Source organism: Paraburkholderia phymatum, from assembly GCF_040965635.1.
In the GTDB taxonomy this organism is placed as follows: Bacteria; Pseudomonadota; Gammaproteobacteria; order Burkholderiales; family Burkholderiaceae; genus Paraburkholderia; species Paraburkholderia phymatum_B.
On the sequence record NZ_JBFRCH010000012.1, the window covers coordinates 1 to 56,181 of the forward strand.

Annotated in this window: 51 protein-coding genes and 9 pseudogenes (1 of these 60 only partly in view); 33 read left to right on the top strand and 27 right to left on the bottom strand. The window is 59.9% G+C overall.

Annotation, left to right across the window (positions count from 1 at the left end; all coding sequences use genetic code 11):
* Positions 1–368: 368 nt before the first annotated feature.
* The 3 genes and pseudogenes from AB4Y32_RS20760 to AB4Y32_RS20770 form a co-directional block, all read right to left on the bottom strand.
* Positions 369–867, bottom strand: a pseudogene (locus AB4Y32_RS20760) (DDE-type integrase/transposase/recombinase); the annotation flags it as partial.
* Positions 868–870: 3 nt separating this feature from the next.
* Positions 871–1,201, bottom strand: a pseudogene (locus AB4Y32_RS20765) (motility-associated protein); the annotation flags it as partial.
* A 631-nt stretch (positions 1,202–1,832) separates the two neighbouring features.
* A complete protein-coding gene (locus tag AB4Y32_RS20770) occupies positions 1,833–2,591 on the bottom strand; it encodes a hypothetical protein (RefSeq protein WP_368723150.1) in 759 nt (252 codons plus the stop codon).
* A 316-nt stretch (positions 2,592–2,907) separates the two neighbouring features.
* On the opposite strand from AB4Y32_RS20770, the gene AB4Y32_RS20775 reads away from it, so the two are divergent.
* Entirely contained in the window at positions 2,908–3,267 is a 360-nt protein-coding gene (locus tag AB4Y32_RS20775; RefSeq protein WP_368723151.1) for an FCD domain-containing protein, read from the top strand.
* 171 nt (positions 3,268–3,438) lie between these two features.
* On the opposite strand, the pseudogene AB4Y32_RS20780 reads toward AB4Y32_RS20775, so the two are convergent.
* Positions 3,439–3,627 (bottom strand): annotated as a pseudogene (locus tag AB4Y32_RS20780) (HU family DNA-binding protein); the annotation flags it as partial.
* 46 nt (positions 3,628–3,673) lie between these two features.
* Positions 3,674–4,795, bottom strand: coding sequence for a branched-chain amino acid ABC transporter substrate-binding protein (locus AB4Y32_RS20785; protein WP_368723152.1), 1,122 nt, complete (start codon positions 4,793–4,795; stop codon positions 3,674–3,676).
* 666 nt (positions 4,796–5,461) lie between these two features.
* Between AB4Y32_RS20785 and AB4Y32_RS20790 the strand changes: the two genes are divergently transcribed.
* A complete protein-coding gene (locus AB4Y32_RS20790) occupies positions 5,462–6,202 on the top strand; it encodes a haloacid dehalogenase type II (protein ID WP_368723153.1) in 741 nt (246 codons plus the stop codon).
* A 118-nt stretch (positions 6,203–6,320) separates the two neighbouring features.
* On the opposite strand, the gene AB4Y32_RS20795 is transcribed toward AB4Y32_RS20790, so the two are convergent.
* Positions 6,321–6,530, bottom strand: a complete 210-nt coding sequence (locus AB4Y32_RS20795) for a hypothetical protein (RefSeq protein WP_368723154.1) — start codon at positions 6,528–6,530, stop codon at positions 6,321–6,323.
* A gap of 370 nt (positions 6,531–6,900) precedes the next feature.
* Here AB4Y32_RS20795 and AB4Y32_RS20800 point away from each other — a divergent pair, with 370 nt between their 5' ends.
* Complete coding sequence (locus AB4Y32_RS20800) at positions 6,901–7,242, top strand: hypothetical protein (protein ID WP_368723155.1); 342 nt, start codon at positions 6,901–6,903, stop codon at positions 7,240–7,242.
* A gap of 214 nt (positions 7,243–7,456) precedes the next feature.
* On the opposite strand, the gene AB4Y32_RS20805 is transcribed toward AB4Y32_RS20800, so the two are convergent.
* Together AB4Y32_RS20805 and AB4Y32_RS20810 are read right to left on the bottom strand one after the other, a co-directional pair.
* A complete protein-coding gene (locus AB4Y32_RS20805; RefSeq protein ID WP_368723156.1) occupies positions 7,457–7,705 on the bottom strand; it encodes a hypothetical protein in 249 nt (82 codons plus the stop codon).
* 216 nt (positions 7,706–7,921) lie between these two features.
* Positions 7,922–8,449, bottom strand: coding sequence for a phasin family protein (locus AB4Y32_RS20810; RefSeq protein WP_368723157.1), 528 nt, complete (start codon positions 8,447–8,449; stop codon positions 7,922–7,924).
* Positions 8,450–8,915: 466 nt separating this feature from the next.
* On the opposite strand from AB4Y32_RS20810, the gene AB4Y32_RS20815 reads away from it, so the two are divergent.
* Positions 8,916–9,176 (top strand): hypothetical protein, encoded by a 261-nt coding sequence (locus AB4Y32_RS20815; RefSeq protein WP_368723158.1) that lies wholly within the window; start codon positions 8,916–8,918, stop codon positions 9,174–9,176.
* A gap of 137 nt (positions 9,177–9,313) precedes the next feature.
* Here the strand turns inward: AB4Y32_RS20815 and AB4Y32_RS20820 are convergent, their stop codons facing one another.
* Positions 9,314–9,532, bottom strand: a complete 219-nt coding sequence (locus AB4Y32_RS20820; RefSeq protein ID WP_368723159.1) for a hypothetical protein — start codon at positions 9,530–9,532, stop codon at positions 9,314–9,316.
* Between the two features lie 774 nt (positions 9,533–10,306).
* Between AB4Y32_RS20820 and AB4Y32_RS20825 the strand changes: the two genes are divergently transcribed.
* A complete protein-coding gene (locus AB4Y32_RS20825; protein ID WP_368723160.1) occupies positions 10,307–10,675 on the top strand; it encodes a hypothetical protein in 369 nt (122 codons plus the stop codon).
* Between the two features lie 615 nt (positions 10,676–11,290).
* On the opposite strand, the gene AB4Y32_RS20830 is transcribed toward AB4Y32_RS20825, so the two are convergent.
* Positions 11,291–11,656, bottom strand: a complete 366-nt coding sequence (locus AB4Y32_RS20830; RefSeq protein WP_368723161.1) for an antibiotic biosynthesis monooxygenase — start codon at positions 11,654–11,656, stop codon at positions 11,291–11,293.
* Between the two features lie 97 nt (positions 11,657–11,753).
* Here AB4Y32_RS20830 and AB4Y32_RS20835 point away from each other — a divergent pair, with 97 nt between their 5' ends.
* Positions 11,754–12,215, top strand: coding sequence for a MarR family winged helix-turn-helix transcriptional regulator (locus tag AB4Y32_RS20835; RefSeq protein ID WP_368723162.1), 462 nt, complete (start codon positions 11,754–11,756; stop codon positions 12,213–12,215).
* 1,988 nt (positions 12,216–14,203) lie between these two features.
* On the opposite strand, the gene AB4Y32_RS20840 is transcribed toward AB4Y32_RS20835, so the two are convergent.
* Positions 14,204–14,458: an SET domain-containing protein-lysine N-methyltransferase gene (locus AB4Y32_RS20840; protein ID WP_368723163.1), complete on the bottom strand. Its 255-nt coding sequence runs from the start codon at positions 14,456–14,458 to the stop codon at positions 14,204–14,206.
* A 1,241-nt stretch (positions 14,459–15,699) separates the two neighbouring features.
* Here AB4Y32_RS20840 and AB4Y32_RS20845 point away from each other — a divergent pair.
* Together AB4Y32_RS20845 and AB4Y32_RS20850 are read left to right on the top strand one after the other, a co-directional pair.
* Positions 15,700–16,416 carry a response regulator transcription factor gene (locus tag AB4Y32_RS20845; RefSeq protein ID WP_368723164.1) on the top strand — a complete coding sequence of 239 codons (717 nt, stop codon included), beginning with the start codon at positions 15,700–15,702 and terminating at the stop codon, positions 16,414–16,416.
* A 397-nt stretch (positions 16,417–16,813) separates the two neighbouring features.
* The gene (locus tag AB4Y32_RS20850) at positions 16,814–17,278 is read left to right on the top strand and encodes a hypothetical protein (RefSeq protein ID WP_368723165.1); all 465 of its coding nucleotides are present in this window, start codon (positions 16,814–16,816) and stop codon (positions 17,276–17,278) included.
* Between the two features lie 60 nt (positions 17,279–17,338).
* On the opposite strand, the pseudogene AB4Y32_RS20855 reads toward AB4Y32_RS20850, so the two are convergent.
* Positions 17,339–18,282: pseudogene (locus AB4Y32_RS20855) on the bottom strand (sugar kinase); the annotation flags it as partial.
* A gap of 733 nt (positions 18,283–19,015) precedes the next feature.
* Positions 19,016–19,204 (bottom strand): hypothetical protein, encoded by a 189-nt coding sequence (locus AB4Y32_RS20860; RefSeq protein WP_368723166.1) that lies wholly within the window; start codon positions 19,202–19,204, stop codon positions 19,016–19,018.
* Between the two features lie 112 nt (positions 19,205–19,316).
* Here AB4Y32_RS20860 and AB4Y32_RS40705 point away from each other — a divergent pair.
* Positions 19,317–19,443 (top strand): annotated as a pseudogene (locus AB4Y32_RS40705) (SOS response-associated peptidase family protein); the annotation flags it as partial.
* Positions 19,444–19,593: 150 nt separating this feature from the next.
* On the opposite strand, the gene AB4Y32_RS20865 reads toward AB4Y32_RS40705, so the two are convergent.
* From AB4Y32_RS20865 to AB4Y32_RS20875, 3 genes are all read right to left on the bottom strand, one after another.
* Positions 19,594–19,953, bottom strand: coding sequence for a diacylglycerol kinase (locus AB4Y32_RS20865; RefSeq protein WP_368723167.1), 360 nt, complete (start codon positions 19,951–19,953; stop codon positions 19,594–19,596).
* Positions 19,954–20,353: 400 nt separating this feature from the next.
* Positions 20,354–20,662 carry a hypothetical protein gene (locus AB4Y32_RS20870; RefSeq protein ID WP_368723168.1) on the bottom strand — a complete coding sequence of 103 codons (309 nt, stop codon included), beginning with the start codon at positions 20,660–20,662 and terminating at the stop codon, positions 20,354–20,356.
* Between the two features lie 62 nt (positions 20,663–20,724).
* Positions 20,725–21,066 carry an H-NS histone family protein gene (locus AB4Y32_RS20875; RefSeq protein WP_368723169.1) on the bottom strand — a complete coding sequence of 114 codons (342 nt, stop codon included), beginning with the start codon at positions 21,064–21,066 and terminating at the stop codon, positions 20,725–20,727.
* Positions 21,067–21,268: 202 nt separating this feature from the next.
* Between AB4Y32_RS20875 and AB4Y32_RS20880 the strand changes: the two genes are divergently transcribed.
* Positions 21,269–22,144 carry an H-NS family nucleoid-associated regulatory protein gene (locus AB4Y32_RS20880; protein WP_368723170.1) on the top strand — a complete coding sequence of 292 codons (876 nt, stop codon included), beginning with the start codon at positions 21,269–21,271 and terminating at the stop codon, positions 22,142–22,144.
* A gap of 179 nt (positions 22,145–22,323) precedes the next feature.
* Positions 22,324–23,450, top strand: a pseudogene (locus AB4Y32_RS20885) (IS3 family transposase).
* Positions 23,451–23,929: 479 nt separating this feature from the next.
* Here AB4Y32_RS20885 and AB4Y32_RS20890 read toward each other — a convergent pair.
* Positions 23,930–24,331 (bottom strand): winged helix-turn-helix transcriptional regulator, encoded by a 402-nt coding sequence (locus AB4Y32_RS20890; protein ID WP_368723171.1) that lies wholly within the window; start codon positions 24,329–24,331, stop codon positions 23,930–23,932.
* A gap of 610 nt (positions 24,332–24,941) precedes the next feature.
* On the opposite strand from AB4Y32_RS20890, the gene AB4Y32_RS20895 reads away from it, so the two are divergent.
* Positions 24,942–25,826, top strand: a complete 885-nt coding sequence (locus tag AB4Y32_RS20895; RefSeq protein WP_368723172.1) for an N-acetylmuramic acid 6-phosphate etherase — start codon at positions 24,942–24,944, stop codon at positions 25,824–25,826.
* A 419-nt stretch (positions 25,827–26,245) separates the two neighbouring features.
* Here the strand turns inward: AB4Y32_RS20895 and AB4Y32_RS20900 are convergent, their stop codons facing one another.
* From AB4Y32_RS20900 to AB4Y32_RS20930, 6 genes and pseudogenes are all read right to left on the bottom strand, one after another.
* Positions 26,246–27,361 carry a succinylglutamate desuccinylase/aspartoacylase family protein gene (locus AB4Y32_RS20900; protein ID WP_368723173.1) on the bottom strand — a complete coding sequence of 372 codons (1,116 nt, stop codon included), beginning with the start codon at positions 27,359–27,361 and terminating at the stop codon, positions 26,246–26,248.
* Positions 27,362–27,454: 93 nt separating this feature from the next.
* Positions 27,455–28,231, bottom strand: coding sequence for an ABC transporter substrate-binding protein (locus AB4Y32_RS20905; protein WP_368723174.1), 777 nt, complete (start codon positions 28,229–28,231; stop codon positions 27,455–27,457).
* An 80-nt stretch (positions 28,232–28,311) separates the two neighbouring features.
* Positions 28,312–29,079: an ABC transporter ATP-binding protein gene (locus AB4Y32_RS20910; protein ID WP_368723175.1), complete on the bottom strand. Its 768-nt coding sequence runs from the start codon at positions 29,077–29,079 to the stop codon at positions 28,312–28,314.
* A gap of 31 nt (positions 29,080–29,110) precedes the next feature.
* Entirely contained in the window at positions 29,111–29,824 is a 714-nt protein-coding gene (locus tag AB4Y32_RS20915) for an ABC transporter permease (protein ID WP_368723176.1), read from the bottom strand.
* A complete protein-coding gene (locus tag AB4Y32_RS20920) occupies positions 29,821–30,510 on the bottom strand; it encodes an ABC transporter permease (protein ID WP_368723177.1) in 690 nt (229 codons plus the stop codon). The genes AB4Y32_RS20915 and AB4Y32_RS20920 overlap by 4 nt, the downstream gene beginning before the upstream one ends.
* Positions 30,511–31,708: 1,198 nt before the next feature.
* Positions 31,709–32,541: pseudogene (locus tag AB4Y32_RS20930) on the bottom strand (EamA family transporter).
* A gap of 136 nt (positions 32,542–32,677) precedes the next feature.
* On the opposite strand from AB4Y32_RS20930, the gene AB4Y32_RS20935 reads away from it, so the two are divergent.
* From AB4Y32_RS20935 to AB4Y32_RS20980, 10 genes and pseudogenes are all read left to right on the top strand, one after another.
* Positions 32,678–33,658, top strand: a complete 981-nt coding sequence (locus AB4Y32_RS20935; protein ID WP_368723178.1) for a chromate resistance protein ChrB domain-containing protein — start codon at positions 32,678–32,680, stop codon at positions 33,656–33,658.
* Positions 33,655–34,839, top strand: a complete 1,185-nt coding sequence (locus AB4Y32_RS20940; RefSeq protein ID WP_368723179.1) for a chromate transporter — start codon at positions 33,655–33,657, stop codon at positions 34,837–34,839. Before AB4Y32_RS20935 ends, AB4Y32_RS20940 begins: the two co-directional genes overlap by 4 nt.
* 82 nt (positions 34,840–34,921) lie before the next feature.
* Positions 34,922–35,416 (top strand): hypothetical protein, encoded by a 495-nt coding sequence (locus tag AB4Y32_RS20945; RefSeq protein WP_368723180.1) that lies wholly within the window; start codon positions 34,922–34,924, stop codon positions 35,414–35,416.
* A gap of 39 nt (positions 35,417–35,455) precedes the next feature.
* Positions 35,456–36,046 (top strand): superoxide dismutase, encoded by a 591-nt coding sequence (locus tag AB4Y32_RS20950; RefSeq protein ID WP_368723181.1) that lies wholly within the window; start codon positions 35,456–35,458, stop codon positions 36,044–36,046.
* A gap of 39 nt (positions 36,047–36,085) precedes the next feature.
* Positions 36,086–36,406 carry a hypothetical protein gene (locus AB4Y32_RS20955; protein ID WP_368723182.1) on the top strand — a complete coding sequence of 107 codons (321 nt, stop codon included), beginning with the start codon at positions 36,086–36,088 and terminating at the stop codon, positions 36,404–36,406.
* 41 nt (positions 36,407–36,447) lie between these two features.
* Complete coding sequence (locus tag AB4Y32_RS20960) at positions 36,448–36,867, top strand: chromate resistance protein ChrB domain-containing protein (protein WP_368723183.1); 420 nt, start codon at positions 36,448–36,450, stop codon at positions 36,865–36,867.
* A complete protein-coding gene (locus tag AB4Y32_RS20965) occupies positions 36,854–38,110 on the top strand; it encodes an MFS transporter (protein ID WP_368723184.1) in 1,257 nt (418 codons plus the stop codon). The genes AB4Y32_RS20960 and AB4Y32_RS20965 overlap by 14 nt, the downstream gene beginning before the upstream one ends.
* Before the next feature lie 212 nt (positions 38,111–38,322).
* Positions 38,323–39,153 carry a DUF1259 domain-containing protein gene (locus tag AB4Y32_RS20970; protein ID WP_439899819.1) on the top strand — a complete coding sequence of 277 codons (831 nt, stop codon included), beginning with the start codon at positions 38,323–38,325 and terminating at the stop codon, positions 39,151–39,153.
* Between the two features lie 171 nt (positions 39,154–39,324).
* Positions 39,325–40,278: a YncE family protein gene (locus tag AB4Y32_RS20975; protein ID WP_368723305.1), complete on the top strand. Its 954-nt coding sequence runs from the start codon at positions 39,325–39,327 to the stop codon at positions 40,276–40,278.
* 6 nt (positions 40,279–40,284) lie between these two features.
* Positions 40,285–41,202, top strand: a pseudogene (locus tag AB4Y32_RS20980) (IS110 family transposase); the annotation flags it as partial.
* Positions 41,203–41,606: 404 nt separating this feature from the next.
* Here the strand turns inward: AB4Y32_RS20980 and AB4Y32_RS20985 are convergent.
* The 3 genes from AB4Y32_RS20985 to AB4Y32_RS20995 form a co-directional block, all read right to left on the bottom strand.
* A complete protein-coding gene (locus tag AB4Y32_RS20985) occupies positions 41,607–41,963 on the bottom strand; it encodes a hypothetical protein (RefSeq protein ID WP_368723186.1) in 357 nt (118 codons plus the stop codon).
* Positions 41,964–42,216: 253 nt separating this feature from the next.
* Positions 42,217–42,993: an Asp/Glu racemase gene (locus AB4Y32_RS20990; RefSeq protein ID WP_368723187.1), complete on the bottom strand. Its 777-nt coding sequence runs from the start codon at positions 42,991–42,993 to the stop codon at positions 42,217–42,219.
* The gene (locus tag AB4Y32_RS20995) at positions 42,990–44,237 is read right to left on the bottom strand and encodes a D-amino acid dehydrogenase (RefSeq protein WP_368723188.1); all 1,248 of its coding nucleotides are present in this window, start codon (positions 44,235–44,237) and stop codon (positions 42,990–42,992) included. The genes AB4Y32_RS20990 and AB4Y32_RS20995 overlap by 4 nt, the downstream gene beginning before the upstream one ends.
* A 259-nt stretch (positions 44,238–44,496) precedes the next feature.
* Between AB4Y32_RS20995 and AB4Y32_RS21000 the strand changes: the two genes are divergently transcribed.
* From AB4Y32_RS21000 to AB4Y32_RS21015, 4 genes are read left to right on the top strand one after another with little or no spacing between them, the layout of a single operon-like run.
* A complete protein-coding gene (locus AB4Y32_RS21000) occupies positions 44,497–45,690 on the top strand; it encodes a branched-chain amino acid ABC transporter substrate-binding protein (RefSeq protein WP_368723189.1) in 1,194 nt (397 codons plus the stop codon).
* A 25-nt stretch (positions 45,691–45,715) separates the two neighbouring features.
* On the top strand, positions 45,716–46,615 hold the full coding sequence (locus AB4Y32_RS21005) for a branched-chain amino acid ABC transporter permease (protein ID WP_368723190.1): 900 nt from the start codon (positions 45,716–45,718) through the stop codon (positions 46,613–46,615).
* 3 nt (positions 46,616–46,618) lie between these two features.
* Positions 46,619–48,433, top strand: a complete 1,815-nt coding sequence (locus AB4Y32_RS21010; RefSeq protein WP_368723191.1) for a branched-chain amino acid ABC transporter ATP-binding protein/permease — start codon at positions 46,619–46,621, stop codon at positions 48,431–48,433.
* Complete coding sequence (locus tag AB4Y32_RS21015; RefSeq protein WP_368723192.1) at positions 48,421–49,152, top strand: ABC transporter ATP-binding protein; 732 nt, start codon at positions 48,421–48,423, stop codon at positions 49,150–49,152. Before AB4Y32_RS21010 ends, AB4Y32_RS21015 begins: the two co-directional genes overlap by 13 nt.
* Positions 49,153–49,245: 93 nt before the next feature.
* Here AB4Y32_RS21015 and AB4Y32_RS21020 read toward each other — a convergent pair whose 3' ends face one another.
* Positions 49,246–49,671 carry a hypothetical protein gene (locus tag AB4Y32_RS21020; RefSeq protein WP_368723193.1) on the bottom strand — a complete coding sequence of 142 codons (426 nt, stop codon included), beginning with the start codon at positions 49,669–49,671 and terminating at the stop codon, positions 49,246–49,248.
* 311 nt (positions 49,672–49,982) lie between these two features.
* On the opposite strand from AB4Y32_RS21020, the gene AB4Y32_RS21025 reads away from it, so the two are divergent.
* The 7 genes and pseudogenes from AB4Y32_RS21025 to AB4Y32_RS21055 form a co-directional block, all read left to right on the top strand.
* The gene (locus AB4Y32_RS21025) at positions 49,983–50,828 is read left to right on the top strand and encodes an urea carboxylase-associated family protein (RefSeq protein WP_368723194.1); all 846 of its coding nucleotides are present in this window, start codon (positions 49,983–49,985) and stop codon (positions 50,826–50,828) included.
* 302 nt (positions 50,829–51,130) lie between these two features.
* A pseudogene (locus tag AB4Y32_RS21030) lies at positions 51,131–51,262 on the top strand (IS6 family transposase); the annotation flags it as partial.
* A gap of 390 nt (positions 51,263–51,652) precedes the next feature.
* Complete coding sequence (locus tag AB4Y32_RS21035; protein ID WP_368723307.1) at positions 51,653–52,915, top strand: ABC transporter substrate-binding protein; 1,263 nt, start codon at positions 51,653–51,655, stop codon at positions 52,913–52,915.
* Positions 52,916–53,038: 123 nt separating this feature from the next.
* The gene (locus tag AB4Y32_RS21040) at positions 53,039–53,908 is read left to right on the top strand and encodes a branched-chain amino acid ABC transporter permease (protein ID WP_087733013.1); all 870 of its coding nucleotides are present in this window, start codon (positions 53,039–53,041) and stop codon (positions 53,906–53,908) included.
* On the top strand, positions 53,905–54,870 hold the full coding sequence (locus AB4Y32_RS21045; protein ID WP_368723195.1) for a branched-chain amino acid ABC transporter permease: 966 nt from the start codon (positions 53,905–53,907) through the stop codon (positions 54,868–54,870). Before AB4Y32_RS21040 ends, AB4Y32_RS21045 begins: the two co-directional genes overlap by 4 nt.
* Positions 54,867–55,616 (top strand): ABC transporter ATP-binding protein, encoded by a 750-nt coding sequence (locus tag AB4Y32_RS21050; protein ID WP_368723196.1) that lies wholly within the window; start codon positions 54,867–54,869, stop codon positions 55,614–55,616. Before AB4Y32_RS21045 ends, AB4Y32_RS21050 begins: the two co-directional genes overlap by 4 nt.
* Positions 55,613–56,181 carry the 5' portion of an ABC transporter ATP-binding protein gene (locus AB4Y32_RS21055; protein WP_368723197.1) on the top strand. The gene runs 142 nt beyond the window's last position, so only the first 569 of its 711 coding nucleotides appear in the window; it begins with the start codon at positions 55,613–55,615; its stop codon lies off the right edge, out of view. The genes AB4Y32_RS21050 and AB4Y32_RS21055 overlap by 4 nt, the downstream gene beginning before the upstream one ends.

Consider the following 56,181-nt stretch of genomic DNA (forward strand, 5'->3'; position numbering starts at 1 on the left):
GGCAATACCACGACGGTTCCGTATTCGAACGGTCAGGTGTCGCTGACGCTGACGGAAGTGCCGCAGTACATCGTGTCGAACAACGCAACCGTTGCGAAGAACAATTCGACGGTTCCTGTTGGCTACACGGGTCAATAATCTGACGTGACATAGACGATGAAGCTGCCGTTGAAGTCTGGCGGCGGCTTCCTTCTATAGGGGTCTGCGCCAAAGCGGAGATTCTGCGCCGAGGGCACTGTGAATTTGCGGGACTTTGTCGGTGACAATTCATAAGGCACTGTGGCTCAGAGTACATGCGTCAGCGTTTGGCTGACGTCGCTAAAGTCGCGTCATGCGGCGAACCGTGCGCGAGGTATCTGCAATAGAGTGCGCAGCAGATGCCGCTTCAATGCGCGCTTGACGTTGAGTAGCTCCGGGATGTTTGGTTTCGCAGCCCGGTAGCTGCGCAATCGATCCGTGACAATCTCGCGCGCCACCCGGTTCGAGCGCAACACACGTTTGATGAATCGTTTGGCCGCAGCCTTGTGGCGCTGCGTCTCCAGCAGGATATCGAGTTCTACGCCGTATTCGTCGGCTGCGCGCCACATCCGGTACGCTCGCTTCACCATGCAGGGTGAGGAACATTTCGTCGAGGTACCTCGCGCTCCGGACTTGCGACGTGCCGCTTTTCGCCCGACGTACAATGCCCGCGCAAAACTTCTCGCGCCAGCGGCGAATAGTTTCGTAGCTGACCGTCACTCCCCGCTCAAACAGCAACTCTTCGATGCCGCGCAGGCCGATCTGGAACCGGAAGCACTAACGCACCGCATGACTGATGACCATCGCGGGGAATCGGTGGCCCTGATAAAGCGATTTCATTTTCATCATCACGTCTTTCAGGACATGCGGATATTCCTGGAAGAGCGCGCCTTCTTCCGGCGCATTCACGTCGGCTTCCAGCGACATCATTCCTTCCTTGCGTGCTTTTTGAAGCAGTTCATCGATCAGCGCGATCAGTTCGAAATAGATTTCCTTCGAATAACCGCCTTCCTCGAAGCAGGCAACCAAAGCCTTGATGGTTTTCATCAGCGCCGAAATCGGATTGCTGACAACGAAGGCACCGATTGCCGCGCCGAAAATGCACAGCAACTCAAACGATTGAATCAGCGCGGGCAAATGGCCGTCCGCCCACGAAACTCCCAATGACAGAGTCGATGATCAGCCGACACGCATGTAGATTGGAAGTTTCTACTGCTGATTTTGCATACCAACCGCAATATGAGTGCAGCGAGGCTTGACCGCGTGCAGAGGGGATATGGCCGGCGGTGTTCAGCGCCGTCGCGCAGCCGACACCGAATGAGCGGATGCATCAGCTCTTTGGCAACGGCGGCTACTGCCGGGCCGTCACCGGGTGCATGGGGATTAACACTGTGCACGGTGCGAGCCATTTGCCTGTCAGATGCAGCGCAAAGTATGGCCTTCATTTTCCGCCGGTACGACGTATGCTAGATGTGTGGCCGAGCGGCCGATAAGGGGGCGACGATGAAAGCGTGTCTTGCTTGCCAAATGCTGGTCGGGAACCCGTCAGAAGTCCCTCCTCACGAAGATCTCCTACGGGTCGGAAGTGGCGTTTTTGGTACGCCTCAAAAGCCAATCGCGCGGTATATCCAGTACCGCTGCAGATCTTGCGGCTCCTGGCTAAATCAGAACACCAACGAAGGCTCGCCCGCCGGTCTGTGGTCAGGGGGCGGACTGCATCCGGCGGCGGCGCAAGTTCGCGAATCCGAGACTCGCGCCCTTGATGCGAGGAGGGCGGCAGCTGCAGCAGTTGCCGCAGTACTCGGGCGGCCGCGTTAGGGGATCGTTCGATTCGTGAGAATTGTGACGGCGTGCACGAAAACAGTCGAAAGCTCAGGCGGCACCCTCGATAAGGTGACTGTTTTTGAGGACGGGATTGAGGTGCGTGACGACACGCTTCCGCCGGTGATTTCGTATTCTTGGGGATGCTCGCCAGCCCAAGAAAATGGGGTTTCGAGCGTTTTGAATCGGTTGATGGTGTGCGCGGATACCACGAGCGTGCCTTCGCGGAGTTGTCCCCGAAATGAGATGTCGGGGCAGATTTTGGGCAATTCGAGCCCAATCGCCCCGCGCGCTGCGTTGAAGTAGACCGAGTCGAAAGCCGCTCTTGCTGATGGGAAGCAATACAGCCATTGCAGTCGTGCCATGTTCGACTTCGAGATGGGCTCATGCTGTCGAATGATGCGCGGGATGAGGGTCACGGCCATGCCGGTAGGTCGCCGTACTGGTGCGAGATGCAAGTCGATGCCCGATCGACGAGAGAGGTACTCGAATGTCGTAGCGTTCGGCGCGAAGAGTGCCTTGCAGAATGCAATCGCTGGCACCACTAGCCGGAGACCTTGGTGATTGACGACGTAGACCTCGTAGCTATTGTCGACTGCTTTGTGCCCAAGGCTCCTGGCATCAAGATAGTCTGCCGCATCGACGAGTCTCCAATCACCGGGATTCGTCACCGCTGTGAACTTGCTCCGAGACGCGACAGGCATCTTCAACTGCCAGGTTGGCTTCACGTCAATCCATTTTGCTATGGCCATCGCCCTCGGTAACCTTCCCTTCAAGTATCCGTTTATCCGATGTCCCACGCTCCAGGTTGTATGGAGCGTATAACGAGTGTTTACCTAAAATGCCGTTGTGGAGCCATTTTAGATTTTAGGTCCTGGGCTCACGTGGTCCCAGGAAGACCCGCAGAAGGATGTGCCGCAGCGGTAGCAGTACCGGAGGGCGGGCGCCTCGTGCCATTTTGACTGGCCACGCATCGCAGCCCAGCGACGACAAGGTCAAGCCAATTCTTTCGAGGAACTCGACGCCGTAGAACTCTCCGAATGCGATGACCATCGGGTCGAGACTCCAATGGCGCTGCTCGCACTCGCGCGCACTCACATCAGCGGGTGTACGGTACTCGAGACTGACATGGCATTCCACGCTGCAATCTGTTCTGCGTCCGGGAGTCCATTGATAGTTGAGAATGCGCGTCTCCATTGGATTCATCTGCGGCGTGTTATGGGGGCCACGCGCCAGGTTGTTGGCCGGCGCAGGGCCGTCTGGGACGAACATGCAGCAATCGCAGAAGCTATAGCGGATGGCAACGAGGCGCTTGCCGCGGAACCTGGTATGCGACACACCGAGGACGCGCGAGAAAACCTGGTTCAGCACATGACAGCATCAGCCGCCGCTGAAGGTAGTGCTCAAGGTTCGCCACCTGACACATAGCCGATACATCAAAACGACAGCGCGCTCGCGAGTTGACTGGTCTCCTGGTGCTCTCGTATTGCCGGCGCTTCACGGTATCGCTTTATCGGCGCGATATCACCTGTGAGTTGATGCGAAATAGCCCATGAAAAAGCCCGCTTGAAAAGCGGGCCTGTGTGAATCAGCATATAGCGCTTTTTCCTTCAGCTTCTTGAGCGCACGTAACTTCAGACTTACAGTCGCCGGCTTGGCATCAAACCAGCGCTCTTCAGCCGTGCACCGGTCCTTGCCAAAACGCTCCTTCGCCGGAACTTGCTGGACGTCATCCTTGAACAGGCCCAGCAGCGTGAGCTCGCCAACTGTATTCTTGCGAACGGCACCAGGTAGGCCGCGTGATTTTCGTAGTACGGGCCGCCACCGTTTGACGTCACTGACCGTACGGCACCGGAAGGCCGTTTTTGATGACATACACGGTAGTTGGCGCGCCCTTCAGGTCGCCATTCTCATCGAAGGTGTAAGTGCCGGCGACGCCCTTATAGTCGGTCTTCGCCAGTTGAGCCGTGAGCTTCGCCTTGTCGGTCGTGGTTCCAGCTTTGACCATCGCATCGGCCAGCAGCTTTACGCCGTCATAGTAGCTGACCCCATACACTTGCGTGTCCGTGTTGTACGCGGCTTTGTACTTCTTCAGGAACTCGCGGCCGGCTGGCGTCTTGTCGAGCGAAATACCGCCTTGTGCGCAGTACACGATGGACGCTGCGTCGCCCGCCACCTTGCCCATATCGGCTGAGCAGATGCCGTCACCACCGAGTAGCTTGGCCCGCAGTCCACGTGCGCGCATCTGCTTGGCCATTGGAGCGCCCTGCGCAGCGTATCCGCCGAAGAAGATGACATCCGGATTCTTGGACTTGATGCCGGTGAGAATGCCCAGAAAGTCAGTCGCCGACGAGCTCGTGAATTGCTGGTCGACGATTTGGATTCCGTTTGCCTTTGCCTCTTTCACGAACTGCTCGGCCACACCTTGCCCATATGCCGTACGGTCGTCGATAACCGCGGCCGTCTTGGCCTTCAACGTTTTGGCAGCAAACTGACCCATCGTCCCGCCTAGCTGCTCGTCACTCGCACCGATACGGAAGATGTTCTTGAAGCCTTGCTTCGTCAGCGCCGGGTTCGAGGCAACGGGCAGCATTGGTACGCCGCCAGTGTTATATACGCGCGATGCCGGAATGGCCACTCCCGAGTTATACGGGCCCAAGACAGCAATCACGCCACTATCAACGAGTTTCTGCGCGACCTGAACGCCAACCTTCGGGTCTGCCTGGTCATCCTCGGAGTCCAGTTTGAAAGTTACCTTCTGGCCAGCAACCGTGACACCGCTCTTGTTCAGTTCATCGATGGCCAGGCGAGCGCCGTTTTCATTGTCTTTGCCGTTCGGCGCCTGCGGGCCCGTGAGTGGGGCGGAGTGACCGATTGTGACGACCGTTTGTGCATCGGCGGTTGCGATGAAGCCGACGGCTGCAAGGACGGCCATTGTTGTATTCAGACGGCGCATATATTCTCCGAGGATTGGACCGGTGAGTGACCAGACTAACCGCGCTTTGCCTCTGGAGCAACCTATCGAAACTAGTCAAATCCCGATTGACTGATGATTTTTGAGTGAATGTGGAACCGGGATAAAAGAAGGCTTCGTCCATCTGATGGCAAATTGCGTTGCGCCTTGCGAAGCGTTTCGATGAGCGGCGTTGCGTCCTTGGGAACAGCGGGCGGATATACATGCCAGCAGCCGTCGGCGTGTCGGCAAATTCTTCGACGACCACGCTGCGTGTGGTGAGGAAGGAACGTGATTTTACATGCGCTACAAGAGCGTGATGCAGCATTGGCCCGAGAGCATCGGTATGGATGCAGAGTTCACGACGCTTGTTGCCACGTAAAGTAATCAATATGTGAACAGACGGACTTTGAGCCGTCCGCCGACGGGACTAAATCCGGTCCGACAATGCGTAGCCTGATTTTCTTGGGAGGTGCGAGGACCTATCGGCCGTTCGGGACAAGTGTCGCAACCTCTGCGCGAGACGCGGTAACATCACATAGAGACTTATCAACACGCTTACAACCATGTTCAGGTTTAGTGCAAGAGTTGCGTGTCCGGATGCACGCAGCAAATGCGCTGGCAGAACTCGCGCGAGAGCGAACAACTCCATTACATGGAGCGACAAGCATGGGTAATGTTGATGACAGTAGTATCAAAGCACTTGTGTTTGACGTCTTCGGGACGGTAGTCGACTGGAGGAGTGGCGTCGCCCGGGAGGTAACCCCGTTCATAGCGTCACAGAAACTGACGGTCAACCCGTTCGAATTCGCCGATGCCTGGCGGCGAGAATATGTGCCGGCGATGGCGGAAGTCCGTGCCGGCAACCGCGGATTTGTGCGACTTGATGTTTTACACCGGGAGAACCTCGACAAGGTGCTAACGGAATTGGGCATAGATCCTCAATCCATACCGGCGGCGTCGCTCGACGAGCTCAACCTCGCCTGGCACAAGCTTGACCCATGGCCGGATGCGGTACCGGGGCTTACTCGCTTGAAGGACCGGTTCATCATCGCGCCCTTGTCGAACGGGAACATACGTCTAATGCTGGATATAGCCAAGCGCGCCGGCATTCCTTGGGACGCTATCCTTGGCGCCGAGGTTGTTCGCATGTACAAGCCCGCGCCTTCTGTTTACCTCGATACGGCGGAACTGCTTGCGATTGAACCAGCGGAACTGTGTATGGTGGCTGCCCATAACGATGACCTAAAGGCCGCAAAGGCGTGTGGACTCAAGACGGCGTTTGTTTCGCGTCCTCGTGAGCACGGTGAACGGCAAACGAGCGACAGGTTCGCAGAAGGCCAATGGGATTTTGTCGCGAGTTCGTTCATTGAGCTCGCGGACATGATGCTGGAAGTTGGTCAGGGCTAGCGGCAATAGGTTTGCTCCACCACCAGCACGTTACCCCGCAGCGCTGTCGCCGTTGAACCGAAGAATGAAGGGGAGGAAGGGACATCGTGTCGTCGCTGCCGGAATCCGCCCGGTTTCGTTATTGCGGCTCAAGAGCGTCGAGGCGAGCTTGTGCTGTTTCGTCCGGGTGCATGCAGTGATAGGCATCGAATAGCTCCGAGCACAGCTGCGCGAGCGTCGCGAGATTCACAGCCTGATCCGGGTGCTCGACCTCTCCTGCGTTGAGTATGTCGTCAAGGACGGGAGAGAGACGACGCAGTCGCCGGAAGGTCTCAACATCTAATTTCATATCACCTCCTGTGGCCAAACGATAGGGCGCCCTTGAACTGAGCAAATCTACGGCTCGGCTTTTGCCCGATGTGCTGCCCATCCTGACTGAGACGTTCGAGCTGCCATAAGTTTTTTCATGTGCCGCATAATGCGCTCTCGCTGACGAAAGTCCGCACCCGGCTTACGCGGCTCCAACCTTTTTGCGTCGAGCGGGCGCCGACTTGTAACCGGCTTTTGCGATGCTGCCATCAAGAAACGGACACCGGACATCAGTTGTGCGATGTCGATATGTATCGTGAGAGGGAGAAACTTCGGAAACCAACTCGCGAAACCAACACGCTATCACCTCTGCGAAGCGGCGCAGAAGCGCAGTTCGTCGACGACAATGCTTGAGACATCAGACCCTCTCGACTGTTCCCGTTCCTGATGCGCCGCACAATGAATTTAAGCAATTGCATGCACGGCGCCAGATTGTCCTGACGGACATCTACTGCCAGATAGCCGAGCAGATCGGCCATGTCGCGGCGATGTCGCTTGCCGTGACGACCCCGTCATTTGGCATCTGCGTACCTGACGTCGTCTGGATGCCGCCGGACAAGTGGGATGGGTTTGACCGAGAAGCTCCTGTCCCGTTTGTGCCAGACCTGTGTGTCGAGGTGCTCCTTGACCGCAAGATGCCGCAAGACATTGGCCCAAGAGTCAAGGGCTTACCTGGAGGGCGGCACCCGTGAGGTCATTGTCGTGAGCCAGCGCGAAGAACGGCAATTCTGGGGAGCGATGGACCGCTGCAAGCCTCAGCATTCGGGATAGCGCGCTCTCGCTCGAGCGAATGTACTTCGAAGAGTTAGCGCCGTCTTTCACCGCTAATTCTTGGCGGGAAATCTAACTCCGGTTCGTCTGCCTTCTAACAGGACTCACATCTGCGCGTGCGGGCTAATTGATCTCTCACGCCGCAATGAGTGCTGTCGTCGGCTCTTGCCTGTCGCCGGCGGGCGGAAACACGTGCCAGGTGCCATCACCGTGCCGGAAGAAAAACACGCGCACACCGGCAGATGATGACGCCTCGACGCACACATAACGTGTCCGGCCCCAGCGTGTACGACCGAATTCGGTAACGTGAACAAGGGCAGTGGGGGCCGGCGCAAGCCATTTTTCCACCTGATAGCGAAGCGACTTCGTGCTCGAATTCTTCATGTCCTACTCTGGTAGGTCAGGGCCCGACGCGTTTGATATCGTGTTGTCCCGATTCAATTTTCCAGGTTAGGACAACGTAGTGAATAAACCCTGGATGGCGTCGCGCGCTGAGAGTAAGAGGAATCCGCTCAAATTATGAGCGGGACCTGCCTGGAATTTTTGAATTCTATGGCCGACATTCACCAGCCTATTTTTTGGTCAACGAATCCGGCTTGCTCAGCGGACCTCGGTTGTAGCCTCAAGCGCGGCCGTGACGTTGCCTTCAGCAATCTGCGCCGCCTGTTTCGTCGACTTCCGGGCAGTTTCAAATGTCGCGCTGGCCGTTTCGATAGCGGACTTCCATGCGGACAAGGCGGCCTCGCTTCCGGCTGGAGCGTTCTTCGCGAGGTTTTCAAGAAGCGCTTGCCAGTCGTGCTGGTAGCGTTTGAACTGCTCGTCGAGAGTCTCTGTTAAATCGGCCAGCGCGCTGGACTCGATTTCATACACGTCCCGCCAGTATGACTGCGCTTTTTCTACTGCAGGTTGCGCCTGACCGGCCTGAAGTTCAAACAATTCCCGCAGGTCTTTGGTCGATAAGGTCCTGGTTGCGATTTCCTGACTTCTGGCGATGGTTGATTGGAATATCCGCAGATTCAGACTAGCGAGTTTTTCGATGCTCGCCAAAGCCTTGTTCAGTGCATCAAACATAGCTTCAAGACTTGCTTTCTGCGCAGCGACGGATTGCTTCAGGTCGGGGGTGCTCATCACAAACTCCGTAAGGGTGCGAACATTTCCAGCGCGCCGTTCAGCGGAACGCTAATCGCGGGTAGGAATCGTTGTTGCAATGCAGCGAATTGATTCTAGTGACGGGCGCGAAATTGTCAACCGCTCTGTTGCACTTTGAGCGATAACAGAAGATGCCGACTAGCGGGGTCGCCTTGCAGACATTGAGTGGCGCGGCAGTCATCTGGGGAAATCCCTGATGCAGACAGTAGTCCATGTGGGGCCTAATGGCCTTTTATGCGGGCGTGTGCAAATGCAGCATGAATTCCCGATGCCTACCGCTGGCCACGGCCGGTCTACCGCATTCGGTCGGCTTGCATCGAACTGTTTAGCGAAGGCTTCGCGCAGGACGGTTATGCTCGGGCTGGTGAACTTATTGGTACGGATTTGACGATACCGCGACGCTGCGGGGTGATGCTGCCGACTCGGATACCTCGTACAGGTCATCGTGGCGGACGACAGCCTTCCAGACAGCACTATGTCGCCAGGATTTTTCAAGGTCACGCGCGAGCGCGAGAAAGCGAGACTGGAACGGCTGCGAGCGGGGAAAGCAGTACTCAATGCCTATGGAAGCCCACCTCCCGACATCAAGGAGCAGGTCAAAACGCTCAAGGCTATGCGAGAGCGCATCAGCTTTATCAGCGCCGAAGATGCGTTTCAGTGGTTCGAGGCAAACACTGGCGGCTCACCGATTTCACTGGAGAGCTAACGCAAGTTTACGGTGAGGGGCGTAGCCCGAGAAAAGCTAGCGAGTCAAGCGCTCCCCCGGTTCGGCCACGCCGAAAGACCTTCTGAATGACCGCCCATCCGCCAGAGTGCGACCTCACCGCTCAATACCTGTAACTGTCAAGGCATCGCGGGATTCACGTTCCAAGTGTGCGCTTTGATACGCAACGTAGAGCCTGCCATCTGTGAGATGAGCAGGAAGTTTCCGGTAACGTCCGTGGTCTGCTCGTTCGGTACGTTGATATTTCCCGTCCAGGTTCCGGATTCCCACGCTACATTTCCATCAGATTGGCAAAGCCCTTGCTGGATGTCCAGATGGTTCCAGATTTTCGTTGCCACTTCGGCCCATTCTTCGATTCGCTTTCGGCCGGTCACAGCTTCCTGACCCGCCGGGATGAGAATGGCGTCTTCGGCAAACAGAAGTGACCCAACTGGGCGAGTCGTGACAGTTGACCGTCTCGACGAACCTACTGATTAACGCCGCAAACGCCTGCGAGATGTCCATGACCTTACCTCCGCGTGATGAGACGCAGTTCGTGCGAGCGGATGATATGACGACGGCTTCGAACGACTTGACGCGCCCCGTCCATCTCCTGACGGAGCGGGACGCGAGCGAACACTATCGCCCAACGTCTGCGCTTCGTTATCGACAGGGAAAAAGCGCATGCCAGTAGACGGGCGAGTGGCGCGCCACGGCGCTACTGACGGTTAGCGAACGTTTGTGTCGAAAACGCCATAAGCCGCAATTTCATGTTTGATTCAGTGCATCGCCCCGGACAGCCAACAAGCTCGTCATGAGGTGAGGGTTGCGTAAAGCCTATGGCAACGATTGATTGATTGAAATCCGGCTTGCCATACGCACAATTGAAGGGCATTTGGGGACGCAGGCTGTTTCCCCGCAGCGTGCGTGCGGCGGCAGTTCGTATCGTGCGCCGAAGCGCATCTGCAATTCCGCCAATAGTTCTACACTAAAGTCACGGCCGCCACCCTGACCAGCCGGGCCGGGTCGCGAGTCGTCGATGTCGGTTTTTCCGGTTGTCAGGCTGGTCAGTTCAATGACGGCAAACGGATGAAACCGGCACCGGCGAGAACATAGCATCAGGGCAAATCAGAATGTTGGAAGCAGCGTTGGAGAATGTGCACGAGGTGCTGATGGGCTTTGCAGTCCACCACGACTCGCTCTTTTCGCTCTTGCTGGTCGCTCCTGCCGCTTTCGCCTATTTTTTCGCATACTTAATCGTCCGCTACCGTGTGCGGCCTGCCCGTGCCTTCATGCGCGGGCGCGCGGCTGTGTCTACTGGACTTTTCGTGGTATTCGTTACAGCCAGTGACCAGTATGAACTGCCGCGTGTACTGCGCGCACTCTCGTTCGACGCGATGTGCGCCGCCATTCCGCTCATAATGCTGGTCCTTGGTGCGTGCTGGGGTGTATTCGCGGCAAGCTTAATGGCTTGGTGGCGGACGCGCCCGGCTGCTCCCTGAACCTCAGCGCACTTGACGTCGCGTGGGCGTGTGTCGCGGCTGCCGATATGAGGCTGAGACCTGATGCCCGCCGGCCATCCACTGGGTCCACGTGTGCATCGTGATGCGTTCAGCGCGACAGAATTCGCGTCGAGCGTCCACTCGTCCGAAATGTTTCGGATGAGAAGAAGACGTTTGGGTCACGTCCATGTTACGCGTTTCACTTGCACGTAGTCCGATTGGAGTGCATAGGGCGTCCGCTTGGTGGAACCGAGCTCTTGCGTGTACAGAAGACCGTGTTCCTCGCTGCCTGAGAGCCGCGCTGTCCGGTTAAAAATAGCCCCCATCCATTCTGGTGGCTTTGATGTCTCAAGGAAGTCATCGGTTGAAGAAGAGGTAAAGACATCTCTAGCGAATCGATGTTATTTCGCGCCTGCCGCGAAATTTAGATGGGCGAATCTCCGCATCGGCATTCGTATTGCAGCGGGTGAAAGTCGTCGATGAACTCGCAGAGTTGCCTTGACCTCTGGTTGTCGGCTTGGCTGAGAGTCAACCGGGAAGCGTGACAGTGCTAACCGGAACACCGATGATTCTTGATGGCCCGCCAGTGCCCACCTTCGATAGGTAATGCATTGACTATGCGACGCAAATCCCTGGCACAGCAACTTTCTGGAACAGATGCGGACTGGCCGCGGCCGAGGACGGATAGGCTGAAACTTTCGCCCTGAATTGAGGATTCGTGAACGCAGCACGGAAATGAGCGGTGGATTCCCAGATGGCGTAATTGAGATACGTCGGACTCTTGCCAACCGCGCGATGGAGTTGGGTGGAAATGAAGCCCGGCTGGCGTTTCATGAATTCTGCATCGTCTTGCCAGGCTTTCAGGAACGTCTGCTCGTCGGCCTGTTCCAGCGTAAAGACGTTCACGAGGACGACGGCGGAGGCATCGATTGCGACCTGACGTTCTATCGGAAAGGCAGGGTCGAGGGGGCGGATGAGCATGGCGATCTCCTTCAGCAGATAGTCGGTATAACCATTCCATATTGACATCATGATGTCAATATGGAATGGTTATACCATACTCGAGATATGGTGATAGATGCGCAAAATCAAGCGAACGCCTGCCGGAACGGCCTTGACCGATATGATTCTGGACCTGTTTCGCCTCAACAATCGACTACTCTCGGCTGGAGACAGACTGGTCGTGGAAGTGGGTTTGACGAGTGCCCGCTGGCAGATTCTTGGCACTATCGCCGCGGCTGAGCGGCCGCAGCCGGTTGCGTGGCTCGCGCGCGATATCGGAGCGCACCGCCAGAACGTTCAGCGCATCGTCAACGAATTGGAGGCGGAAGGCCTCGTTTCTTTTGGGCACAATCCGCACCACCGACGGGCACCCCTTGTCGTATTGACGGACAAAGGGGTGCAGACGTTCGAGGATGCGATGCGCCTGCAGGTGCCATGGGTCAACAACCTTGCGGAGGACCTTCAGATAAAGGACATCGAGACGACACATAAAGTCATCACGGGTGTGCTTCGAAAACTGGAAGGCGACGGTTCATAGCTACCGCTCCTCAAAACGCGTTCAGAGCTAGCGCGCTTATGGCCTACGCCACGACGCATCCCAGCCTCGTAGCGGCCGTATCAATGCAATACGCGCACGTCGAACCGACCGCGAGAGGAGCCATTCAGGCGCCTTTTGTAAATTTTCAACGGCTTTGTTGCCGACGCGGCTTCCAAGGCTTTCCGTCGAGTTCCTGTGGATGGAGTGGCGGTCCGCGCGCGTCCGCCGAGCAGGAGACAGCCACGCCGCAAGTCGGTCGTCAAGAAGACTGCCTGCGGCCCCACAATGTCATCATGGCAATCGAACCGGCACGCCACCGCAGGGGGCCTCCAGACTCGACAGATTTCGCCGAACGTCTACTGGTTACGCTGCTTTCGACCCTTGATTCTCGCTCGCGCTGACCTATTGTGGAAAGGTGCCATAACGGCAAGAGAAATAAGGAGTACATCATGCCATCGCCCAGAGAGGCCTCGCCTGCTTACGGGGCTGAAACCGAAATGTCGAGCAAGAAGAAGGTAGCCTCGCCGGCGAAGGCCGCCGGAAAGGCACAGGGCGCGAAAAGCCCATGACCAGGCAGCGACCGAAAAACAAGTCGAAAGCATGAATTGGAAACGCCCCGAAAACGGGGCGTTTCCATTCGGTGGTGCAGCCCATCGATTCGACGCACAAACAACGACTTTACTTACTGCTAGTACCAGCAAGGGCCCACGAAGAACGTGGCGGCGACTGGGCTCAACAGAACCAACGGTCGCCGCCTGGTTACTTGCTGGTCGTGCGATTTCTCGCATCACCGACGCAATGCGTCCATCAGGCGAGGGAGTGTCGGGCGCATCTGACCTGGCCGATTGGTCTGTTTGGTGTAGCGGCGTTAGCCGGTACTCGCTCTTGTTGAGGTGGTCATCTATGGAGCTAATCTTCGTTTCCCGGGCCAGCGCGATTCAAAGACTTCTCGAGAGAAGGCGGGACCTCTTGTCCGACGTCGAATCCAACTCGTCCCCTGCATACTCTATTGCAGATGTCGAGCAGCTTCTGCTTGACGTTAGAGCTGGACGACTGAACGTGTGTCTGTTCACCGATGGCATGGGCAGATATCTCGCATTTTCATTCTTTAGATGCGGCGCCCGAGCAGAGTCGCCGATTCGCTCTCGCGAGGGAGAGCAACCGAGGATACCGCTCGGAGGCGATGCATCGCATTGCTGTTACGCGGCCAAACGCTCCAAAGTCATCTCCGGGAACGTCGGAGCGGGGGGGAACACCCTCCAGCAGCCGTCGCTGTGGCGAAAGAAGAAGAGTGCGAATTGGTCACTGTCGTGCGTAGTCTCAACGCACACATAGCGACTTCCGCCCGAGACCGTACGGCCAAACGCGGTGATTCTTGCGGTCTTGCGAGGGTTGAAACCAAGCCATTTTTCCACTACGAGACGTAAGGATTGCTCTTCGGTATTGGTCATCTCATCCTCTCAGTCCTGTGAAAGGGCGCACCCACGTGCACGGTGCCCGTTACGGCTATTCATGCAACGTGCATGCCAGTTGTGCGCGTCGCTCAATCCTTGCGCGAGGAACGAACAGGTTCGGCGATTTCGCCGCTTGTATCGCAGAAAAGTCAGTGCTCGATTTGCCGATTGGCCAACCTGCTTGCCGCACAACCTGCTTGCCGCTGTAAAGGCCCGAGGCGGGCGCGATTGCAGGCCATCCATTGCGTGGGCGACGGTCAGTTCGAGGTCGGTGGAAGCAGTTTCAGTACGGCCGCCCTGATATGCGGCGTGTCGCTAGGGCGCTCACCGCCCGGCTCATGCCTGAGGGGGTGGTGTTTCCCGTGGCACAAATACACAATCGCCAGCTTTTCACACGAACACAAGACCGTCCCCAGTAACCCGTCGCAGACGATCTTCGTCTGAATCCCGACCTGTTCGCCATAGTGGCAGCGACTCACTTCGTTCCATGCAACCATTATCCTTGCCGCAGTGGGGCGTTCCAGTACATGGACTTCAGGCGGCTTGAAACCGTTCTGCAGCGTGCATTGTGCCGCGGCAGTTCGTCGAGCCGCAGTGGCAGGTCTCGAATTTCTCCGCGTGTAAATAAAATACGCGTTCGTCGGAGATGTACGCCTTGCAGTTCGGTTCACAACTATGATTCATCCAGCGGACGTTGCTGCCTCCGCGTGCTCCGTCAATAACCGTCCCGTCACCTGTATCAAACAGGAACGTGTGTCTTGCTGTAACTGGAGGAACCTTGCACGACATCTTACCAAGCTACGCGTGCGCCTTGTACTCCGAAATCAGCTCTGCTCGACCGATATTCTGATTCGCAAGGACACCCTGTCCATGCACGGACGAAGGGCATCCCACTCAGAGGGCGGTGCTGCCTCGACCGACGCCTCCTCCGGACTCTCGTCCTCGGCTTCAGCGGGCGCCTGTTCTTCCGAGGCGTCGCCTTGTCTCTCGGGAAGCCCGGCACCGAACCAACTTACCTTCTTCCGCATGTAGGCGACATATGCGCTCCAACCGTCACGGTTGCCGCCAAAAAGGTCATGCTGTACGGTCGACGCAAGCGCATTAACCCCACGGCTCGAGTACTCCCGGAACCGGCACCACGAATTCTTCAGTAATCTCAGGCTCGATATCCGCGAGGCAAGTGAACTGGCGCTTTGGGAAAGCGAATAGTTGTGGCGAGTCGAATTTGAGTGCCACACCGCCGGGGCTGTCATCACGCTGCGCGTCACTCGCGCATCAGGATGTGACAGCCTGGGCATTCCGTCCCTCTCGTTGGATGTTCCGAAGTGAAGAGAACAAAATCTACACCCATTCTAGTTCGGCAATTTTGACCGGACTATCCGGCATGGGCATGTTGACAACGCAGTATTGGTTATGCTTGGCGAATAGCGCGTCGGCGTGCCTTTTCGCCGGCATTGTGAAACGCCATGTGCCTTCCCATGCGAAGCCACTCTCGATATCGCAGCGGCCGACGCCGCCTCCACTTTCAGTCCGCGGGACGGCCCATGCGCAGACCGCCAGGAGAAATTGTCTGGAGCTCGGGTCGTCCGCATCGGCTCGCTGCTCAACGCATTACTCGAGCTATTCGTCGGTCCTTTGCGGCTTGCGAAGCAACACGGGTATCGCCGTCGCGACCCATACGAGAGACATTGTCTTCCATGATGGCAAGCTGTTGTCCTTATCAGCCAGGCGCGCGGTCTGTGGACAAACTCGCGCGCGCTGTCCCAAGGCCGCTCATGGTGTTAGAACAACTGCAGACGGGGAACTGATCACTGAACATCGGACAAGTGCCGCGGGGTTCGAAAAGTCGACGCAGTCTTGGAATTTGCCCTGCGGTCGTGATTCGTAGGTCGGACGCGTGGGCAACCAGAGTGGCTGCATGAAGCCGGGATGGCGTGCGCCCTTGTACCATTTACGCTATTCGGCAAAAAATATTCGGGCTGCGCCTTCTTATCTTGTGCGCTGTTGGATTTCAGTAAAGGGAATACGAAATGCTCAATGCCTTTGGCGAAGGCAGCCTGGGAACAGTGCCGTGTTTATCATCTTGCTGGTCGACGACGATACAAAAATCCTCCTCGCGCTCCGGACGGTGCTTGAAGCAGAAGGCTATCGCGTTCTTAAGTGTACCCGACGGGAAAGTGGCCGTTGCCACGGCGATGCAGCAGCGACCGGACCTCATTGTGACGGACTGGATAATGCCGCGCGTCGATGGAGTCGCATTCTGCCGATGGCTGAAGTCACGTCCCGCGACCGATAGCATTCCAGTCGTAATGTTGTCGGCTGCGTTGCTTCCCCTTCCGGCAGAGCCCCCATGGAACGTCTTTCTTAGCAAACCAGTATCCATTGAGCGCCTACTGGGAGTGATTGTGAGCCTTCTGGACGAGCGGATACGGCTCTTCGGTCCGTTTACGCCCGCCAGGAACGAGCCGCCGGTGACGGACGCTCGCGCGCCGCAGCGCACGCACCCGAACAGCAGGACCAACGCCTTGCTGGCGCAATACCTGGGCGAAGTCCTCACGCGAAGCCGCTTTGATAGGCAACCGTCAAAATCGCATTCACCGTTTTCACGCAAGTCTGACGCCGGGTATTGCGCATTTTCGGGGCATGAGCACAGACGTCGTCTATCATCCGCTGTACCTTTTGACTCAGGGTATCGAGCCGCGACTCGTGAAGCCACGCCTCGTCACACTGTCCAACGCTTCTCTTGACGGCCCGAAGGGCCAGGCTTCCAAAAAGAGTTCCATCCAATAGATGGCTTTGATTTCTGAACAGACTCTTCGAACAATGAAGAAGTTAAAGACATCTGTAGCGAATGACCTTATATGCAAATCGGGCCGACCGATTTTAGACTGATTAGGCAGTGCACCCCGTGGATATCAAAACCGCTCGCCGGTCCACGCGGGGTCTGCCGAGTCCGCGTCATCTTCGGGCGGCGAAGGTGGCGAAGTGACCCCGGCGCGGCGTGGCTCCCGCCTACGAAGCGCTCTACCTGCTGACCCGCGGCGTGAGTGAGTCGGCGGCGCATGCGGGTTTGCAAACGGCACCGGACCGATGTTGTCCTAAAAATGGCGAACGGTTGGCGGCTGGGTAACTGGAGCAGGGCACATGAGCATTGTCCGGAAGATGCGCACGACCGGTGTCGCGTTCCTTATCTCGGCGCTCTGTGCAGCCTGCGCGAACCCGCATCCACCAGCGGGCGCCAAGCTTTACGCCCGGCAGTATCCCGGCACGGCGCAGGACCATGGCGTCACCGATAAGGTCGAGTTCTTTGGGGTGGGCTTCACTGCCAACCATACTGTCGTGCTCCGTGTCGCCGACCTGCCGGGCCACACGCAGGACATTGGCATCCCGGGCACGCCGCCGGCGGACCGGTACGGCTTCCTTGACTTCTACTACGAGCCACCCTGTCTCTATCGCCGCGGCGACCTGCCGACGGTCGGACGGCCCATCCGCGTGCTCGCGACCGACGTGGCCGGCTGGGCCGTCTCTTCCGATTCACTGACCGTGCAGAGCTTCGCGTGTGATGCGCCGCCGCCGAACGCTGCCCAAAACGTCGCGCCTGCGAAGTAAATCGCCCATCCTTTGATGACGCGAGCTCGCAGCTACAGTACTCGGGCCCGTATCGCATGCCTCATGCTGTTCAAGCATCGCGCGCGTGGGCAGCTCTTCCGGGTCTCCGATGACCTGGATAGCCAGTGACCCAATCCGGTTGCCTCGTGCGACCGCTTCAGTGGCGGAGCGGCCCTCTAAAAGCGCACTCATGACGCCGACGGCGAAACCGTCACCGGCACCCACGGTATCGACGACTTTCGCAACGGGATAAGCTCGCACAACCTTCGCCTCGTCGCTTCTCTGGAAGTACGCACCGCGTTCTCCCAGTTTGATAATCACGAGCTTCGCGCCGCGATTGAGATAGAAGCTGGCGATGTCTTCCGGCGTTTCTTTTCCGGTGAGAATCGTGCCTTCGCCGAGCCCGGGCATAACGATGTCCGCATGCGATGCCAGTTCGTTGAGCGTCTCGACCATCTCGGAACGGCTTGGCCACAAGGCAGGACACAGGTTCGGGTCGAACGAAATCGTCTTTCCCGCCGCTCGCATCTCGCGCGCAGCGTGAAAGGACAACTCCCGTGTTTCGCCTGCGAGCGCCGAATTGATTCCCGTCAGATGCAGGTGTCGCGCACTCGTCACATAGGACGGCACAAGGTCCGCGACCGAAAGCGCGCTCGCAGCCGATCCTCACCTGAAATACTCCGTCTTTGGGTCGGTTCCGTCGTCGCTCTTCGTCTTGAGCATCATGCCGGTGGGCCGCAATGCATCCACTTCGACGCACGTGGCGTCGATACCTTCAGTTGCCAGCGTGTCCAGCGCAAATTGACCGAAAGAGTCCTGCCCTACACGGCTGACCCAGCCGACCTTATGACCCAGGCGGGACAGACCGATCGCGACGTTGAGTTCCGCGCCAGCGGCGCGCTTGACGAACCGGCTCACGCTCGCCAGCGGACCACTTTCGGATGCGGTGTATGGACCGGAGACATGGCTTCGCCGAAGATCACCACATCGAGCTGAGAGGGCATTTCGGTCTCTTGCATTTGCAGATAGTGTTTGTATCGACAGCAGCGGATGGCTTTCGCAATTTCGACAATCTGTCGCTGGGCGACGCTCAACTCAGCCACCTTCGCGCGCGGGTTCAGGCGGCTTTGCTTGCAATGGGCGTGCTCGCCGCACTCGTGAAGGGCGCGGCAACGGGCCAGAGCGGCCTCGTTGAAGGAAACCTGCTCAACGCTGGTATCGACCTTCAGATGGAGGGCGCTACCAGCTTCCTGACGGGCCGCTTCGATGATGACCGCCTCCCCCGTCGTCCGAGGCTCGCCACTTGCCAAGGGCAAACCAGCGCTCGCGGCACCCGCGCCGCTTTCGTGGGCGTCCAATTTCTCCGACATTCGACTCTCCGCGTGAATCAGTGAGAATGTGCGGAGCGGGACCTGCAGCCGGCAGCTCCGCCACTGACGTGGCGGTACCTTTGGAATTCGCACGGTCTGGAAGACCGTGCGCTGCTTGAGGAGGCGTTATCTGTGTTGCTGGCGGAGCGCTCTCGTGCGTTCCGAATTGCTCATGACGTCGCGATTGCACAGCGTCGAAGGCCGCCGACCGTGGATGAGTTCGAGCTAATCGACATTCTCCGGTTGCAGAGGTCTATTGCAGGTGGCGGCTGCGATTGAAAGTTTGCGGACCCGGCTGGTTGGCATTCAGGAAATGCCAGAGCGCGGAGTAGCTCTATCAGGCGTGGTTGTCGACCCAGGCACGAACTCACAAGAGGCCTGCATCCTGCGCTTCCTGTTCACTATCGAATGTACCCATGACACCCGACGCTTCGACAAACTTGTTGTGACGCGTGATGGTCCCGCCGGCGGCATAGCGCTCGGGTTGCAGGAGGTCTTCCTGCTGCGCAATGGCATGACACCAGACGACATACCCTAGATATGTTTGGCGCTCCATTAACGCTTCACCTCGAAAGGGCCGCCACCACCGACGCGAAGAATATTGCCCTGAGGCGTGAGCTGTCTGGGTATGTCGTCAAACGTCGGCCGACGCTGTACGTCAGCATGCGAGACGCTTTATTCCCATCAAGGAACAACATTGATGCGTGGCTAAACCCCAACCCAAAGGACCTTGCGGCGCTGTATGCGATTCTGGATGACAGGGACCGGCCGTATTATGAGCATCGGCTAGCAGCCTGCGTCGGAGGTGCTGTCGCGCAAATCGAAGTGAAGCGCAAAGCAACTACCGCCTACCTCGCAGGGTGAATCGGGCCAGGACGGCAGCAAGATGGCTCTCCCGCTCCGTATGAAACCGCTGTCGTTGTGCCAGAGGACTGCGGGCAAGCGCTACCGTTCCGCAAACACGACAACCAGCGTCAGTGTTCCGACGAGACCGGCGCCTGCGCAGACGAGTAGCACAGCTCCTGCAGCACAGTCTTTGGCTGCACCGATTGCAGGATGATGCTCGGGATGTAAGTGGTCGGCCAGTCTCTCGAAGGCCGTGTTGAACAGTTCGGCCGCGAGAACCAGCATGGCCATCATCAGGCATAGTGCCGAAAACACAAGTGGTGGCCGTAACCAGGCCAATACCACAGGTAATGCGGCCGTGAGCCCTGCCTGGATGCGAAAGCTGCGCTGCGTTCGCCAGGTGGTGGCAACACCGGCCAGCGCATCGCCGACGCTTTGCAAGAAGCTCCTTTTCGCCATGATTCACTCCGGTTCTCTCATCGGCAGGACACTGTGTGGTCCTGCGCGGCCGGCACGTGGAGCGTGATTCAGTCCGAGCGCCGAAAACGTCTCCCTAGCCAAGACGTTCATGCTGACGCGGGCATTCGCGCGGTGTGACGGATGTTCTCGGTCGAATCGCGATTCGCTTTGACGACAATCGGCTATCGGGGTTTTCCGCCCGTCGTCGTATGCTGAGGCAACATCGTATGGCGACTCGTCCGGCCTCTTACTACACGCAATTCAAGAGCATTGCGTCCTGAGCGTGCGGTGACTGACGGCTCACGCGAAGCCGGCCGGCAGCAGCAGTTCGCTCACATTTTCAGACAATCCGTGACGACAGCGGCCGTCATCCCATCGCACGGGAAGCAACGCCATGCGGCTACCGTTTACCTCGTAGGGTGAATGAAGCCAGGAGTGACTGTACGTCGACCTGCTGTCCCTGAAGGAGAAGCAGTCGCGCGTGAAGCACTGTATTTTCGAGGACGAGTTTTGCGGTGCTCAGCAGGTACGTCGCATGTATGTCGGAGACGGACATGTCTGCCTCAATCAGATGATGGCGCTCGACGAGCGAACTCATGACGATGCGCCTGAGCTCCTGCTCTCCGAATGGCAGGTCCGCGTAATCAATAGGCTCCTCGGCTTCGACTTCTTGCAGCATGTCCACAAGCGTTTCGGTGCTCACTTCCATGTATCAGCTCCCTATGTCATTAAGGACCAGCGTAGCCAAACTGTTCGCACTGTGCTTCCTGCCTAACGTCCGTGATGGCGGGCGGGCTTGACGGTTGCCAACGGGCTACCCGCGAATGGGTCGTTTTGCCAATCGACTTTCTGAAGGGGGTTTTTCGCGCCGTTTGCCTCGCCATTTACGGCAAAGTGTTCGAGGGACTGGCCCGCGGTCATAGCCTTTTTCAGCCAATGCGGAACCTCTCCCTTGCCGTCCCATGTCTCGCCTGTGGCGCTTCTATAGCGAGCTTCTTTTTGTCGCAACTGGTCTTCTACAATTGCTGATGCGAGATCATTGGGCTCAATGCCGAACTCCTTCATTCGGCTGCGGAGATAAGCCACCATGCATTCCCGTTTCCGTTCATCCATAGTATTTGCCCTGAGCTACGTCTTGGGGCTGTATTTGAGTGGACAAATATAAGCGCGCAAGCTTTGTGCCTACAGGGTATCATTTTCGCTATGCACTGCGTACTGACAAAGCGGGCGCAGTCCTCAATAATATTGTTCGTCGGCGTCGCGAACGACGAGTCGATGTGGCATAGTGCGGCTACCATGAAAAAAGGGGGGAATAATGACCACGCTCGAAAACCTACAGGCAAAAATCGCAAAGCTGCAGGCGCAGGCCGAATTGATTGCAAGGAACGAATCGTCAACTGTCATCGCGAAGATTCGCGGCATCATGGAGCGTTACGGTCTGACGACTGCGGATATCGAAGCGCACCTTGGTGGCAGAAAGCGTGGCCGCGAGCCGGGCGTTAAGGTTGCTGCCGTTAAGTCAATTGCATCGGCCGCGAAGTATCGCGACCCGAAGACGGGCGCGACGTGGACGGGACATGGTCGGGCGCCGGCCTGGATCGCCAGTGCAAAAGACCGCAGTAGGTTTCTGATTGTTGCGACCGGCGAAGTTGCGAGCAAACCGAAGGCTGCAGCGGCGAAGGGCAAATTGCCGCCGAAATACCGCAACCCGAAGACTGGCGAAACTTGGAGCGGCCACGCTCGGCCGCCGGCCTGGATTAAGGACGTCAAGGACCGCGGCAAATTCCTGATTGACGGTGCGGCCGTGAGTGCAGTTGCAGCGCTCAATAAACCCAAGAAACTTGGGGCCTACGTTCGAGGTCCGCAAGCGCCGAAATTCCGTGACCCCAAGACTGGCGCAACCTGGAGCGGCCGCGGCCCGGCGCCGGCATGGCTGGCTGGTGCCAAAGACCGTACGAAGTTCCTGATTGCAGGGACAGACAAGGCCGCGGCGGAGCCGAAGATAGCGGCTGGTAAGAAGGCAACGCCGGCGAAGAAAAGCCCGCCGAAGAAGGTCGTCATCAAAAAGCCTGCGGCCAGAAAGCCGGCTGTGAAGAAAGTTGTCGCGAAGAAGGCGGTTGCGAGCACGGTGAAAACGGCGGAGGCTCCGGTGCCGGCAGCCAAAGCAGATGGCGCACTGACCTCGGCTTGATTTGCTGCTATCTTCGTTTCGATTAGTCACTTCGAAAACAACGGAGCGGGGCCTACCGGTCCCACTCTACTCAGTTCCAATGCGTTGGCCTGCGGTCAATCTTCCGTTTGTATTTGACCTTCCCCCTCTGAAGTATCCCACTGTAAAGTTAGTGGCAAGGCCGCAGGAGAAACCTTGTCATGAAGCAGTCGCGGTTTAGCGAAGAGCAGAACATCGGGATGCTGAAGGAAGGCGATGCAGGCATGAAGGTCGCGGACCTGTACCGCAAGCACGGCATTTCAGATGCGACGTTCTATAACTGGCGTAGCCGCTACGGCGGCATGGATGTGTCGGAAGCGCGACGTTTGAGGCAACTGGAAGAGGAAAACCAGCGACTCAAGCGGCTGGTAGCAGGCCAGGCGCTGGACATCCAGGTTCTGAAGGACGTGCTCGGAAAAAAGTGAGTTCGCCCGCGCAGCGCCGGGAAGTCGTGCAGCAGGTGATTGAACAGCACGACTATTCGGAGCGCCGGGCGTGCGCGCTCGTTGGCCTGAATCGCCGGACATTCCGGCGGCCGGTGCCGCCTGACGCCGATCACGAAGTCCGGCAACGGCTGCGAGAACTGGCACGGGAGCGGCCACGGTTTGGCTCGCCGCGCCTGCATGTCCTGCTACGTAGGGAGGGCCTGGTCCAGAACCACAAGCGCACTGAGCGGCTGTACCGCGCGGAAGGCCTGTCGCTTCGCCTGAAGCGCAGAAAGAAGCGCCCGAGCCGTCTGCGCGTGGTCATGCCGACGCCCGACGGCGCAGATGAAAGCTGGGCGATGGACTTTGTTGCTGACGCGCTGGCGCACGGCCGACGCATTCGCATGTTGACCATCATCGACGCGTGGAACCGCGAGTGCCCACATCGAGGTCGACTTCTCGCTCACGGGCGCTCGAGTCGCGCGCGTTCTGGAGCAGCTACGTCAGCGGGGACGGCGGCCTAATCTGATTCAGGTCGACAACGGGCCGGAGTTCGTCAGCAAGGCGCTCGACGCATGGGCACACGAACGTGGCGTCAGGCTGCAGTTCATCCGCCCAGGTAAGCCGGTGGAAACGCGCACATCGAAAGTTTTAACGGCCGACTGCGCGAAGAATGTTTGAACCAGCATGCGTTCGTCAGTCTCGACGATGCACGCAAGCGAGTCGATGCGTGGCGCACGGACTACAACTCGGTGCGCCCGCATAGTGCCCTGGGGCAACTGGTGCCGGACCAATTCCGGCAACTGCATCAACCGAAAACCGACGAGCTCACTAACTTACGAATGGTGTACTCGGCGGGGTAAGGTCAAAACGCCGAATGAACGCTTAACGGTCGCAATTCGCGATAACGCATGTCGACGTCAACGCCATTTTGCCCAAGAGTCGACGCTGCGATTGTTGAGATCCACGTCGAACTGAATTTCCGTTATGAATCAACTTCAATGCTTCGGTTAACCGTTGAACAGCTTCAGTTCGTCACGCAACTATTTCCTGTTCCGCAACTTCCTGCGGAAGCCACAACGATTCCCGTATCGACCAACCGACGTCGACTCGTCTTTTCCAGCTAGTCCTTGAAGACGCTGAGTCACTCGCTGGTATGTTCAGTTCAATGTGAATTAATTCACCCGATGTGGCATGCGAGTGAGTGTGTGGGAACCAGTCATGCGCTGCGTATGAATCACACAAGCTTCCCGACCTCTACTGCGACTTGTCGTGCCGCGCGCTCCTGCGCGTAGGAAGGGCTCAGTTCAGCCTTTAGATCTTCGCGTCGCAATGGCTCACCTCAGGCTTGGCAAACAGTGCCAATGCCAGCATTGTGGCCGCAGGTGAGATGCGTATAGCGCACCGCGACGTCCTCGTCCGGCGACTTGTGCCACGTTTCGCCCCATTCGCGAAGGGCCAGGATGACGGGGTAGAGCGCTCGCCCCATCTCCGTGAGTTCGTATTCGTAACGAGGGGGCTTTGTCATGTAGCGCTTGCGCTCGATCATGCCGTCTGCTTCCCGCCGTTTGAGGCGGGACGAGAGCATCTGCGGTGTCGCCTGCGACTGCGTCAGCAGGCCGTCGAACCTTCGATTGCCCATGAACAGTTCGCGCACAATCAGGACAGCCCGGCGGTCGCCGATAACAGCCTGAGACCGCGCGACCGGGCACAGCGTATCGCTCTTCTCGGACAATGCAGCCATTCAAAACCTCGCACCGAGCGTAAGTATGTTAATCATATGGATGTGGTAGCACGGCTCGCCCCGCAACGCACGCGCAAGTAACTGGTGACTCCGCAGCCTGCGCGGATCACGGGCTCCTGGCACGGTACGTTCAAACTGACCGCCGATCAGGCTTTGGATAGCGCGCCGTCGGTGACACGCCAGGTACCGCAAGGGTTGTTGTGCCGCAAGGCTTGCCGCGCCACAGCGCCCGACCGGCGACGCAGAGGGGTTCCGACAGGGGCGCGGGAGTTCTTGGTCTTCATGGCTTGCCTCAAACGAAGTTGAACGTCAGACCGGCGGCGAGCGGCCCACAGGCCTTGAGGAACAGGGTCTCCTCAGGGGTGACGCACAACGGAGATTCGGTTCTTCGAAGCTTCGCGTGCAATGCGGCAGCGACCAAGCACTCCAACACGTGGTCTCGGGACGGGGCATACAGTGTTAGCCACCGCTCTCTCGGCAAGCGTTTTAGTCTTTTGGTTATTGTCGTGCCGGAATAAGCTAGGGAAGGGTGCGACGAATGGGCGAGAGTGTTCAAGCCGGTCCATGCCCCATCCTCTGGCGACCAAACCTGCGCCCGGATTGAATCGCGATGCAAAACACCACAGAAATCCCGCACCCGCAGCATCCCGACCTGGACCTGTATCCGGTCGATCGGCTGGTTGATGTTCTGATCGAGGACCAACTTAGCGCCGCTCAGGCAGTCTGGGCGGCCCGTGCACAACTGGCCGAAGCGGTACGTGAAGCGATCCCCCGAATCGCGGCAGGGGGCCGACTGATCTACGTGGGTGCCGGCACCTCGGGACGTCTCGGATTGCTTGATGCGGTAGAGCTTTATCCAACCTTTTCGTGGCCTCGGGCTCGAGCAATCGCGCTGGTGGCCGGCGGTGCCGACGCGCTTACCGAAGCAGTAGAAGGCGCCGAGGATGACGGTCAGCAGGGTGAGGTGGATCTGCTGGCTGTGCGGCCGGTAGCCAACGACGTGGTGCTCGCCATTGCGGCGTCGGGTTCTACCCCTTACGTACTCGGAGCGCTGCGTGCGGCGTGCGCAAGTGGCTCGCTCACGATCGGACTCGCCAATAACCCGAATGCCCCAGTGCTGGCTGCCGCACAGATCAGCATCGCGCTTGTGACCGGGCCGGAAATCATTTCGGGCAGTACGCGTCTGAAGGCCGGGACGGCGCAGAAGATTGCCCTGAACAGTTTCTCGAGCGCCTTGATGGTGGGATTGAAGAAAGTATACGGCAACCTGATGGTTGACTTGCGACCAGTCAATGCAAAGCTGGTGCAACGTGCCATCAGCCTGACCATGCACGCGACGGGCATGTCCGAAGAAATGGCCCGCAGCACGCTTGTTTCATGCGGATATCAGGTCAAGGTCGCGATCGTGGCCCTCAAATGTGGTATTGGTGCGGACGAGGCGAGGGCGCGCCTGGCGGTGGCGGGGGGCAATGTGCGTCAGGCCCTGCGAGGGTGACAAAAACCGAAGGCCGGCGTGGGCAGGTAAATCATCCGAAACGTCCTCAAGCGTCAGTGGTGTCAGTAGCTCCAGGAAACCTCGACCTCCGACAACGGCAAAACGCGTCGATCCTGGTAACGGATGGCGCTTGTCGACCCTCGTTCATCGTTGCAGCCCGAAGACCAAAGTGCTGACGATGACGAGCGCTTCAGCCGTGAACGAGTTGCATTCCCGACGTGGGAAGGATCCGGCGGGGCCGTGAGCCCGATAAATGTGTTGGCGCGCCCCCTAGTGATTCGCCCCCATATATATGATCTGGCTTTGAATTGGGAATTCTGCAGTATTGCCAACCGTTTCAATGAAAAACGTAGAAGAGCGAAAGCGTTCTCGATGATTAAACGTCCTCATGGGGATTGGGATCCGGCGCCGTGATGCGTTCAGTTCGGAAGCAGTGAGCCGCCACGAATCGGCTTGGCCCCGGCGATACACGCTACCTCCTGCCCCGCGGTGGTGAAGCGCGCACGCTGCCGCGCATACAGCACGCCGGCTATGGAGCTGGTGATCGTGACGACGCGATCGGCCAGTGGATCGACGACGTCGGCGATTTCCTGGCCGGGTTCGACCCAGACGCCGATCGGCGTGCGGAACACAAGCACACCGGAGATCGGCGCGCGAAGCGGCTCGGTGCCGGAGAACGGCGTGGCGTCGAACTCGAGCGGCGGCAAGGGTGCGGGCGTCCCATTGATGACGCCGCGGTAGGTCAGATATTCGACGATTGCGTTCGCGTCGCGCTCGGCGAACGCGTAGGTCACGTCCGCCTGACCGCGCAGCTCGATTGTCACCGAGATCGAGCCGTTCGGTATTGGATAGCGCTCGCCATAGCGCGCACGCAACTCCGACCAGCAGAAGCTGTGAATCTCATCGAATGGATTGCCGATCGAATTGAGCGCGAACAGCGAGGCCTTCGAATCGAGATAGCGCGCGAGCGGCTCGACTTCCGGCCACAAGTCGGGGTTTGTGAAGAGATGCATCGCGCCTTCGAAGTCGCAGTGCAGATCGAGCACCACGTCGGCGTCGTACGACAGCCGCTGCAGCGCGAGACGCTGGGATTCGAGCTCGGTGGTCGGTGTCTGCTCGGCGAGCGCTTCTCGCATGGCGTCGCGCACGGCGAGCAAGTTCAGTCGCGCGTCGCCCGTCAGGCGAGGTTCGATACGCGGGATCACGAGCGCAGCCAGGTCGTGGAAGCTCCGGTTGAAGTTCGACGCAGTGCCCGTTTCGAAGCGGCCGAGCATGTGGCCGAGCAGCCGCTGGTTGAGGCCGATCGGATTTGGCACGGGCACGATGACGATTTCGCCGCGCAGCTTGCCCGCCGTCTCCAGCGCGGCGAGGCGCTTGCGTAGTGTCCAGGAGACGAGCATGCCAGGCAACTCGTCAGCGTGCAGCGACGACTGGATGTAGACCTTTTGCCCGCCCGCTGGGCCATAGTGGAAGCTCGTCAGGTGCCGCTGCGTGCCGAGCACCGGGGAGATCAACGGGTGCGTTTGTGTTTGCATGATGGTTTGAGCGCGCGCCGGATGATACCGGCGCGCGGGATGAGGTATTGCGATTCAGGCGATCGGTGCAGAGCGCCACAGTCACCGTGTGTGTCAGGTGCCATACACGTCGAATGCGAAGTACCTGGCCTCGATCTTCTTGTACGTGCCGTCCTTGATCATGTCCGCGATCGCCTTGTCGATCTTTGCCTTCAGGTCGGTGTCTTCCTTGCGCAGACCGATGGCGGCGCCGCTGCCGAGCGTCCCCTGCGGATCGGTCAGCTCGCTGCCTGCGAACGCGAAGCCCGCGCCGCGCGCTGTCTTCAGAAAGCCCATGTCGGCCTGCACGGAGTCTTGCAGTGCGGCGTCGAGACGGCCCGAGGTCAGGTCTGCGTAGACCTGGTCCTGGTCCTGGTAGGGGATGACATTCACGCCCTTCGGCGCCCAGTTGATCTTTGCATAGGTTTCCTGAATCGAGCCCTGCTCGACACCGACCGCCTTTCCTTTCAGCGCATCTGCCGCCGGCCGGAGGTTTGAGCCTTTCTTCGCAACGAGGCGAGTCGGCGTGTGGAACAGCCTCGCCGAGAACGCGATCTGCGCTTCACGCTGCGGCGTCATCGACATCGCCGACAGCACGCCGTCGAACTTTTTCGCCTTCAGCGCCGGGATCATGCCGTCGAAGGCACTCTCGACCCACACGCACTTCGCATTTAGTCGCTTGCAAATCTCGTTGCCCAGGTCGATATCGAAGCCGACCAGCTGTCCGTTCGCACTCTTCGATTCGAATGGAGGGTAACTCGCATCGACACCGAACCGGACGGTGGACCAGTCCTTCGCGCAGGCGGAGGTTGCGATCGCCAGGGTCGCCATGAACAGAGCAAACTTCTTCATTGATGTGGGTTCCAATAGGTTGTGAAAATTGGATTGATGGAGATGCCGGAAAATGTCGAGCACGAAGTGCATCGAATGACTTACTTCAGCCGTCCTGCCAGAAACTGCTGCAGCCGCTCGCTGCGCGGTGCGGTCAGCACTTCACGCGGGTCGCCTTGCTCCTCGATCTTCCCTTTGTGCAGGAAGACAACGTGATTCGAAACATTGCGCGCGAAGCCCATTTCATGCGTCACGACGATCATCGTGCGGCCTTCTTCTGCGAGCGCCTGCATCACTCTCAGCACTTCGCCGACGAGTTCGGGATCTAGCGCGGAGGTTGGTTCGTCGAACAGCATGACTTCCGGTTCCATCGCCAGCGCGCGGGCGATCGCCACGCGCTGCTGCTGGCCACCTGACAGATGCGACGGATACTTCTGCTCGACATCGGCCGAAAGTCCCACTTTGTCGAGGTACTTTCGGGCGCGCGCTTGCGCGTCGCTGCGGCTCAATCCCAGCACGCTCACGGGTGCTTCGATGATGTTCTCGAGCACGGTCATGTGAGCCCACAGGTTGAAATGCTGGAAGACCATCGACAGACGCGCGCGCATCATCCGCAGTTGCTTCGGGTCGCTCACGCGCAGCCCGCCGCTGCCGTCAGTCGTGGTGCGGATTTCCTCGCGGTTCAGCGTGATGCGCCCGGAGCACGGCAATTCGAGGAAGTTAATGCAACGCAGGAGCGTGCTCTTTCCCGAGCCGCTAGAACCAATCAGGCTGATCACGTCGCCGGCTTTCGCCTTGAGCGATACATCCTTCAAAACCTGGTTCTCTCCAAACCTCTTGTGCAGATCGTCGACAATCAGCTTGTACATTCTCAATGCTCTCCATCAGGGCTGAACGGATTCAGTGCCCTTGAGGTTTCAGATAAGCCAGCATTCGCATTTCCATGCGGCGAAATACCCAGATCAGGGCGAACACGATAGACGCATACAAAGCGGCTGCGATGCCGTATGCCTGGAACGTCATATAAGTCGCCGAATTCGCGTCGCGTGCCACTTTCAGGATGTCGGGTACGGTCGCGGTGAAGGCCAGCGTCGTGGCGTGCAGCATCAGGATCACTTCATTGCTGTAAGCGGGCAACGCGCGTCGCAATGCGGAGGGCAGGATGATGCGCGTATAGAGTTTGTAATTCGACATGCCATAAGCACGGGCGGCTTCGATTTCGCTGTGCGAGGTCTCCTTGATCGCGCCGGCGAAGATCTCGGTGGCGTAGGCGCATTCGTTCAGCGTGAAAGCCAGCAGCGTGCAGTTCATCGCGCTGCGAAAGAACTCTCCGAGCAGTTCGTGAGAATGGACGAAGTGCAGGCTGTAGATGCCGGTATAACAAAGCAGCAATTGGACGTAGAGCGGTGTGCCGCGAAACACATAGGTGTAGAGCCAGATCGGTCGCGAAAAAAAAGGGTTGCGCGACGCACGCGCGATGGCGAGTGGCACGGCGAGCAGAAAGCCGAGTGCGATCGAAACGACCAGCAGCCAAAGGGTGATGACGAGGCCGCTGTAGTTGAAGCCATCGCTGTAAAGATAGTTCGGCCAGTATTGGTGAAGGAGTTCGATCACAGCGCGGCCCTCCGCACACCGATCGAATAGCGCTTTTCGAGGCGGTGCAATGCCAGGTTTGAAACGGTGGTGATCACGAGGTAGATTGCACCGGTTGCGAGCGTGAAAAAGAAGAATGCCTGTGTCGCTTTGCCCGCGTCCTGAGCGGCTTTCACAACGTCGGCGAGGCCGATGATCGAAACGAGCGCGGTCGCCTTCACAAGCACCTGCCAGTTGTTGGCGATGCCTGGCAGCGCAAAGCGCATCATCTGCGGGAACAGAATGCGCGTGAACACACGCGTAGAGCTCATGCCGTACGCGAAGCCAGCCTCGAGTTGCCCGCGGGGAACGGCGAGAAAGGCACCGCGAAAGGTTTCAGTGAAGTACGCGCCGTAGATGAAGCCGAGCGTGATGACGCCCGCCACAAAAGGATCAATGTCGATCTGGTCCATGGCAAGCATGTCAGTCAGGTCGTTGAGCCAGATCTGAATGCTGTAGAACAGCAGCAGCATCAGCACAAGGTCGGGTACCGCGCGAATCAGCGTCGTGTATATCGCGCCGAGGCGCGCGAGCATGCGATTGCGCGAGAGCTTCGCCGCGGCGCCGGCGAGGCCCAGCAGAAAGGCCGCAGCGAGCGAGAGCACCGCGAGCTTGAGAGTTTCGAGCGTGCCCGCCAGCAACAGCGGGCCGAAGCCTTGAAAAAGCATGGAAGGATGTCCTTGGTGACAGGGAGCGCCCGCCGCGCAGCTTGTGCCCCTGTGTTGATGCGAGTGGATGCGACAACACTTAACCGCCGCACACGTCGAAGTCGAAATACCGCAACTCATTCCTCTTGTGTGTCCCGTCCTTGATCATGTGGGCGATAGCCGTTCGGTCTTCGCTTTGAGCGAGGCACGTTTCTTCATGAAGTCGCCGAAAGCGATGATTGGATACGGCATCCCGGACGCTGACGACCCTATCGAAAGCATTCAATGCCTGGGTCAGACGCCGAGGCTGGTTCCACAGCTTGTATATACAATTATCGAGACATCTCAGAAACCAACAATCGGTGTTATTACCAAGGCGTGCTCGATGCGGAAGTCAAAAGAGCGCCTGTTTCAGGCCTTAAGCGGGTGAGAACGGATGTTGATGGGGCGCGCGGACCTGTCACGGACGAAATCATTCGTGCATCCAATGCAAGCTTGTCCATACAACATCGTTGTTTCGGAAGTGCCACACCGGCAGCAGATCACAACGTCGCGATAGGCGGTCGGGAGATCGCCGATCAGATCAGCTCACCCGCACGTCGAATGAGAAATTGCCGCATATTGGACGAATGAAACCGCGACTGCCTTCCGTTCCAGCGAACATGGGAGGAAAGAAGATGACGTGCAAACGCTATCCCGTTCTCGGAGCATCCGACAGATCCGGATGCAGACTTACACGCGCGTCGCAGAGATCGTCGGACAGGTGTACGAGGCAGACGATCTGAAGAACATGAATCCGAGACAGTTGCATGACGCGGCGTTTCGTCACTGCTCGACGACCGGCAGATAACAGGCAACCGACGGACTTTCATTCGGGCTCCAATCGCGCATGGCGGACTTCTCTGTTTACCCGCCTTCGCGGCTCTAACTCGGTGCTTTCGTTACACTAGCGCAGTGTTCCAGGAAGGCCAGTGAATAGCCACATGAGCTCAAGGCGAAGCGGAGGAGGGTGCAGCAAGGTCGCGGCACCCCCTCGCCAAAACGATGTTGTTGCCCATGAGTCAGAGATCGGTGCGAGAGCAATCGCTGACCTATCACCGCTTGCGAACTAGCGTCGTCGTTGTTCCATCAAATCGACAGCAGCTAAGCCGGAAATTCGATGAACGGGGAGGGCGGTGCACGCTGATGAATGCGCCCACATGTAGTCGATGCAGTTCGCTCAGGTTGCGTCCGAGCCGAGGAAACGTTCGACGAGCCGAGTCCAGAGTGCAGCGCCAATAACGAGATTTTCGTCGGCGTAGTCGTACTGCGCACTGTGCAACATAGGCGCATGCAAGCCGTTTCCCAGATGCAGAAAGCAGCCTGGGCGCTGCTGCAGGAAAAAAGCAAAGTCCTCGCTGCATGCAATCAGGGGAAACGCACCGGGTAATGACGCACCGGTTGCAAACCAATCACGAGGTTTGCCGGCCCCGCAATCAGCCCTTTCAGGCAAGCAATTGCCATTGCGTCGTTAGTCGAGACTCTGCGCGTGAGATTGTTGTCGATTGCCCAGCACAGACACGCGCCGACGATCAACAACGCCCCTGCCGGCACACCCGCTTCCCCTGGCTGCCACGACAGCATGACGCGGCCGGCGATGATGGCCACCATGCCGAGAAACACCTGGACGTCGACGTTCTCACGAAACACGACCCATGCGATGAAGGCCGTCAACACACCTTCCAGATTCAGCAGCAGTGAACTGGTTACCGCGGGTGTGCCGGACAGGCCGAGCATCAGCAGCGCGGGGCCGGCGACGCCGCCTCCGGCGATTGCACCGATCAGCCAGGGCAGCTCTGCGCGGCGAATGTGGCCGCCTTTTTCCATACCGGACCCGCGCAGCCGACGGGCGACGATACCCGCTCCAAGGCCGATGCCGCTTCCGAGGTAGAACAATCCCGCAACCATGAACGGAGACATTGAGCCAAGCAGGGCCTTTGCGAGGGGCGTCGCAGCGCCAAACAGCGCGGCGGCGGTGATCGCGGTGAATATCGCGCCGAATCGGGAGTGCATGGGACAGGGAGCTCGCGCAACACGCGCCTAACGCTACAGTGTATCGATCCGTTCCGACACTTGGCCGACAACCCGTGGCTTGGACGGCAGCAGAGTTGGCTTGTAGAGATGGTTACTTGTGTGTATCTTCTTCTACATGGAAGCTGTCACAACCTGGTCGCTGCTCGTCCTTACGCTGCCCACGGAAAACGCCACCGCGCGCATGCGCTTCTGGCGGGCACTGAAGGCGAAGGGATGCGCGGTGCTGCGCGACGGCATCTACCTGCTGCCTTATACGGAGGCGCGCGAGCAGATGCTGCGTGAACTGGCGACCGCCATTGCGGAAAGTGGAGGTACTGCCCATTTGCTGCGGGCGCCGAGCCTCGATGCCGCGCAGGAAACTGAATTCCGGCTGCTGTTCGACCGCAGTGACGATCATGCGCAGTTCATGCTCACGCTGAAGGAGGCGCGCAAGACGGTGTCGGGCCAGTCGGCGGCCGACTTGACCAAGCTGCTTCGGCGTCTGCGCAAGGACTACGAAACCATCGCCGCGATCGATTACTTTCCGGGCGACGCTGCGACGCGCGCCGAAGCAGCGTGGCAGGACTTCATCGGGCTGGTTGATACCGTGCTGTCGCCCGGTGAACCCCATTCCGCCGAGCGCCCTATCCGCAGCCTGTCGGTCAGCGACTATCAAGGTCGCACCTGGGCCACGCGGCAACACATGTGGGTCGATCGCGTCGCGAGCGCCTGGCTGATCCGGCGCTTCATCGATCGCGATGCGCGCTTCGTCTGGCTCACATCGCCCGGCGCCTGCCCGGCCAGCGCGCTCGGCTTCGATTTCGACGGCGCCGTGTTCACCCATGTCGGCGAACGCGTGACGTTCGAGGTACTGGTCGTCAGCTTCGGCCTCGACAAGAATCCCGCGCTGCTTCGGCTGGGCGAAATGGTCCATGCGCTCGATGTCGGCGGTGCCCCCGTGCCCGAGGCTATCGGCTTCGAGGCCGTGATGGCAGGGGCGAGGGAGCGTGCGGCCGATGACGATCAGTTGCTCGACGAGATGAGCAGGGTGCTCGATTCCCTCTACACGCATTTCGTTTCTACGACAAAAAACAGGGACGAGAGGAAGCGTTCGTGAACACGACGACAGCAACGGCGCCGGGCTACACGCTCGGCCAACTGGTCCTCTACATGCTGCGCCTCGGCACGTTCGGGTTCGGCGGACCTGTGGCGCTTGTGGGCTACATGCACCGCGATCTCGTCGAGCAGCGCAAGTGGATCAGCGAGTCGGACTACCGCGAAGGACTAGCGCTCGCGCAGATGATGCCGGGGCCGCTGGCGGCACAGCTTGGCATCTATCTGGGTCACGTGCACTACCACATCGTCGGTGCGACGCTGGCCGGTATCGCCTTCGTGCTCCCGTCATTTTTGATGGTGGTCGGCCTTGGCTGGGCCTACGCGCACTTCGGCGGCCTCTCGTGGATGCAGGCGGCCTTCTATGGCGTAGGCGCTGCCGTAGTCGGAATAATCGCGATGAGCGCATACAAGCTCACGACGAAGACGATCGGCAAAAACAGGCTCCTGTGGGCGATCTACCTGATACTCGCAGCCGTAACGGTCATCACTGAATCCGAGATCGCGTGGCTTTTCATCGCGGGCGGTCTCATCAACTGGTTCGTTGTCGCCCCGCCGAAATGGTTCAGCAAGGGCGGACTGAATGCGGCGGCGGCGGCACAGCTGCCGGCCGCGAGCGGCGTGCTCAGCGGACTTGACTGGCCCCTGCTCGGCCAGATCGGCTTGTTCTTCGCGAAGGCCGGCGCTTTCGTGTTCGGCTCGGGACTGGCGATCGTGCCATTCCTTTACGGTGGTGTGGTCACCGAGCATCACTGGCTCAATGACAAACAGTTCGTCGATGCCGTGGCCGTCGCGATGATTACGCCTGGGCCGGTCGTGATCACGGTTGGCTTCATCGGATACCTGGTCGCGGGGTTCGTGGGCGCGTGTGTGGCCGCTCTCGGCACATTCCTGCCTTGCTATCTGTTCACGGTGCTGCCAGCGCCGTACTTCAAGAAGTACGGCAAGCTTCCCGCCGTCAAGGCGTTTGTTGACGGCATCACCGCCGCTGCCGTCGGTGCGATCACGGGCTCCGTGATCGTGATCGCGCGCCGCTCGATTGTTGACTGGCCCACCGTTCTCCTGGCGCTCGCGACAATCTTGCTGCTCTGGCGCTTCAAGAAGCTCCAGGAGCCCATCATCGTCATTGCCGCGGCACTCATCGGGCTCGCTGTTTATCCACTCATTCACGCACATGGCGTATGAAAGGCAGCGCGGACGGACACGGTCGGTTAGCCAGGCGCGCTGAGGTGCCAGGGCACTGACCACGTCAAGGAGGTACGCAACCATGCGGCTACTGAGCAGATCGAGCGTGCTCGCCACGATCAGGACAGGCGGGCCGCAATGGATTGTACCGACGCGTGTGGCGATCGGCGTCATGCTGCTTGCCCCGGTCGACGGCGCGTTTCAGGACCTGTTGTGGTTCTCACATCCCGGGCCGCGCGCAGTGCCGGACAGCGCGGTTACTGTTGGCCTCGCCCTTCGTGCGGCAGAGTTTCTTGCGGGGATGAGCTTTGTCGCCGGAGCAGGCATCAGGCTCGCGATCTACCCGGCAGCAGCAATTCTTCATTGTGCGGGCGCTCGCCAACCTCGCAGGTTCCCTCACATGGATGGCGCAGTCCACGCAGCGATCGTCCCCCACGGTGATTGGAGCTACGGCGTCCTCTATGTTGGCGTCACACTGCTACTGGGGGATTTTCTGACGACGGGTAGTGGCAGATGGTCGATCGACTACTGGCTTTGCGAAAAGCTCAGGGTGACGGATCACGCTCCCAGTCGGTGAGCCAACATCGTTCGTTGTCCGCAGCAACAGGAGTCATCCATGAGCTTCGAGATACAACCCCTCACCTGTGACCCTTCACGGCTTGCCGGTCTGTCGGAAAAGCTGATCACCAGTCACTACGAGAACAACTACGCGGGCGCCGTCAAGCGCCTGAACGCCATCACCGCGCAGCTTGCGGAAATCGATGTGAGCACCGCACCCGTCTTCGTGCTCAATGGACTCAAACGCGAGGAACTGATCGCGGCCAATTCGATGGTCCTGCATGAAATCTACTTCGAGTCGCTGGGCGCAAGCGAAGCCATGGACGGACCGCTTGAAACTGCGTTCGTACGCGATTTCGGCAGTGTTGAGCGCTGGCATGCTGAATTCTCCGCCATGGGGAAGGCACTTGGTGGTGGCTCGGGGTGGGTGCTGTTGAACTGGTCGCCCCGACTCGGCAAGCTGATCAACCAGTGGGCGTCCGATCACGCGCATACGCTCGCCGACTGCGTGCCCATTCTGGCGCTCGACATGTACGAGCATTCGTATCACATCGACTTCGGCGCAAAGGCGGGCGCCTATGTTGACGCGTTCATGGAGAACGTGAACTGGCAGAAGGTCAAGACGCGATTCGAGGCGCTGATCATCTGAGCGTCCGGATGGCGATTTCTCGACACGAAGAGGGAGGACATGATGTTGATTCCCAACGGGCGATATACGATCGCCAGTCTGATTCTCGCGTGCCTGATTGCGACTACCGGCTGCGAGCAGCGGCCTACCGAAAAAGCCGGCGGCCAGACCATTGAGCTCTCACAGGTGCCGGCCCCTGTCAAAGCCACCATTGACCAGCAGGCACAGGGTCGCCCGGTCAGTGAAATCGAAAAGCACACCGCCCGGGGCACAACCCAATATAACGTCACCCTGGGCGCCGGCGATCAGAAGCAGGAACTGATTCTCGATGAAACCGGGAAGGTCGTCGCGACGAAGGAAGATGAGGAAGACGACGACTGACCAGTCGTTTTGTAAAGCTGTATTCAAGAAGGAGCAGCGTCATGAAATGGATTACGCGCGAACGACCCAAGGTCGACCGTATCGCCTGCCCGTGGCTGATTGCCCGTTTCATCGACAAGGCGCCCGAGTTCCTGTACGTGCCTCGCGACGAGGTCATGCGCGTCGCGAAGGAAACAGGAGCCATTCCCTTCGATGTGCCGGACATCGAGCTCGGTCACCACGGCTTCGACGCCTTCCGGCAGAAATATCAACTGGACGACCCCGCGCTGGTCAGGCTTGCCCGCATCGTGCGAGGTGCCGACACCAGCCGGCTCGATCTGGTCCCTGAGGCGGCCGGGCTCTATGCCATCTCGGTTGGCCTGTCACGCAACTTCACCGACGACCATGAGCAGTTGCGACAGGGCATGATCGTCTACGACGCGCTGTATGCCTGGTGCAAGAGCAGCAATGAACACACGTGAGGAAAGCCGCACGGTTTCGCTGGCCGCCCGGATGTCAAGACGGGTGTTACCGGCGGGAGCCGACCGCGCAGCGCGGCTGCTGCTGGCAAGCCGTGGACTGCGGGGCTTCTGTGACGGTTTCATCGCCGTGCTGTTACCCGCGTATCTGCTTGCGCTTGGGTTCGCCAAGGTCGACGTCGGCCTGATCAGCACCGCGACGCTGGCCGGCTCCGCCGTGGCCACGATCGCAGTCGGCATGCTTGCCAATCGCTTTGCGGCACGCCGGATGTTTATGTTCGCCGCGTTATTGATGGCCGCGACCGGCCTTGGCTTTGCAGGCTTGTCGGCGCTACTGCCCCTGCTCATTGTCGCCTTTGTCGGCACGCTCAACCCGAGCTCAGGCGACGTCAGTCTTTTTCTCCCCCTCGAACAGTCGCGGCTTGCCGGAATGGCGACGGGCGACGCACGGACGGCGCTATTCGCCCGCTACAGCCTGATCGGTGCCGTTTCGGCAGCGCTCGGTTCACTCGCAGCGGGCGTGCCCGCATGGCTGGTCACGCATGCACACATGAGGGAACTCACCGCCATGCGTACGATGTTCGTCGTGTATGCGGCGACGGGCGGTGCGATCTGGTTGCTCTATCGTCGCCTGCCGCCTTCTGGCGCACAGACTTCCGGGCCGAGTGCACCGCTCGGTGAGTCACGGCGCATCGTGACGCGTCTCGCGTTGCTGTTCAGCGTCGACGCGTTTGCCGGCGGTCTGGTCGTCAATGCCCTGTTGTCGCTCTGGCTCATGCAACGCTTCGGCCTGTCAGTCGGAGCGGCGGGCCAGTTCTTTTTCTGGGCAGGGCTGCTCACCGCGCTCTCGCAGCTTGCCGCACCGCCGCTCGCCAGCAAGATCGGGCTGCTCAATACGATGGTGTTCACGCACATCCCGGCAAGCCTGTGCCTGATCGCCGCGGCCTTTGCCGCTTCGTTGCCGGTGACGCTGGCGCTGCTGCTCGCGCGCAGCGCGTTGTCCCAGATGGACGTTCCTACGCGCACCGCCTACGTTATGGCCGTCGTCACGCCCGCCGAGCGGCCCGCCGCTGCAAGCTTGACTTCCGTACCGCGAAGCCTCGCTGCATCGCTCGCACCGTCTCTGGCGGGCGGCCTGATCGGCATCGGCTGGCTCGGCGCACCGCTTGTCGCCTGCGGCGCCCTCAAGATCGCCTATGACCTGTCGCTGCTTTTCCTGTTCCGCCACGTCAAACCGGATCGCTGAGGACAATGATCGAAATTCATTCCTACAACGCAGGCGTGAGGAGACCAGCCAGAGCGCAGTTTTCGACGATCACAAAAAGGCTGCGCATTTGATGCACCCCGTTCAAGGAGGAATTTCTGATGTCATCGTTAAGACGCCTCTCGCACGCATTGATCATCGCCGCCAGTGTCGGTGTGTTCACCAGCACGGCCGATGCGCAACAGCATGCGGCAATGGATACGGCTCGCATTGAACAGATTACCGGCCTGAGAGGCACATTTTCCAAACAGGAGGACGTGTTCAAGGTCTCGAAACCGCGCAACGACGAGAAGGTGCAGGTAGACGGTTCGACCATGCCACCGTTCATGGGACTGACGTCGTATGCAGCATTCAAGCCTGCCCACGGTTCGCAGGTCATGATGATGGGCGACACCGTGGTGTTTGAAGATGAGGTCAATCCGGCCATGAGTGCGGCGCTTGACGCCGGACTGGAAGTGACCGCGCTCCACAATCATTTCTTCTTTGATCAGCCCAAGGTGTACTTCATGCATATCGGCGGCACCGGCGATGCCGCAACGCTCACGGAGGGCGTCAAGAAGGTGTACGACCGGATCGCTGAAATCCGGGCGGCACACGCCGACCCTGAAAATGCCTTTCCCGGCCACATTGAGGATTCGAGCAGCATCAGCCCCGCGCCACTGGAAGCAGTGTTCGGCTCGAAGGGGCAGACGAACAACGGCATGTTCAAGGTGGTCGTCGGGAGGACCGCCAGCATGCACGGCGTCACCGTCGGCAACGAGATGGGCGTGAACACGTGGGCCGCATTCGCCGGCACAGACGATGAAGCGGTCGTCGATGGCGACTTCGCCATGCGTGAAGACGAGCTGCAGGCGGTACTCAAGAGCATGCGTACATCGGGGATCAATATCGTGGCCATTCATCAGCACATGACGGGTGAGTCGCCTCGCATCCTGTTCCTGCACTACTGGGGCAAGGGTAAGGCCGTCGACCTGGCCAAGGGTGTCAAGGCGGCTCTGAACGCGCAGGCCGCAATCACGCGATAACGCTGCGCAGCTTTTTATGCGCGACGCCGCCGCAGCCGCCATGCGCGTGGCGGTGGCCGTCGTGCCGCAGGAGGTTTCATGAAAACCTTGCAACACCGGCGTTTACGCCCGGCGGTCCTGCTTTACCTCGTCCTCCTCGGTCTGTGTACAGCCGCAGGCGTTCTGGTGCATATGGTTCCAACTGCAGTCGGGCAGGAGCGGGCCAGCAATCTCCCACTGACGCACGTCGCTGATTTTCCGCTGCCGGGTCACACCACCCGGCTTGACTACGAAAGTTACGATCCCGATCGCCATCTGCTGTTCATCGCCCACCTCGGCGACGGGGAAGTGATCGTCTTCGACGTAGGTGCCTCTCGCGTGGTCGCACGGATTGCTGGCGTTTCGTCGGTTCATGGCGTGCTTGCCATTCCCGAAATGGCGCGCGTCTACGCCTCGGCGACGGGCACCGACGAGATCGTGGCCATCGATGAAGCAACACTCAAGATCGTCGCACGCATGCCTGGCGGACACTACCCGGACGGGATGGCTTACGCGCCCGAGGTGCACAAGCTCTATGCATCAGACGAGACTGATAGCACAGAGACCGTCGTTGATGTGCGGACCAACCAGCGCGTCGCGACGACTCCGCTTGGTGGAGAGGTCGGCAACACGCAATACGATGCGCAATCGCATCACATCTTCGTCAACGTCCAGACACGCAACGAACTCGTTGAAATCGACCCGACGGTCGACAGGATCGTTGCCCGCTTTGCCCTCCAGGGAGCCGACCACAACCATGGCCTGCTGATTGGCCCGCAGGATAGCCTTGCTTTTGTCGCCTGTCAGGGCAACGACAAGCTGCTCGCATTCGACATGAAAGCACGGCGGGTCGTCCAGTCGTTTGACATCGGCAAGGACCCGGACGTACTCGCGTTTGATCCCGAACAGGGCAGGCTCTATGTGGCGGGCGAAGGGGGCGTTGTATCGGTCTTCAGTGTCAAAGGCTCGAACGTCAACAAAATCGGCGAAGGCAGACTCGGGCCAAACGCGCATGTTGTCACTGTCGACCCCGCGACACACCGTTCGTATTTCCCGCTAAAGAACGTTGACGGACGTCCAGTGCTGCGTGTGATGGCGCCCGGCTGATGTCTCGACCTGCCATCAATCATCGCGGTCCTCGCACCATTCCACGAGGACCTGCAAGGGGTCGTGGTGGAATCAGCCTATAACTGGTACTGGCTTGTCGATGGCCTGATGGCCGCGGGCTTTGCCGTCCATCTGGCAAATACCGCCGCCATCAAACAGTACGAGGGCCTGAAGTACGCCGGCGATGAACGAGATGCCCTGTTCCTCGCGCATATCTTCCGCCTTGGGCTACTGCCAAAAGGCTACATCTATCCGCCTGAGGAGCGAGGCCTGCGTGATCTTGCCCGCAAGCGCATGCAACTCGTACAGCAAAGCACGCTGAACACTCTCAGTATCGAGAACATCCTGGCCCGGCAGTTGAATCTGCGCCTCAACGCAGAGCAGGTTCGCCATCTCGATAGCGCGGCTGTGACCGCACTCGGTTTGCCGCCGCATATCGAGACTGCCCTGGCGGCAAACCTCGCGGTCGTGCGCACCCTGCAGGCACAGATCAGGGTAATCGAGTTGGTACTTCATCGCGAAGTAAAACTGCGTCCCGAGTTCGCGATCCTCAAAACTGCATCCGGTATCGGCGTCACACTCGCGACGACGATCATGCTGGAGACCGGCACCATTTCCCGTTTCCGCACTATCGGCCAGTTCAGCTCGTACTGTCGGTGCGTCGAAAGCAGGCGCGTCTCGAACGGCAGGAAGAAAGGCGAAGGCGATGCCAAGAACGGCAACAAGTATCTCTCCTGGGCCTTCATCGAAGCCGCTGCTGTTGCCAAGCGCAGTTGTCCGCAGGCGAGACGCTTCTACGAGCGCAAGAAAGCTCGCCGCATGCCCGTCGTCGCCATGAAGGCGCTCGCGCACAAGCTCGCGCGCGCGGCTTTCTACATGTTGCGAGACGGCAAACCATTCGAGGTGACCAAATGCTTTGGTTAGATCCGGCGGGGCCGTGAGCCCGGTAATTGTGTTGGCGTGAACCCAAGCTAGTGATTGGGCCACGCGCTCCCGCCGTCCCCAATCAGCGATCGCTGGGATGCCCAGACCATCAGCGGAAATGAACCTGGCACTGCTAACGCAGCAAGCCGATCATTGGTGAATCCTTCCCGTGGACACCGGCCCGGTACCGATGGTTTTCTGGGGCTCACATGAGCCACGGGCGAAACCCAGGACACCGGCCCTCGCCTTGATCCCGATGGATGACTGGTGCGGACCAGTTCTGCAACCAGACGAGCGAAAAACCGGATGCGTGCTCATCTGCGTCGATGTGGTGGGGATGAAATGGTTTCAGCTAGGCAGGATAAAGCCTGCGTGAGGAGTATTTACCTCTTGATCTATGCCTTTCAATGGACGACAGATTTATTTTGGTTTACGCCAGATGGAAAGCGCGCATCCGCGCCCATCAGCGTGCACTGGAAACAGCATGTCGGTGATGCGGCCACGAGGCCGCGCCCCTCCGTTGCGGCGCACATTCGAAGAAGATCCGAGGTTCCAACATGGCTAATGGGAGAAAAGACGTGGCGGAGACTAGTGATAGATCGGAAGGCTGACGTGAGCTCCCGCAGGCCGTTTTCGAATGGAAAGGTGATCGCGTCGGCCGCGAGCGCGAGACTCGCCCGCCCGCCGGCGGCGCTAGCGACGCCGCTTGCCGCGAGCGCATGAAGCACGCGCCGTCGCATGAGGCGGCATTCGTCGTTCATCGTGGTCTCCCCGGAGTCGGCCAAATCCTTTGATGAATGCTGCGCTGCGTTGATGCGAGGCACGTTTCAATATAGGTCGCCGAGCGCCGGCGCCCGGGCCGTTAGGCGCGTCGGTCGGCGTATGGATTGCCCGAAGTCGCTATGCGTTACCACAGCCACGGCTCTCTCGGGTGCGCGAGTCGAAAACGAGAGTCCCTCGGCCGTCACCCCGGCTGCTTGTCCGCTACAAGCCCGCTAAAGCATCGGTCCATCGCTACAGCGCAAATAACTGCCCGAATTGCGGCTCGCTATCGCATACGCCTGCAAGCCGTAACGCGTGCCAGGCCATCGCGAAGTTGCTCGATATTACGGGCTTGCCTGTCGGCGCCTCTAGTTCTGGAATCAACGCAGCGACACGCAGGCTCGTGCAGGAGACGAACACCGCGTCCACATCGGAGTGGCAAGCCAGCTGTTCAATTCCCGCGCAAAGCGAAGCAGCATCAATACGGGCCACCTCGTTATCATCGGCGTGCTCGAACGATGCGATACGGGTCACGGCGACCCCGCGTGCTTCGATGTAGTCGCGCATGAAGTCGTTGATGGACCGGATATACGGCGTCAGCAACGCGACACGCCGCACCTGTAGCGCGTCAAGCGCTGCGACGGCAGCCGTGATCGGCGTCGTGCAGGCGATGCGGGGACGCGCCTCGCGTATGCGGGCAAACACGGGCTCCTCGCCGATCACCATGGACGCTGACGTGCAGCCAAACGCCACGACATCGAGCCGCTCGCCTGGCAGGAGCAATTCGACAGCCGGCGCGATGCATGACTCGATTTCCGCTAGCCGGGCCGGTGTGATGTCCGGCGAGTTCTGCAAGCGGCTTTCATAGAATGCGACGCCATCCTGCCGCAGCAGTTGACGCCATTCGTGTTCGATCGTGTGGTCGGTTGCCAGCACGATGAGGCCGATCGCCGCGCGACTCGCGATCCCGTCGTCGAGCGCGAAATCGAGCTTCGTGTAGGCGTCTTGCTGCAGCGAGGTCGTGCTCATTTGATCACCATCCCTGTCAGGTCCAGCTCGGGTGTGCGTCCCGCCATGATGTCGGCGAGAAGTTTTGCGGTGCCGCAAGACATCGTCCATCCCATGTGGCCGTGGCCCGTGTTCAGAAACAGATTGCGGTGGCGCGTCCGGCCAATCAGCGGGGTGCCTTCAGGCGTCATCGGACGCAGCCCGGCCCAATAGCTCGGCTTCGTGTAGTCCGCGCCGTCGGGAAACAGCTCGCGCGCCGAGCGCAGTATCGGCGCGAAGTCAGAGGGCGTGTGGTGTGTGTCATAGCCTGCAAATTCGGCCGTTGCGGTAAAGCGCAGCCGAGCGCCGAAGCGCGCCCACGCAACGAGATGGTTTTCATCCACGCCACCGATCTGCGGGGGGCGGTGTTCCCGTCCGGCCGGAAAGGTTGCCGAGTAGCCCTTGACAGGATAGATGGCCAGCCTGTAACCGAGCGGGCGCGCGAGAATCGGCGAATACGAGCCGAGCGCGAGCACGTAGTCGTCCCCGGCGATCAGGCCCGCTGGCGTGCGGACGCCCGCTATTGCATCGTCGCCCGCCGTTTCGATGCGGCTGATCGGGGTGTCGAACATGAAACGTACGCCAAGCCGCTCGCAGACTTTCTGCAGTTCGCGGGTGAACTGACAGGCATCGCCGCTCTCGTCAGTGGGGCAGTAGATCGCGCCGGCAATCCTGTCGCGCGCGTGCTCGAGCGCCGGTTCGCGAGCGACGGCTTGCGCGGCGTCCAGCGTTTCGAGCGGCAGGCCATTGTCGACGAGGATCGACATGTTGGAGCGGCCGCGTTCGAACGACGCTGCGTCACGATAGAGATACAGCAGGCCGCGGCGGATCCCGTCGTACTGCAGTTGCTCTCTTGCGGTCACCTGCTGCAGCTGATCTTGTGCGTATCGGCACAGCCTTACCTTCCGCGTGGTGTTTTCGCGCGACCGCGTCGCGGTGCAGTTGCGCAGGAACAGCGCGCACCAGGCCCACATGTGGGGATCGGCGTTCAGGCGCAGGCGAAGCGCCTGTCCTTCGACGAACAGCGATTTCAGCAGGATCTTCGGTGCGCGCGGCGAAGCCCACGTGTACGAATGCCCTGGCGCGACGAGCCCGGCATTCGCAAAACTGGTTTCGAGCGCAACACCTGAACGGCGATCGAGCACGGTGACGGCGCGACCATCCATTGCGAGGTAATACGCCGTGGTGACGCCCGCGATGCCGGCGCCTAGCACGATGCTCGTCATGCGCGCCTCCTGCTGTCATTGACAAAATATTAGTCGGTCGCCGCTTTTGAGGGGGATTTATACGCGCATACCCTATAACGGTCAGGCATCCTTCGAGTTCTATCATGAAGGAGGCATTCTTGTGCCCGCACTGCGCGAAATCTGCACGACAGGCTCGCGCCACACCACACGTAACGATCCATTACGTTCCGCTAACTGACCGCTGGCTTACCCGCCTCGCGGGATGGTCCGGTCGGACTCACAGTCAGGAGCCACGAACATGAATATTCATAACAATGGCACGCCCGACGCCGCTCGCGTTCTGCGGCAATTCCTCAGCGCTGCGGTTGTCGGACTCGCGACATTCTCGGCGCTCGTCCCACAGGCGGCGCAGAGCCAGACCATCAAGATCGGCGTGCCCGTGCCGCTTTCGGGCAGCAGCGCCAATGCCGGCACCGATATCGTCAACGGCGCCAAGCTCGCTGCGGCAAAAATCAACGCGGCAGGCGGCGTGCTCGGCAAGCAGATCGAACTGGTGCCGGAGGACGACGCCTGTGACGCGCAAACGGCTGTGCAGGCTGCGCAGAAACTGGTCGACGCGGGCGTGGTCGCGGTGGCTGGCGGGTACTGCTCCAGCGCTGCGCTTCCCGAGCTGACGACGTTCCATCGGGCCGGCATTCCCTATGTACTGGATGCGTCGACCAATCCGAAGCTTACCGAAATGGGCTACGACAACGTGTTCCGCACCATTGGTCGCGACGATCAACAGGGCCCGTTCGCGGCCAGCTTCATCAAGAATTCGCTCCACGCGAAGCGGGCAGCCGTCATCGATGACAACACAACCTATTCGAAGGGCCTCGCTCAGAACACGGTCGATGCGCTCAAGAAAGATGGCGTCGACGTCGTATATGCCGACTCGATTACACCGGGCCAGATGGACTACTCGCCGACGCTGACCAAGGTCGCGTCGCTAAAGCCTGACGTTATCTATTACACCGGCTACTTCTCCGAAGCAGGACTGATCGTCAAGGAGGCGCGGCAACTGGGCCTGAAGATGACCCTCATGGGCGGCGATGCCACCAACGACCCGACGCTGATGAAAACGGCTGGACCGGCGGCCGACGGCATGATCATCACCACCTCTCCGCTGGCGCAATTCCTGTCGGGAGCCCATGGCTACGTTGACGACTACACCAAGGCATACGGCCAGGGCCCGGGACCGTATTCCGTCTACGAATACGATGCAGTCGGCGTCACGGCAAAGGCGATTGCCGATGCGAAATCGACGAGTCCGGCGGCGATCATCGCGGCGCTCCGCAAGGTCAAGGACTATCCGGGGATGACGGGGACGATCGGGTTCAATCCGAAAGGCGACCGCAGCCTCGCGGTCTATATCACGATCATCGTGCGCAACGACCAGTTCGCGGCTTATCAGCGACAGGACGCGGCGGGCAAGTGGGTGGCAATGAAGTAGGCACGGCGGCGTATCCGTTGCGGCCATGAGCACCTTTTTCCAGTTCGTCGTCGAAGGGCTGACAATCGGCTCGTTCTATGCGCTCGTGGCCCTCGGGTACACGATGGTCTACGGCATCATCCGGCTGATCAATTTTGCGCATGGCGACCTGTTCATGGTCGGCGCGTTCGTCGGATGGACGAGCCTCGCGACGCTCGCGAGCGCGCACCTGCCGCTCGCGCTCGCACTGGCCGCTGCTTTCGTGGCGTCGATGGTGGTGACGGGGGTGCTCGGCGTCGCCATCGCGCGCGTCGCCTATCAGCCGTTGCTGCGCGCACCGCGGCTGTCGATCCTGATTACCGCGCTGGGCATCTCGCTCGTGCTCGAAAACGCCGTGCTGCTGACCTATGGCGCGGGCTTCAGGACCTATCCGCACCTGCTCACTCAGGCGGGGCTGAATCTGCACGAAGTGCAGATCACGTTTGCGCAGATCGGCATCATCGTCACCAGCTTCGCGCTGATGCTGGGCCTCTATTCTTTTGTTCACCACACTTTCCTTGGTACCGCTATGCGCGCGCTCGCCATCGATCAGGATGCGGCGCGCCTGATGGGTATCGATGTCGAACGGCTTATCCAGCTCACCTTCTTCATCGGATCGGTGCTCGCTGCCGTCGCGGGGGTGATGGAGGGTCTCTTTTACACGCAGATCAACTTTTTCATGGGCTTCGTGCTCGGCCTGCGCGCGTTTACTGCGGCGGTTCTGGGCGGAATCGGCAACATTCCGGGCGCGATGGCGGGCGGCTTCCTGATCGGGCTGCTCGAGGCTTTCGGTGCCGGCTACGTGTCCTCGCAGTGGACGGATGTCTTCGTGTTCGGCGTGCTGATCGCCGTGCTAGTGATCAAGCCGACGGGCCTCTTCGGCGAACGCGTCGTCGAAAGGATGTAGCCCATGCGCGCACCGGCCTTCCTGCGGCGTTGGCCTGTTCTTGCCGTCATCGGCCTGCTGGCGGCTGCCGTCGCGCTGCCCGCGTTCGCGAGCGGCTATGTCGTGAACGTCGCGCTTACGATCATCACGTATTCGATCCTCGGCCTCGGGCTGAACATTGTCGTCGGCTATGCGGGACTGCTGGATCTTGGCTATGCGGCGTTCTTCGCGATCGGCGCCTATACGACGGCACTGCTCGAAACGCTGCTGCATTTCTCGTTCTGGGAGACACTGCCGTTCAGCCTCGCGATTGCCGGCGTGTCAGGGATCGTGATCGGCTACCCGACACTGCGCCTGCGTAGCGATTATCTGGCCATCGTCACGCTCGGCTTCGGCGAGATCACCCGCATCGTCGCGACCAATCTCGAGATCACGGGCGGGCCGAACGGCATCTACGGCATCGAGAGCCCCAATCTGTTCGGCTATGAAATCAGCTCACCGCACGCCGTCTACGAGCTGGGCATGGCGTTCTTCATCGTCGTGCTGGTGTTTGCGATCCGGCTAGGCCAGTCCCGGCTCGGTCGCGCATGGATGAGCATTCGCGAGGACGAAGCGGCAGCGGAGGCGGTCGGCGTGCCGACATTGCGTGTCAAGCTGCTCGCGTACGTGATGGGTGCGCTGATCGGCGGGATAGGGGGCAGCCTGTTCGCCGCGCGCTTCGGTACTATCGATCCTACCGGCTTCACCTATCTGCAGTCGGTGACGATTCTCATCATCGTCGTACTCGGCGGGCGCGGCAGTATTCCCGGCGTGATTCTCGGCGCGGTCATCGTCGCGGGCGTGCCGGAATTGCTGCGCTTTCTGAATCTCTGGCGCATCTTCGGATTCGCCGTCGCGCTCGTGATCCTGATGTTGCTGCGGCCGCAGGGCTTGTGGCCCGTCCGCAAGAAACGCGCGATGCCGCGCGGGAACCTGGCCGGCGTGCCGCTTCCGCCCGCGCCCGTGGTCGGCGCCGGGCAGGGTGAAACGCTGCTGGAGGTCCGGGACCTGGTGTGCCGTTTCGGCGGCGTGCTGGCCATCGGCGGAATCGGTTTCGTCGTTCGCAGCGGCGAGATTCTCGCGCTGATTGGACCGAACGGCGCAGGCAAGACGACGGTTTTCAACTGCCTGACGGGCGTGATCCGCGCGAGCGCCGGGCGCATCTTCTGGTGCGGGTCTCCACTCGGCGGCGGCGCGCCGCACCGGAACGTGCATTGCGGCATCGCCCGCACGTTTCAGGGCATTCGCCTCTTTGGCCACATGAGCGCATTCGAGAACGTACTGACGGGCATGGACCACCGGCTGCACACGCCGCTCGTCGCCGAACTGGCGGGCACGCCGTCCGCACATTCCGAAGCGGCCGAACATGAGGCGCAGGGCATGCGCTGGCTCGCGATGGTCGGGCTTGCAGGGCGTGCGAGCGAATACGCGGCCGATTTGCCCTACGGAGATCAGCGGCGGCTGGAAATCGCACGCGCGCTGGCCAGCAATCCACGCCTCCTGCTGCTGGACGAGCCCGCGGCCGGAACGAATCCGACCGAAAAGCACGCGTTGATGGACCTGATCCGGCGCATCCGCGGGCTGGGCATCACGGTATTGCTGATCGAACACGACATGACGCTGGTGATGGGGGTGTCGGACCGGATCATCGTGATGGATCATGGCGTGATCATCGCCGAAGGGCCGCCGGCGCAGATCCAGAGCGATCAGCGGGTGATCGACGCCTATCTGGGCACGGCCGAAGAAGACGACGCGGCCGACGATGTCGCCAATGGGGAGAAGTCGTTGTGGAACTCCTAGAGGTTCGCGATCTGCGCGTGAGTTACGGCAACATCGAGGCGCTGCATGGCGTCTCGCTCGATGTCCAGCCGGGTGAAATCGTTGCGTTGCTCGGCGCCAATGGCGCTGGCAAGACCACGACGCTCAGGACCATCTCAGGTCTCGTTCGCTCGCGCGCCGGACGGATCGCGCTTGCCGGACGGTCGCTGACGGGGCTGCAGGCTCATCAGATCGTCGCGCTCGGCATCGGGCACGTGCCGGAAGGCCGGCGGATGTTCGGGGCGTTGACAGTCGAAGAGAATCTGCGGCTTGGCGGCTACCTGTTGCGACGCGACGCGGCTGCGCTGGAACGCGGGATTGCAGGACTCTACGAGACATTCCCACGGCTTCGCGAGCGTCGCGGCCAGTTGGCGGGCACGCTCAGCGGCGGCGAACAGCAGATGGTCGCCATCGCGCGCGCGTTGATGCTCAAGCCGAAACTGGTGTTGCTCGACGAACCCTCGATGGGACTCGCGCCAAAACTGGTGCGTGCGATCTTCGGCATGATCGCCGACATTTGCACCGAAGGCACTTCGGTGCTCCTTGTCGAGCAGAACGTGAGACAGGCTCTTCGCATCGCGCACCGCGCCTATGTGCTCGAAAGCGGCAGCGTGGCGCTGTCGGGCGCGTCGCGGGAACTGGCGCAGGACAGCCGGGTCCGCACCGCGTATCTCGGCGGGGGTGCGTCGGCGGCGGCGTGACAGGCGAGGCGCGCGCCGGTTTCGCGCGACGATGACGGAGCCGGGGGCTGTCGCTGAGCATCGCGCCAGTCAGTGTGGCTGACCCAGCACGCGTCAGCGACGTCGACGATCGGCTCGCTGACGGCGTGTGCTTCGGGGAATCGATCGACGCATTTGATTTGCAGCAGCACCCGCCACGTGCCGGGCGGGTCGTGGCCGAGCCACATTACCGTCGCGGCCGTTTTGGGTCCGAAGCCGCCATCGCTGCCAGTCGGCGCGTGTCGGCGAAAAGTGGCCCTGACTGTCCGTGTATTGGCGCGGGTCCAGATTGTAGCGTTTCAGGTAGGCGGGATTGAGGCGCTCATCGAGAGTAATTCGCCCGTCATGTGCGATACGCGCCCGTTCACGCGTCTCGTCCAGACTGAACTCGCTCACCGCCCGGCTGACGGCCAGCAATTCGACCAGCAGCGCTGCGCCAGCTGCCAGGCATGTCGCGGCGATGCAGAGCGCGAGCAACGAGAGAATCCGCGTGCGTGCCATCACTTTTCCGGGCCCCGCAATGCGATGCGAGAGCGTGCCATGCCTGCGAGGAACGCAATTTAAAACATACAACTTCGTATGCCGGTGGTCCAGATGGCAGCCGCACCCTGTGATCAGACACGGCGTGGGCCTGGAAAACGTGCTATGTCCGGGATTGCGGCCGTGCGCCGTGGCGGCGTGCCGTGCATCGCAAGCCGCGCCCACGGACATGCGCATGGACGATAACAGGATGACTCATCACATCGACCAGTTGCGATAAGCCGCGCCGTGCCAATCTGCGCACATAGACCGTTTTTTCAAGGAGCGACCTCATGTTGAACTACCCTTCCGCGTATCAATCGACAACAGGTTCCGCGCTCGATGTCGACAAGGACTTCTACAGACGCATCACGACCGAACCGGATAGCCGCGAGCTGGTCGAGTCGATCGTTGTTCCGATCCGCTCGGGCCGGGCGTGGACAGTGCCCGCTGGCCACGTGTTCCGCATTGTGACGATCGAAGGACCGCAGGTTGCGGACCTCAATATCTGGCACCAGCACAATCCGCGCGAACGGATGTGGGCGTCGCGCACGCGTCAGCTTCAGGCGGCTCACGTGAGCACGTTCGACCGGTTGTGGTCGACGCTGCCGTTCCTGCGCCCGATGGTGACGATCACCGACGACAGCCTCGCGAATTATGGTATCGACGAGCACGGAGGACGCGTGCATGATCTGCTGGGCACGCGTTGCGATCCGTACGTGAATCGCATGCTCACAGGGGAAGACTTCCATTTCCATTGCCATTCGAACCTGACACGCGCCATTGCGCCGTATGGCCTGACAGAGTACGACGTCCACGATGTGCTGAACGTATTCCAGTGCACCGGTTTGAATCTCGAGGACAAGTACTTCATGAAAGCATGTCCCGCAAAAAAGGGCGATTATCTGGAGTTCTTTGCAGAGATCGATTTACTGTGCGCGTTGTCAACATGTCCGGGGGGCGATCTTTCGTTGCCGATGTGGGGCCCCGATGCGCGTGACCCGCTCGAAGTGTGCCGGCCGCTTGGCGTTGACGTTTATCGCGTCGCGCCGCAATTGCTCGCCGGATGGTCGCAGCCACCTGTGGCGGCTTACAAGGGGCAGCATGGTTTGACGTTACAGCCGCCTGACTGGAAGTAATCGATCGACAGTAGCGAGTGTGGGCGCCCCTGCTATCGAAGGGATGAATAGCGCCTGGAACACTTGTCAACCAGGGAGTCGTGTAGGAAGCACGTTCCCTGGGCTTGCCGCGACCATGAATAACCTTTTTACACAGGGAGCGGTTAACGGCCTCGCTTCGATATAAGCGTGTACGACGGCTTCGCGCTCCCTCATGAGAGTTGTTTTTTCAGTTGAGGAGAGAGTAAGGAGTATAGAAGGGGCTGTGGTGCAATTCTGACTTGTCGGTCTGTTACGCTGAAGTTTCTGACGAGCATAAGCGAATGAGCAAACTGACGGATATCGATGGATTGTTCAATGGGCGTCATATCGATCGCGAAGTAATCATCCTTTGCGTGCGTTGGTATCTGCACTACAAGCTCAGTTTTCGAGATCTCGCTGAAATGATGGCGGAGATCGTGGACCCGAAAGATCTGATGCTCAGGGCAAGCATGAAGCAATTCGTGGACTGCTCGCGCGCCGGTTGAATGCCGCGCTGATGCCAGGCTCTACGTCTTAAGGAACTCGTTGTACACGCATCCCGTTTTCCGTCAAATGGCTCACCAGGCGTAATCTTCGAATTGCTATATATAGCATTACTAACAGTATCGATGATCGCTCGCAGGTATGCCGTTGCCGGACAAAGCCTCTTGATGAGCTACGCACTGTCGCGCGTCTGTCAGCGCGAAAATGGGGTCTTGTGGATTCCCTTGAACGCGTTCAAGATCGAATTGCGTGCGTTTCGCACGCGCAGACGAACCATCCAGCGGCTCGAAAGATTCGACATGACGGTGAGGGAGAACCCTATGACAACACCAAGTCGTATCCCTGCTTTCAGTCGGCGCACCGTACTCAAGGCGACGGCTGCGGCAGCCGCACTGCAGTTGGTGCCGCCCTTCATCATCAAGGCACGCGGCGAGGCTCCGCTGCGGATCGGCATGGTCGATCCGTTGACAGGCGTTTATGCTGCAGTTGCACAGAATGAAGTGACGGGCGCGAGGCTTGCCGTTCAGCAGATCAATGCCCAAGGCGGCATTCTGGGTCGGCCCGTGGAGCTCATGGTTGAAGACTCGGCAAACGACGTTGGCACCGGCGTGCAGAAGGCGCGCAAGCTGATCGAACGCGATCAGGTCACCTTCCTCATCGGCGACGTGAACTCCGGTATCGCCCAGGCCATTTCGCAGGTCAGCAATGAGAAGAAGGTGCTGCATGTCGTTTCGGGCGGCCACACCGATACGATCACGGGCGTCGACTGCAAGTGGAACGTCTATCGCGTCTGCAACACGACCAGCATGGAGGCGAACGCCGTCGCGAACCTGCTGTTCACCAAGTACGGCAAGAAGTGGCATTTCATCACACCGGACTACGCGTTCGGCCACACGCTGCAGAAAGCCGCGGCCGCCGATCTGCAGAAGCTCGGTGGCACGATGACGGGCAACGAACTCACCCCGCTCGGCACGACTGACTTCTCCGCCTATCTGATCAAGGCGCGCGCGGCGAATCCCGACGTCCTGCTTGTGCTGCCGCAAGGCTCCGACATGGTCAACTGCCTGAAGCAGATTGCACAGTTCGGCATCGGCAAGACTATTCACGTCGCCGGGCTGCAGCAGGAGCTCGAATCGCTCGAGGCAATGCCGCCGGAGGCGCGCGTTGGCTTCTGGATGTTCGAGTGGTACTGGAAGCAGCCGGGTGTGCCGGGAGTCGAGAAGTTCGTTGCCGACATCCGTAAGGTGAACGGCGGCAAGGTCCCAACCGCGCGTCACTGGTTCGGCTACACATCCGTGCATACCCTTGCTGCCATCGCCAACAAGGAGAAGACGCTCGACGCCAGAAAGCTCGCCGAGGCGCTCGGCGGCTTCGAATTGGCGGACGACGTCAAGCTGCAGCCGAACAAGTGCTACTACCGCAAGGGGGATCACCAGCTGATGACGTCGTCGTTCGTGGGCGAAGCGTTATCCCAGCCGGCGGGCGACCCGGAAGACCTGTTCCGCGTAGAACGCGTGGTCGCGGGTGACAAGACTGCACCTCCCGAGAGCGAAACCGGCTGCAAGGTACACTGGCCCTCCTGATAGCGCAAACGCCCGGGCAGGTTCGCCGGGCGCCATTCTCATCGCGTAAGTGGAACTTATGTGGTCAAACTGCGGCACCAACCGTCGAGCGAAGCACAGGCGCCGTAACAAGAATGGTGAGCAATGACTCAACTGCTGCTCTTCAACGTCACCAACGGGCTGATTATCGGCGCGTTTTACGTGCTGATGGCTCTCGGGTTATCGCTCATTCTCAATCTGAGCAATGTCATCAACTTCGCTCACGGCGGCTTCCTTGTCGCTGGCGGATACTTTGCCTATACGATCACGCCCTACGTAGGGTTCTGGGGCGCGCTGCTGATCGCACCGCCGGGCACGGCGCTGATCGGCTACGTCCTTGAACGGGTTCTCATCCGGCGAGTCTACGGGCGCGACCCTCTCTACAGCTTGCTCCTGACGTTCGGTCTTGCGTTTATCTTCGAGGACGGCACCCGTTTCATCTGGGGCGCGCAAGGCAAACCGGTGACCATTCCATCCGTGCTAGCACAGCCTCTGAGCAACACGTTCTTCTTCATCACCGGCTATCGCCTCTTCATGGTCGCCACGGTGGCGGTGACAGTGGCGCTGCTTTTCATCCTGCTGCGCTATAGCCGGCTCGGCATCCGTATCCGCGCCGGCACCCTCGACCTCGAAACAGTAGCGGCACTCGGCATCAACGTGGGCAGGCTGCGTTCGTTCAATTTCGCCCTCGGCGCCTTTCTCGCGGGTCTGAGCGGGGTGCTCGCCGCCGGCCAGCTTGGTCTGGAGCCGACGATGGGAACGGGGCTCCTGATGCCGAGCTTCATAGCGATCATCGTCGGCGGAGTTGGCAGCCTCACGGGCACGCTGCTCGGCGGCTTGCTGATCGGCGTTGCCTCCGGCATCACCGCTGTGTTCCTGCCCGCAGCAAGCGAAGCGATCATCTACGTGCTGATGGCCATCGTGCTGCTGCTGCGCCCACACGGCCTGCTCGGCGAGGAGGGCATGCTGACATGAGCGAAGCGCGACAGCCGAGGCACCGCAGGCTGCTGACGCTCTCGGCGATCTGGGCCGTGTTGCTGCTGGCCCCGTACTGGATGCCGTCGCTCGGCGGCTATACCGCGCTCGGCACGCGGGTGCTCGTGCTGGGCCTCGCCGCGATGTCGGTGAATTTTCTGCTCGGCTTCACCGGCGTGTTGTCCTTCGGTCATGCCGCGTATTTCGGGCTGGGTGCGTATGGCGCTGGCCTCGCGCTGAAATTTCTTGCGCCGAGCACGCCGCTCGCCCTTCTGTGCGGAACGCTGCTCGGCGGGATCGCCGGTGCGGTGCTCGGTGCGTTTTGCGTAAGGCGGCGAGGCGTGTACTTCGCGATGGTCACCATCGCCTTCGGACAGGTCTTTTACTACATCGCATTCCAATGGAGCTCGTTGACGGGCGGCGACGACGGCTTGCGCGGGTTCACGCGCGTACCACTTCACCTCGGCTTCGCAACCATCGACATCCTGTCGAATGCCGATGCGTTCTATTACTTTGTCCTGTTTTGCCTCGCTCTGGCCGTCGGTCTGATGGGTTTCATCCTGCGCTCGCCGTTCGGGCACACGATGATCGCAATCCGCGAAAATGAACGGCGCGCGCGCTATCTGGGCATTCCCGTCGACTTCCATATCTGGATCGCTTTCACGCTCTCCTGCCTTTTCATGGGGTTTGCCGGTGCGCTCTATGCCCTTCTGAACAATTTCGCCGATCCTCGCGGACTGCATTTCAGCCAGTCCGGCGACTTCGTGATGATGGCGGTGATGGGCGGCATGCGCAGCCTGTGGGGACCGCTTCTCGGCGCGGCGGTATTCGTCGTGCTGCAGGACTATCTGTCGAGTATCACAGTCAACTGGATGTCGTTCGTCGGCATGCTGTTCATCGCGATCGTGCTGTTCTTCCCGAGGGGTCTGCTCGGCTTTATCCGGCGCAGGAGCGATTCATGAGCGTTCTCGAAGTGGCGCATGTGGGCAAGCGCTTCGGCAGCCTCACTGCCGTACGCGACGTCTCGCTCGCCGTCAACGAAGGCGAGTTGCGCGCCATCATCGGACCAAACGGCGCCGGCAAGACCACTTTCTTCAATCTCATCAGCGGCTTTTTCCCGCCGACCACAGGAACGATTGTGTTCGATGGGCAGGACATCACGGCCTTCCCGGCGCATCGGCGCGTCGCGACGGGCATCGCCCGCACGTTCCAGATTACCGAGATCTTTCCGGCACTCACGGTGTTCGAAAACGTTCGCATCAGCGCGGAGGTTACGGCTGGATTCCGGTTGCGGCCGTGGGTCGGACGCACCGAAAAAGCACGGGTGCGCGAGCGTGTCGAAGAAACGCTGGAACTCACCGGGCTAGCCGCGAAACGCGACCGGCTGACCGGCGAACTCTCGCATGGCGACCAGCGCGTTGCAGAAATCGCCATGGCGCTGGCCCTGCGGCCTCGTCTGCTGCTGCTCGACGAACCCACCGCCGGCATGGGCGACGAGGAGACCAACGAGATTACGCAGCTCATTCGCCGTCTGCGGCGCGGCGGCAAATTCACAATCGTGCTGATCGAGCACGACATGCGCGTGGTGTTCCATCTGGCCGACCGGATCACCGTGCTTGACCGGGGCACGCTACTCGCCGAGGGCGCGCCGGCGGAGATCGCGGCGAACGAGGACGTGCAGGCGGCGTACCTGGGTGATGTGACATGAACGCAGCGCTCACCGCCGAGGAACTTCACACCTACTACGGCAAGAGCCACATCCTGCACGGTGTAAGCCTTGCGGTCGAGGAAGGTCGGATCACAGCATTGCTTGGCCGCAACGGCGCGGGCAAGACCACGACGCTGCGCACCCTTATGGGTCTGACACCCGCACGCCAGGGGCGCGTGACGATCTTCGGCGCGGATACGACGCGCTGGCCGACGTTCCGGATCGCTTCGAACGGCGTGGGCTATGTTCCCGAAGGACGAAGAATCTTCGCCAATCTCAGTGTCGAAGAAAATCTTCGCGTGCCGCTTGCGCGCAGCGGGCCTTGGACGATCGCGCGAATTTACGAGCTGTTTCCACGGCTTGCCGAACGCAAGGAAAGCCGCGGACGTCAGCTTTCCGGCGGCGAACAGGAGATGCTGTCAATTGCCCGCGCGCTGCTGCTCAATCCCCAGCTGCTGATTCTCGATGAACCCTCTCAGGGACTGGCTCCGCTGATCGTGCGCGAGGTGTTTCGCGTCGTGTCGCAGATGCGCGACGAAGGGATTTCGGTTCTGCTTGTCGAGCA

Coding starts and splice junctions, on each gene's coding strand:
- AB4Y32_RS20920 (WP_368723177.1), bottom strand. CDS start 30,510: ATGCTTTTTCAAGGCTTCGGCCCGCTGTTGCTGGCGGGCACGCTCGAA.
- AB4Y32_RS20830 (WP_368723161.1), bottom strand. CDS start 11,656: ATGCTCATCCGCCCCCTCGACCCTGCCTTTCCGATAGAACGTCAGGTC.
- AB4Y32_RS20840 (WP_368723163.1), bottom strand. CDS start 14,458: ATGTCGTGCAAGGTTCCTCCAGTTACAGCAAGACACACGTTCCTGTTT.
- AB4Y32_RS21025 (WP_368723194.1), top strand. CDS start 49,983: ATGTTGAACTACCCTTCCGCGTATCAATCGACAACAGGTTCCGCGCTC.
- AB4Y32_RS20965 (WP_368723184.1), top strand. CDS start 36,854: ATGAACACACGTGAGGAAAGCCGCACGGTTTCGCTGGCCGCCCGGATG.
- AB4Y32_RS20865 (WP_368723167.1), bottom strand. CDS start 19,953: ATGGCGAAAAGGAGCTTCTTGCAAAGCGTCGGCGATGCGCTGGCCGGT.
- AB4Y32_RS20945 (WP_368723180.1), top strand. CDS start 34,922: ATGCGGCTACTGAGCAGATCGAGCGTGCTCGCCACGATCAGGACAGGC.
- AB4Y32_RS20845 (WP_368723164.1), top strand. CDS start 15,700: ATGCTCAATGCCTTTGGCGAAGGCAGCCTGGGAACAGTGCCGTGTTTA.
- AB4Y32_RS20990 (WP_368723187.1), bottom strand. CDS start 42,993: ATGAGCACGACCTCGCTGCAGCAAGACGCCTACACGAAGCTCGATTTC.
- AB4Y32_RS21035 (WP_368723307.1), top strand. CDS start 51,653: ATGACAACACCAAGTCGTATCCCTGCTTTCAGTCGGCGCACCGTACTC.
- AB4Y32_RS20880 (WP_368723170.1), top strand. CDS start 21,269: ATGACCACGCTCGAAAACCTACAGGCAAAAATCGCAAAGCTGCAGGCG.
- AB4Y32_RS20810 (WP_368723157.1), bottom strand. CDS start 8,449: ATGAGCACCCCCGACCTGAAGCAATCCGTCGCTGCGCAGAAAGCAAGT.
- AB4Y32_RS21050 (WP_368723196.1), top strand. CDS start 54,867: ATGAGCGTTCTCGAAGTGGCGCATGTGGGCAAGCGCTTCGGCAGCCTC.
- AB4Y32_RS20825 (WP_368723160.1), top strand. CDS start 10,307: ATGTTGGAAGCAGCGTTGGAGAATGTGCACGAGGTGCTGATGGGCTTT.
- AB4Y32_RS20960 (WP_368723183.1), top strand. CDS start 36,448: ATGAAATGGATTACGCGCGAACGACCCAAGGTCGACCGTATCGCCTGC.
- AB4Y32_RS20805 (WP_368723156.1), bottom strand. CDS start 7,705: ATGAAGAATTCGAGCACGAAGTCGCTTCGCTATCAGGTGGAAAAATGG.
- AB4Y32_RS21005 (WP_368723190.1), top strand. CDS start 45,716: ATGAGCACCTTTTTCCAGTTCGTCGTCGAAGGGCTGACAATCGGCTCG.
- AB4Y32_RS20770 (WP_368723150.1), bottom strand. CDS start 2,591: ATGGCCATAGCAAAATGGATTGACGTGAAGCCAACCTGGCAGTTGAAG.
- AB4Y32_RS20935 (WP_368723178.1), top strand. CDS start 32,678: ATGGAAGCTGTCACAACCTGGTCGCTGCTCGTCCTTACGCTGCCCACG.
- AB4Y32_RS20875 (WP_368723169.1), bottom strand. CDS start 21,066: ATGGATGAACGGAAACGGGAATGCATGGTGGCTTATCTCCGCAGCCGA.
- AB4Y32_RS20890 (WP_368723171.1), bottom strand. CDS start 24,331: ATGGCTGCATTGTCCGAGAAGAGCGATACGCTGTGCCCGGTCGCGCGG.
- AB4Y32_RS20955 (WP_368723182.1), top strand. CDS start 36,086: ATGATGTTGATTCCCAACGGGCGATATACGATCGCCAGTCTGATTCTC.
- AB4Y32_RS21040 (WP_087733013.1), top strand. CDS start 53,039: ATGACTCAACTGCTGCTCTTCAACGTCACCAACGGGCTGATTATCGGC.
- AB4Y32_RS20870 (WP_368723168.1), bottom strand. CDS start 20,662: ATGGAAGTGAGCACCGAAACGCTTGTGGACATGCTGCAAGAAGTCGAA.
- AB4Y32_RS20995 (WP_368723188.1), bottom strand. CDS start 44,237: ATGACGAGCATCGTGCTAGGCGCCGGCATCGCGGGCGTCACCACGGCG.
- AB4Y32_RS20950 (WP_368723181.1), top strand. CDS start 35,456: ATGAGCTTCGAGATACAACCCCTCACCTGTGACCCTTCACGGCTTGCC.
- AB4Y32_RS20835 (WP_368723162.1), top strand. CDS start 11,754: ATGCGCAAAATCAAGCGAACGCCTGCCGGAACGGCCTTGACCGATATG.
- AB4Y32_RS20975 (WP_368723305.1), top strand. CDS start 39,325: ATGGTTCCAACTGCAGTCGGGCAGGAGCGGGCCAGCAATCTCCCACTG.
- AB4Y32_RS21000 (WP_368723189.1), top strand. CDS start 44,497: ATGAATATTCATAACAATGGCACGCCCGACGCCGCTCGCGTTCTGCGG.
- AB4Y32_RS20895 (WP_368723172.1), top strand. CDS start 24,942: ATGCAAAACACCACAGAAATCCCGCACCCGCAGCATCCCGACCTGGAC.
- AB4Y32_RS20910 (WP_368723175.1), bottom strand. CDS start 29,079: ATGTACAAGCTGATTGTCGACGATCTGCACAAGAGGTTTGGAGAGAAC.
- AB4Y32_RS20790 (WP_368723153.1), top strand. CDS start 5,462: ATGGGTAATGTTGATGACAGTAGTATCAAAGCACTTGTGTTTGACGTC.
- AB4Y32_RS20850 (WP_368723165.1), top strand. CDS start 16,814: ATGAGCATTGTCCGGAAGATGCGCACGACCGGTGTCGCGTTCCTTATC.
- AB4Y32_RS20970 (WP_439899819.1), top strand. CDS start 38,323: ATGGATACGGCTCGCATTGAACAGATTACCGGCCTGAGAGGCACATTT.
- AB4Y32_RS20905 (WP_368723174.1), bottom strand. CDS start 28,231: ATGAAGAAGTTTGCTCTGTTCATGGCGACCCTGGCGATCGCAACCTCC.
- AB4Y32_RS21010 (WP_368723191.1), top strand. CDS start 46,619: ATGCGCGCACCGGCCTTCCTGCGGCGTTGGCCTGTTCTTGCCGTCATC.
- AB4Y32_RS21020 (WP_368723193.1), bottom strand. CDS start 49,671: ATGGCACGCACGCGGATTCTCTCGTTGCTCGCGCTCTGCATCGCCGCG.
- AB4Y32_RS20860 (WP_368723166.1), bottom strand. CDS start 19,204: ATGGAGCGCCAAACATATCTAGGGTATGTCGTCTGGTGTCATGCCATT.
- AB4Y32_RS20900 (WP_368723173.1), bottom strand. CDS start 27,361: ATGCAAACACAAACGCACCCGTTGATCTCCCCGGTGCTCGGCACGCAG.
- AB4Y32_RS20785 (WP_368723152.1), bottom strand. CDS start 4,795: ATGCGCCGTCTGAATACAACAATGGCCGTCCTTGCAGCCGTCGGCTTC.
- AB4Y32_RS20795 (WP_368723154.1), bottom strand. CDS start 6,530: ATGAAATTAGATGTTGAGACCTTCCGGCGACTGCGTCGTCTCTCTCCC.
- AB4Y32_RS20985 (WP_368723186.1), bottom strand. CDS start 41,963: ATGAACGACGAATGCCGCCTCATGCGACGGCGCGTGCTTCATGCGCTC.
- AB4Y32_RS20775 (WP_368723151.1), top strand. CDS start 2,908: ATGGCGCTGCTCGCACTCGCGCGCACTCACATCAGCGGGTGTACGGTA.
- AB4Y32_RS21045 (WP_368723195.1), top strand. CDS start 53,905: ATGAGCGAAGCGCGACAGCCGAGGCACCGCAGGCTGCTGACGCTCTCG.